The organism is Nitratireductor sp. ZSWI3 (genome assembly GCF_024655565.1).
Lineage (GTDB): Bacteria > Pseudomonadota > Alphaproteobacteria > Rhizobiales > Rhizobiaceae > Nitratireductor.
The window spans coordinates 1-53,708 of record NZ_JANKOF010000025.1 but is presented as its reverse complement, the minus strand read 5'-3'; the positions used below and the strand labels follow the sequence as shown (position 1 = coordinate 53,708).

Below are 53,708 nucleotides of genomic sequence, written 5' to 3'. Positions count from 1 at the left end.
ACAAAGGACGCTTTGTCCTATTGTTTTTCCGCATTTATGCGGACGTTCGGTGAGTCCACCTGACTGCAAATGCTATCGTATCAAATCCGTCCCATCAGCATCAGGATCAGGGCGATCACCAGGATCAGGCCCAGAATGCCCGAGGGACCGTAGCCCCAGCCGCGCGAATAGGGCCAGGCCGGTATCGCCCCGATCAGGATCAGGATGAGGATGATGATCAGAAGTGTCCCGAGCGTCATGATGGTGTCCTCGCTAAAGCGGTACAATTTCAGTCAAGCCGGAACGCAGGCGCTTGCCGGCCCCTCATGGTGAGCCTAGTGGTGCGATCCCAACAGATGGTTCCCATCTGTTGGGAAAATCGCCCCACCAGATCAACAGCTTGTGGGCTGACTTATCGAAACAGATGGGTACCATCTGTTTCGGTCAGACCACTAGAACCACGAGGGTGGAATGCCGGCGCCGCCGCCGGTCGGACCACCCGACCTGCTTGATTCCGTTCAAGCTCGATCTGATGAGATCAACGCTCGGGCGTTGATGGGGTTCCCTTCGGGCTCGCCGGGGCGCCCGGCAATCCCGGCGCATCGCATGGAAAAAGCCCGGCGTTCCATCGGAACGCCGGGCTTTCAACTTCCACGTCATGGGCTGCCGCGCGTCTCCGCCCGACCGCGAAAGGCCCTATTCCGCCGCCGCCTTCGGATAGGCGCCGGCCGGAGCGTCCGCATTGTCCGCCACCGGCTCCTCGTCGCCCTTCCGCCGGCGGCGGAACAGGCGGTCGAGGAGGTTGCGCCGCTTCTGGTCGGCCGGCAGCGTCTCGCGGGTGAACACCATCAGCGCCGATGGCGTGACGATCAGCGTCAGGACGGTCGCGAAGGACAGGCCATAGACGATGGCGCCCGACAGCGAGATCCACCACTGCGTCGACGGTGCGCCGATCGTCACCTCGTGGTGGAACAGTTCGAGACCGAGCCCGAAGGCGATCGGCAGCACGCCGAGCACGGCCGAGATGGCCGTCAGCATGACCGGACGGGCGCGCTCGCGGCAGGTCTGGAGGATCGCCTCCTGCTTCTTCCAGCCCTCGTGCCGCAATCGATCATAGGTGTCGATCAGCACGATGTTGTTGTTCACCACCACGCCGGCCAGGGCGATGACGCCGATGCCCGACATGACGATGCCGAAGGCCTGGCCGGTGATCAGCAGCCCCAGGAACACGCCGATGGTCGCCATCACCACGGTCATCAGCACCAGGAACACGCTGGTGAACTTGTTGAACTGGGCGAGCAGCACGATGAAGATCAGGAAGATCGCCGCACCGAATGCCTTCGACAGGAAGGCGCTCGCCTCCTCGCTTTCCTCGTTGGAGCCGGCCAGCTTCCAGCGCGTCGCGCCGAGGTCCATGTCGTTCAGCGCCTGGGTCACGTTCGCCTGCACCGCCGCCACCTGGAAATCGCTGGCGATGTTGGCGCTGACGACGATCGTGCGCTGACCGTCGATGCGGTTCAGGATGCCGGTCGAGCGTTCGGGATCGCGGGTGACGAAATTGGAGATCGGCACCGGCCCCTTGGCCGTCTGCACGCGCAACTGGTCGAGAGCCGACAAGGTGCGCCGGTCTTCCGGCAGGCGCAGGCGTATGTCCACCGCGTCGTCGACGCCAGCGGGGCGGTATTCCGACAATTTGAGGCCGTTGGTGACAAGCTGCACCACGGTACCCACCGAGACCGGGCTGATGCCGTATTGCGCGGCCTTGGCGCGATCGACATTGATCGCCCAGTCGATGCCGGGCGGCGGCAGGCCGTCCGACACGTCGATGACGCCCGCAATGCCGGTGATCGTCCTTGCGACCTCGGCCGCCTGCTCGTTCAGGCCCTTCGGATCGGCCGCCGAAAGGCGGATCTGGATCGGCTGGCCGGTGGGCGGTCCGGCATCGGGAACGCGCACCTCGATCTCCACGCCGGGCGTGCCGGCGAGCTCGGCACGCAGGTCGTTCAGGATCTTGCTGGCCGGTTCGCGTTCGCGCCAGTCGATGAACTCGTACTGGATGACGCCGATGACGTCTTCGTCGATGTCCTGGCCGCCGCCGCGGGTCTTGCCGATGCGGGTGTAGACCGATTCGATGCCCGGCCAGTTGAGCAGCTTCTCCTCGGCGGGCTTCACCAGGCGGTCCATCTCGTCGAGCGACAGGTTGCCGCGCGCGTGGACATACATCAGCCCGTATTCGGGCTCGACATTGGGGAAGAACTCGACACCCGCGCCGTACTGCGAATAGGTGTACATGACGCCGCCGAGCAGGCCCACGGTCAGCAGAAGCACGGTCTTGGGGAAGCGCACTGCCTGCTTGACGAGGCCCATGTACCAGCCGTCCGGCTTCGGCTCCTCCTCCACATGCGCCTTGGCGAAGATCGCTCCCAGCGTCGGGGTGAAGATCAGCGCGTAGATCATCGACGCCGAAAGCGTCACGATCAGCGTGATCGGCAGGTATTTCATGAACTCGCCGACGATGCCGGGCCAGAACAGCAGCGGCGAGAAGGCGGCGACACGGGTCATCGTCGCGGCGATCACCGGGCCGGCCATGCGCTTGGCCGCCAGTTCAAAGGCCTGCGCCTTGTCCATGCCTTCCGACATGCGCCGTTCGGCAAACTCGGTGACAATGATCGCGTCGTCGACCAGCATGCCGACGGCCAGGATGAGGCTGAACAGCACCACCATGTTGACCGTGAAGCCGCCCAGCGAGAGGGCATAGATGCCCATCAGGAAGGAAGCGGGCACGGCCAGGCCGATCAGCAGCGAGGCGCGGCCGGACAAGGTGTAGAGGACGACGATGAAAACCAGGATGACGGCGATCAGCACGTGGTTCTGCAGGTCGCTCAGCATGTCGCGGATCATCACCGACTTGTCCTGGCTGTAGGACACGGTGATCTTGCCGCCGGTGCTCTCCTGGAAGGTCTGGGCGGCGGCCTTGACCATATCCACCGTCTCCACCAGGTTCGCGCCGACGCGCTTCTTCACCTCGATGGCGATCGCCTTCTTGCCGTTCAGGCGGGTCACCGTCTCGGCGTCCTTGAAGGTCGAGCGGATGGCCGCGAGATCGCGGGCGCGGACCACGGCATTGGGGCTCGAGACAATCGGCAGATTGGCGACGTCGTCGACGGTCTCGATCAGCGACGGCACCTTGACCGCATAGCGGCCGGCCTGTCCTTCCAGAGAGCCGGCGGCGACCAGGCTGTTTGAAGCGCCGACGGCGTTGATGAGCTGGTCGAGCTGAAGGCCGTAGGAGGAGAGCTTCATCGGGTCGATGAGCACCTCGACGAGTTCGTCGCGCGAGCCCTGCAGCGTGCCTTCGAGCACGCCGGGGATCTCCTCGATGCGGTCGCGCAATTCGCGCGCGGCGGTCGACAGCACGCGCTCCGGCAGGTTGCCGGCGAGCGTCACGACGAGGATCGGGAATTCCGAGATGTTGACCTCGTGGACCGTCGGCTCCTCGGCGCCCTGCGGCAGGTCGCGCCTGGCATCGGCCACCTTGGCGCGCACGTCCTCGATGGCGTTGGAGAAATCGTAGCCCGCCTGGAACTCCACCAGCACGAAGCCGCCGCCCTGATAGGCCGAGGAGCGCATTTCCTTGACGCCCTCGAGACTCTTCAGGCGCGTCTCGACGGGCCTCAGCAAGAGCCGCTCGGAATCTTCCGGTGAGATGCCCTGATAGGTCAGGCTCACATAGATGATCGGGATCGGAACGTCGGGCTCGGCTTCCTTCGGGATGCTGACATAGGCCAGCGCTCCGGCGATCACGAAGAACAGCAGGATGGATAAGGTGAGCCTGGCGTTTTGAATTGCGATGCGGACGATATCCATCACGGATTCCTATCGGGTGTCGCTGCTGGCGCAGGGCGTGGCCGGATCGGACCCGCAACGGTTCCCCTCCGAAAACGCATGAAACGGACTGTCGGACGGTCCCGCCGCCTTCGGCGGCACGGGACACGGTCCAGGCTAGTTCAGTTCGGGGGCGAGCATGCCCGCCAGTTCCTGGATCAGCTTTTCATCGGCCGGCTGGGCCTTCACCAATTCGCCCTCGGTGACGAGGTCCTGACCCGAGACGATGACGCGGGCCTCGGCCGGAATGCCGGCGAGGTAAAGGGCGCGGGGTGTGTCGTCGACGAGGTCGATCGGATAGAACACGACCTTGTTCTCCGGGTCGACGGCCCGCACGCCCAATTCGCCGTCCTGGTTCAGCGTGACGACGGAGCGTGGCAGCGCCACCGCCTCCACCGGCTCGGCATGGATGTCGAGCTCGGCGGTCATGCCGGCGGGAATGGCCCCTTCGGCGTTGGGGATCGCCACCTCGACGCGGAACGTGCGCGTCTGCTCGGAGGCCTCGCGGCTGACGAAGCGGACCTTGCCTCTCACCGTGCTGCCGTTGACGAGCCGCACGTCGGCCTCGTCGCCGATGTCGACCGATCCCAGGTCGTGCTCGCTCACTTCGCCGACGGCGATCATCGGATCGAGCTTCAGGAGCGTCGCCACCTCGGCGCCCTGCATGATCGAGGAGCCCAGCTCGACATCCACCTTGTCGATCACGCCGTCGAAGGGCGCGCGCACGGTGATGCGGGCCAGCTCCGCCTCGGCCGCTTCGAGCTGCGATCGGGCGGTGGCCAGAGCCGAGCGGGCGCTGTCGAGCTGCAGGCGCGCGAGGTTGCCGCTCTTGGCAAGGCGGTTGGCCGCCTCGGACTCGGCTTCGCGCTGCGCCAGAACCTGGCGCGCCGTCTCGACGGCGGCTTCCTTGCCTTCCGTCTCCAGGCGCAGGATCAGCTCACCGCTCTTGACGTGCTGGCCCTTGCTGACCGGCAGTTCGGTGATGATGCCGCCCGAGCGCGAGGCGAGTGCCGTGCGCTTGTCGGCCGACGTCTGTCCGGAAACGCGGATGGTGCGGGAATGGTCGACGCGCGGCGGCTTGGCGACCGTGACGACCTGCGCATCGGCAGGGGCGTTTTCAGGCCGCTGGGCAACGGTCTGCGCCTCCTCGCTGGCGCTGCCGACCGAGGCGAATTCGCCGGTGGCGATCCAGGCGGCCGTGGCGACAAGAACGGCTACAGCGATGATCTTGTGGAACCTAATCTTCGGCATGTCGTTTTCCAGTGCGGTGGAGGCGGCCTGTCGATCAAGGACCGGCGCGATATGGGGTCGCTACGCCCGGATTTCAATTCACAGTGGTGTTTCTTTGCTGCAAAACACGCCCATATATCCCAAGCGTTCGCTGCAAAAAAGTTAAGTGGCCTACACTCCTGACATCAACGAACGTTGGTGTATGAGTGACCCACTCACGCAAAAATGCACGCCACGAAAAACATGCCCGGCGCGCACGGCAAGGACATATTGACAAAATACGTTTTTTTGTCAACTCTCGAATAAAGGCGAACTCTTCCGATGATGAATTTGGCAGCGGACACCAAAGGGGATCCGAGACGGGCGCGCATCCTGGACGGCGCCATGAAGGTCTTTCTCGCCTATGGGTTCGCCCGTACCACCATGGACGATATCGCCCGTGCGGCGGAGGTCTCGCGGCCGACGCTCTATCTGCAGTTCCGCAACAAGGCGGATATCTTCCGCGCCATCGGCGCAAGCATCCTCGAGCGGTCGCTGGCCGAGGCCCGCGCCGGGCTGACGATTGAGGGAAGCTTCGGCGAGCGGATGATGACCGCGCTCGACCGGGCATTGTTTTCGCTGATGGAGATGGTCGACAAGTCGGCGCATGGCGAGGAGATTCTCGGTCTCGAGAACAAGATCGCCGCCGACATCATCGCCGAGTGGCGCGAGGGGCTGACCGAGGCGGTGGAGGCCGCCGTTGAGGAGGAGGCGGTGCGCAACGGGGCCGATCTCGGCCAATACGGCCTCACGCCGCGCTCGCTGGCCGAGCTTCTGCTCGACGGCCTGGAGGGAATGCGTTTGCGCGGGCTGTGCGGCCGGCCGGCCATCGACGGAGCACGACGGCTGATCACCGTGATGGAGATCGTGCTCGTCGCCGCCACACCGAAGAAGGACTGAAGCGGGTTCCGCTGCGCTACTGCGCCGTCCAGCCGCCATCCACGGGCAGCGCCGTGCCGGTGATCTGCGCCGCGTGGTCCGTACACAGGAAGACGACGAGGCCGCCGATCTCCTCCACGGTGACGAACTCGCGTGTCGGCTGCCGTTCCAGCATCACCTCGCGCACCACGGTCTCGCGGTCCATGCGGTGCACCTTCATCTGATCGGGGATCTGCGCCTCCACCAATGGTGTCAGCACATAGCCCGGGCAGATGGCGTTGCAGGTGATCTTTTCCTCGGCGAGCTCCAGGGCGACGGTCTTGGTCAGGCCGACGATGCCGTGCTTTGCCGCCACATAGGCGGATTTGAACGGCGAGGCGCGCAGGCCGTGCGCCGAGGCGATGTTGACGATGCGGCCCTTGCCGGCGCGCTTCATGTGCGGGACCGCCGCGGCGATGGTGTGGAACGAGGCGGAAAGATTGATAGCCAGGATCGCGTTCCACTTGTCGACCGGGAACTCCTCCACCGGTGCGACGTGCTGGATGCCGGCGTTGTTGACCAGGATGTCGACGCTGCCGAACGCCTCCGCCGTCGCTTCCACCAGCCCGCGGCAGGCCGCCGGATCCGACATGTCGGCGCCGAGATAGCGGGCTTCGATGCCATGGCGGGCGCCGAGCTCGTCGGCCATCGCATGGTCCTCGTCCCGGTCGGTGAAGGAGTTCAGGACGACGTTGCAGCCGCTCGCGGCGAGCGCCTCGGCGATCCCCAGGCCGATGCCCGAGGTGGAGCCGGTGACGATGGCCGTCCTGCGGGCGGATTTCGATGCTGCATTCATGAGGCCCCCCGATCTGATCCGACAGTATATTGCATCGCAGCAAAGCGGCGTCCGCAGGGGGTGTCAAGCGCTCTTGCGTGGCGCAATACGCACGCAGGCCGAACTCGGCGCCAAGCACCCCCATTCCGTCTTGCTTCGCAAGCCACCTCTCCCCCTGCCCCGGGGAGAGGAAGGGTGCAAAGCAGTCCGCCTGGCGCTCCCTCTCCCCCGTCGAGCGGGGGAGAGGTGGCCGCGAAGCGGTCGGAGTGGGGGTCGACGCGATGCCCGTCAACTTCGGTTCCTCGCCCTGAATCGGCACAGGCGGCATTGACATTCGCTCGTTGCTCGGCCACCTCATGCCCGACACGGCTGAAATCGGGACCGTTCCCCCATGACCGGAACATTCACGGCCAGCAAGACAATGACCGGCTATTTCTCATCGCCCTTCCCGCGCCGCGAGGCGGTCGGGGTTGCCGTGGGCAATGTGATCGTCGGTGGCGATGCGCCGGTTGTCGTGCAGTCGATGACCAATACGGACACCGCCGACGTCGACCGCACGGTGGCGCAGGTGGCCGCCCTTCACCGCGCCGGCTCGGAGCTGGTGCGCATCACCGTCGACCGCGACGAGGCGGCTGCGGCGGTGCCGAAGATCCGCGAGCGGCTGGAGCGCGTCGGCATCTTCGTGCCGCTGATCGGCGATTTCCACTATATCGGCCACAAGCTGCTTGCCGATCATCCGGCCTGTGCAGAGGCGCTGGCGAAATACCGCATCAACCCGGGCAATGTCGGCTTCAAGGACAAGAAGGACAAGCAGTTCGCGGCGATCATCGAGACGGCGATCAAGCATGACAAGCCCGTCCGCATCGGCGTCAACTGGGGGTCGCTCGACCAGGAGCTCCTGACCAGCCTGATGGACAAGAACCAGGCCAAGGGCTCGGCGATGACCGCCGAAGAGGTGACGCGCGAGGCGATCGTCCAGTCGGCGCTCATCTCGGCCGAGCTTGCCGAAGAGATCGGGCTTGGCCGCGACCGCATTATCCTGTCGGCCAAGGTCAGCCAGGTGCAGGATCTGATCGCCGTCTACACCGAGCTAGCCCGGCGCTCCAACCACGCGCTCCATCTCGGCCTCACCGAGGCCGGCATGGGCACCAAGGGCATCGTCGCTTCCTCGGCGGCGATGGGCGTTCTTCTGCAGCAGGGCATCGGCGACACGATCCGCATCTCGCTGACGCCGGAGCCGGGCGGCGACCGCACCCGCGAGGTGCAGGTGGCGCAGGAGTTGCTGCAGACGATGGGCTTCCGTCAGTTCCTGCCGGTGGTGGCGGCATGTCCCGGCTGCGGACGCACCACCTCGACGGTGTTTCAGGAACTGGCGCAGAAGATCGAGGCGGACCTGCGCAAGAACATGCCCGTCTGGCGTCGCAAATATCCCGGGGTCGAGGCGCTCAAGGTCGCCGTCATGGGCTGCATCGTCAACGGACCGGGTGAATCCAAGCACGCCGACATCGGCATCTCGCTCCCCGGCACGGGCGAGACGCCGGCCGCGCCCGTCTTCATCGACGGCCGCAAGGCGGCCACGCTGCGCGGCCCGGACATCGCCGAGGATTTCGAAAAGATGGTCGGCGACTACATCGAAAAGCGTTTCGGCGGCCGGCAGGCGGTCGAATAGCCGACGGGTAGATCAAACGGATCACAGCGTCCCCTGCGGGTCCGACGGGTCGCGCGGCGCCGGAGCGCTGCCAGCCTCGCCGGCGAGTTTTTCCTGGACGATCAGGTTCAGTTCCCTCAGCAGATCCGCCAGCGCCGCGCGGCGCTCGGGCGGCATGGCGGCGATCACCGCGGCCTCGTTCGCCATGTCGGCACGGAACGCCGCCTCGGCGCGCTCCCGCCCCGCCGTCGTCAGCCCGACGATCATGCTGCGGCCGTCACTCGGCGAAGGCAGCCGTTCGATGAGCCCGGCCTTTTCCAGCCGCCCCAGGCGGTGCGTCAGCCCGCCGGAGGAGATCATCAGCGATCTGTAGAGCTCGGTGGGCGTCAGGCGATAGGGAGGGCCGGAGCGGCGCAGCGTCGAGATGACGTCGAACTCGCCGCGGTCGAGCCCGAAACCGGCAAAGGTCGCCTCGATGCCGGGGCGCACCAGATTCGACAGCCGATAGGCGCGGCCGAGGATCGCCATGGGCTCGGTATCGAGTTCGGGCAGTTCGCTCGCCCATTGCGCGCGCAAACGGTCGACATGGTCTTGTGTATCGGCGGTGCCGGGCATGTCCATCTTCCTTTTTTCCTTAGTCTTTGCGGCCGGTGGTCCGTTTGCTGTTTCCGCGGCGGCGGGTGCGTCGCCCGATATATCTTGACGAGAAGACAAATTGCAAGTATCTTAACGTCAAGATAGATTGCATGCCGCCTTCCGGGGCGTGCCTGAAAGGGAGAGACACCATGTATCAGCTCATCAGCCGCTCCGAGCAGCAGGTCAGCCCGCGCGGAACGACCACCTTCGAAGGCGCGCCTTTTGGCGGGCAGGTGTCGTTCTTCCTGATGGACAGCCCTCCCGGTCATGGGCCGGACCTGCACCGGCATCCCTATTCAGAGACCTGGGTCGTGCGGTCGGGCGAGGCCGAATTCACGGTCGGCGGTGAAACGACAAGGGCCGGTGCAGGAGACATCCTGGTGGTCGGCCCCAACATCCCGCACCGCTTCGTCAATGTCGGGCAAGGCAGTCTCGACATGATCTGCATCCACGCCAGCGATCACATCATCCAGGAAAATCTCTGATCCGCCCGACCGTCGGATGCGGGTCAGGCCGAAGCGGCCAGAGCCTTCTCGCCGATCCAGCGGTGGATCATGTCGGCCAGCTTCTGCGGCGAGATGGGCTTGGACAGATAATCGTCCATGCCGGCGCCGAGGCACTTCTCGCGGTCGCCCTTGAGAGCGTGGGCGGTGATGCCGACGATCGGCGTGTGATGGCTGCTTGCGGCTTCGGCCTGGCGGATCGCGGCGGTGGCCTCGTAGCCGTTCATCTCCGGCATGGAGATGTCCATCAGCACGATCTTTGGCTGGAACGCCCGGTGCATCTCGACGGCGGTCTTGCCGTTGGCGGCGATCCTGTAGCGCAGGCCGAGGCTGTCGAGCACCTGGCTGAAGACCAGCTGGTTCACCTCGTTGTCCTCGGCGACAAGCACGTCCAGCCCGCCGCGCGGGCCGCGCGTGCTGGCAAGGCCGCGCTCCATCGGGGTCGATATGCGCAGCGGGGCCGGACGCGGGGGAGGCGGCTGCAGTGCGGCTTCGCTGCCGGCATCGCCGGCCCGCGCCGCCTGCATCACCGAGACGATGGTCTCCAGAAGGGCCGAGGAGCGGGTCGGCTTGTTGAGCTGCGCGGCGATGCCGCACTCGGCAGCCAGCTTTCCGACATCCGCCTGGTCGACCGAGGTCAGAAGGACGAGCGGGATGCCGGCGGTCGCTGGATCCGCCTTGATGCGGCGGGCGACGTCGGCGCCGTTCATGTCGGGCATCTGATAGTCGAGGATCACGCAGTCCACCCGCGCGTCGATCTCGGCGGAACGCTTCAGGAAGGCCAGGCCGATCGCGCCACTCTCGGCGGCGGCGCAATCGAAGCGCCAGCTCTTCAGTTGCTCGAGCAGGATATCGCGGTTGATCGGGTTGTCGTCGATGACGAAGACGCGCGCGCCGCTGACGTCGACCGGCGCCGTTTTCGGCGCCGCGTTGGCCTCGTCCACGGTCAGCGGGATCGTGAAGGAGAAGGTGGAGCCCTTGCCGAGCACGCTCGTCGCGTGCAGCGAGCCGTCCATCATCTCCACGAGGCGCGAGGCGATGGCGAGGCCGAGGCCGGTGCCCTCGTGGCGGCGCGTCGAGGAGGCATCCACCTGGGCGAATTTCTCGAACACGGCGCCGAGCTTGTCCTGTGGAATGCCGATGCCGGTGTCCTCGATCCGCACGGTGACTTCGGCCCTGTCGCCGCTCACCGTGCCCGACACGTCGATCAGCACATGCCCGCGCTCGGTGAACTTGACGGCATTGCCGACGAGATTCGTGGCGATCTGCCGAAAGCGGCCGACATCGCCGATGAAGGACAGCGGCAGTTCGGGATCGACCCGCACGATCAGCTCGAGATCCTTCTCCGCGACGCGCGAGGAGACGAGGGCCGCGACGTCCTCTATCGCCTCGCCCAGCCGGAAGGGCGCCTTGTCCAGCTTGAGCTGGCCGGCGTCGATCTTGGAGAAGTCGAGGATGTCGTTGATGATGGTGAGCAGCGCCGTTCCGGATTTGACGATCACGTCGACGAACATCGATTGCCGCTGGTCGAGATCGGTGCGCGCCAGAAGCTCGGCCATGCCCATCACGCCGTTCATCGGAGTGCGGATCTCGTGGCTCATATTGGCCAGGAACTCGGACTTGGTGCGATCCGCCGACTGTGCCTTGATCTTCTCGGCGGCGAGCGAGACGTTGGCGTCGTGCAGGTCCTGATGCGCCTTCGAGACGCGGTTCATCATCGGAACGAAGACGCGCAGGCCGAACAGGAGGCTGGCCAGGGTGATCGCCAGCGAGACGGAGAGGAGCCCCCACTGCAGCGTCCCGTAGCTGCCGATCATCTCGCGGTCGAGGGAATCCGAGATCCGCTTGAGCACGGGCCGCACGTCGCGGTCGGCCAGGATCTGCAGGTCCGCGAAGACACGGCGGGCGGCCGCGCTGCGGTAATCGTTGAAGAGGTCGAGACGGTTCGCCAGTGAGACGACGTCGCGGATCCGCGAGCGAAGCGGGGTGCCGGTCTCCGCGCCCACCCAGATGCGGCGGACGGAAGCCGGAACGCTCCGCTCGGCGATGCCGGCGATCAGCGGATCGCTCGCCTCACCGCTCGCGTCGCTGTCGCGCCAGCCCGTCTGCTGCTGCGTGATGCGCTGGCTTTCCAGCGTCGTTACGTCGCCATGGGTCGCCAGCTCCAGCGCATGATAAGCGCCCTGCAGCCGCGTCAATGCCGCCTTGAGCTCGGCGTGGCCGGAGGCGGGTTTCCCGGCCACCGGCTGGAGGCTTGCCTGCTCGAGGCGCAGCGCGTTGTGGATCACGTCGTTGGTCGCGTCGGCCATCGACCCGACCAGCGCGCCGAAGCGCACGTGGTTCTTCGTGTCTTCGATCTGCCAAAGCAAAAGACCGACGCCGACAACCATCGCCGCGGCGAAACCCGCGATGACCGCGATCAGCCGCCCACGCATATATTGCTGCGTTACCACAGTAGACATGTCTGTCCCAAAGCCGTTCCCCGTCCGATCAAGAATTGAAGATCATGATTAACGGCCGATTAACGCTAATCATCTGACGAGAAAAACTTCGCCGGCTCGGGAACGGGGGGCGGTTTGGGGGGGGCGATGCGCTAGCTTTGCCGCTCGGCGACGAAACGGGCGGCCTGGCGGAGGCCTTCGGCGCCTTCGCCATAGGGTTCCAGAATATCCTCGGCCTGGGCGACCAGTCCGCGCAATTGCCGGCGTGTCCAGTCGATGCCGTGCAGGCCGGCAAGCGTCGCCTTGCCGGCGGCCGCGTCCTTGCCGGTCGCCTTGCCCATCGCCTCGCTGCTGGCCGTCAGGTCCAGCAGATCGTCGGCGAGCTGGAAGGCGAGGCCGATCGCCGCGCCGAATTCGCCCAGCCTCTCGCGGTCGGCCTCCGCGGCGCCACCAATGATGGCGCCGGCCTCGCAGGCGTAGCGGATCAAGGCCCCGGTCTTCATCGCCTGCAGCCGCAGGATGTCGTCCTCCGCGAGGCTCTGGCCCTCGGCCTGCAGGTCGAGGGCCTGGCCGCCGGCCATGCCGCCGATGCCGGCCGCGCGCGCCAGTCGTGTCATCAGCGCGAGGCGGGCTTCGGCGGGAAGCGCCGTTTGCGCGTCGCCGATGATGTCGAAGGCGTAGGTCAGCAGGCCGTCCCCGGCGAGGATCGCCGTCGCCTCGTCGAAGGCGCGGTGGACGGTCGGCTGGCCGCGACGCAGATCGTCGTCATCCATTGCCGGCAGGTCGTCATGCACCAGCGAGTAGCAATGCACGCATTCGAGCGCCGCCGCGACGCGCAGGGCGGCCTCACCGGAAGCATCGAAGAGCGCGGCGCTCTCAAGCACGAGGAAGGGTCGCAGCCGCTTGCCGCCGTTGAGCACGCCGTGCCGCATCGCCTCTAGGAGCCTCACCGGACGTGCGATCTCGCCTTCCAGGGGGCGCGTGTCGAGCAGGCGGCGCAGTTCCGCCTCCACCATCTCGGCGCCGACGGCGAGCTTCACTTCAAAAGGGGGCGTCATCGTCTCTTCCATGCGCGGAGCGATGAAGGCAAAGAGCGCCCGGGTCAAGTCCCGTTCGCTCCGCCATTGCGCCGTTTGCCACCGGAGGTTATGCGAAGAAGAGTTTCAAGGCGTAGATGACACCAGTGGTGCGATCCTGACAGATGGTCCTCATCCGTTTGGGTCGGCCACCAAGGAGATGGTTTGAGCGGGCCGACGGTCGAACCCGAGAAGAGGATGATGGCAAGGGGCGGAAGCCAGCGCGGTCGCGGTGCATCGGGGCGGGGATGGTGGCAGCGCCTCCTGCGTCGGGCGGTGCTGGCGCTCGTACTGATTGCGCTCCTGCCGTTCGCGCTGACGCTTCTTTACCGGGTGCCGGTGGTGCATCCGGTCTCGACGCTGATGCTCAAGGACCTCGCGACCCTGACGGGTTATGACCGGCGCTGGACGTCGCTCGATGCCATGGGACCCTTGATCCAGCATTCGGTGATGATGTCGGAAGACGGTCAGTTCTGCAGCCACTCGGGCATCGACTGGGGGGCGCTCAACACGGTGATCAACGACGCCTTGTCGGGCGAGGCGGCGCGGGGCGCCTCGACCATACCGATGCAGACGGCGAAGAACCTGTTTCTCTGGCAGGGGCGCTCTTTCCTGCGCAAGGCGCTGGAGCTGCCGCTGGCGCTTTATCTCGACCTGCTGCTGCCGAAGCACCGGATCATGGAGATCTATCTCAACATCGCCGAATGGGGGCCGAACATCTATGGCGCGGAGGCGGCGGCGATGCATTATTTCGGCCGCCGCGCGAAGGACCTGACGCGCCGGCAGGCGGCGCTGCTGGCGGTGGCTCTGCCCAATCCGCTGGCGCGCAATCCGGCGCGGCCGTCCGGCGGGCTGAACCGGCTGGCGGCCAACATCGAGCGGCGGGCGCTGAGGGCCGGCGGCTATGTCGGGTGTCTGAAGCCGTAGGCGGGCGAAGGCGCAAAAAAACGCCGCGCCCCACTGGCCAAAAGCCGCTTTGCCGTGTATAGGCACGCCGACTTCCAATTCCCGGCCGAAATGCTGGGCCCTGGACCCAGGGGCCGCAACGGCCTTTGACCGATTAGCGGAGCAGGACAATGGCTGTACCAAAAAGGAAAACCTCGCCGTCGAAGCGCGGCATGCGTCGTTCGGCTGACGCGATCAAGGCCCCGACCTATGTCGAGGACAAGAATTCGGGCGAGCTGCGCCGTCCGCACCATGTCGACCTGAAGACCGGCATGTATCGCGGCCGTCAGGTTCTGGAGCCGAAGGACGCATAAGCGCCCGGCATTCCGTGACTAAAAAAGACCGGCCTCGAGCCGGTCTTTTTGCATGCGGACGCTCTTGCAACGTTGCGATGCTGCGCACCCTTTCGGGCACGCGCAGCAGGCACGGGCCTCAACTGCCCATGGAATCGATCTTGCGCTGCATCGCGGCGATCTGATCGCGTAATTCCCGCAGGTCGTCCGAGCGCTCGCCCTCGCTAGCGGTTTCGCCTTCGCCACCGGCCGCCGGTTTGCCGGAGGGGGGAACCGGCGAGAACATGCGCATTGCGTTCTGGAACATCTCGATGTTGCGGCGCGTCTGTTCCTCCACCATCTTCATCGGCGCCGACATGCCCATCATGTCCATCGAAGAGGAGCCGAAGGCCTTGTTCATCTGCTCGCGCAGGCGCTCCTGTTCCTTGGAGAAGGCGATCATCGACTGCTCCAGGAAGCTCGGCACGACCATCTGCATCTGATCGCCGTAGAAGGAGATGAGCTGGCGCAGGAACGAGATCGGCAGCATGTTCTGCCCGTTGCGGTCGTTCTCCAGTTCAAAAATGATCTGTGTCAGCACGGAATGCGTGATGTCCTCGCCGCTCTTGGCGTCCTGGACGACGAAGTCTTCGTCCCGCTTGACCATCTCGGCCAGGTCTTCCAGCGTCACATAGGTACTGGTGCCCGTGTTGTAGAGGCGGCGGTTGGCGTATTTCTTGATGACGATCGGGTCGTCCTTGGCTGGCATTACTGACCTCCCCGTAGCACGGTTTCTGCAGCATCCCGCCGGTCGACCTTTCCCAGTCTGGGCGAAAATGCCTGGATTCAAGGACCTAAAGCGCCGCTGCGCATCGAACCGAACGCATCGTGCCTTAGCTGCGGGAGCTTCTCATGCGCGCCCCACGCATCTGCCGGGCATCAGGATATGCGCAAAATCCGATGGAATGAAAGCGCTTTGTGCACCAGCGAAGCGCAGCCGCAGAGGTTCCGCCGGTCCGTTCTTTTCGCGCCGCACACATCCGTTTGACTTGTTCCGCGGAAGCCGCGACAAATGTGAGCAAGGCCAGCCCGTCACAAGGGCTGCACAAACGCACGTGTATGAACGTCTCAAGGGAGCTCTCCATGTCCTCTGCCGAAGCCATCGTCATCGCCAGCGCCGCCCGCACGCCGGTCGGCTCGTTCAATGGGGCGTTCGCCGCTGTCCCGGCGCATGAGCTGGGTGCCACCGCCATCCGCGAGGTCCTGTCGCGGGCCGGGGTGGCCGCCGAGGAGGTGAACGAGGTGATCCTCGGCCAGGTGCTGACCGCCGGCCAGGGGCAGAACCCCGCCCGCCAGGCGTCCATCGCCGCCGGCCTGCCGAAGGAGACGACGGCCTGGGTGCTGAACCAGGTCTGCGGTTCGGGCCTGCGCACCATCGCCATCGGCATGCAGCAGATCGCCACGGGGGATGCCGACATCATCGTCGCCGGCGGCCAGGAATCGATGTCCCTGTCGCCGCACTGCGCGCATCTGCGCGGCGGCGTGAAGATGGGCGACTATGCGATGATCGATACGATGATCCGCGACGGGCTGTGGGATGCCTTCAACGGCTATCACATGGGCATCACGGCGGAGAACGTGGCGCGCCAGTTCCAGATCACCCGCGAGCAGCAGGACGCGTTCGCCCTCGCCTCGCAACACAAGGCGGAAGCCGCCCAGAAGGCCGGCCGCTTCAAGGACGAGATCGTTCCGGTCACCGTCAAGACCCGCAAGGGCGAGACCGTGGTTGCGGAGGACGAATACATCCGCCACGGCGCCACGCTGGAGAGCATGCAGAAGCTGCGCCCGGCCTTCGACAAGGAGGGCACCGTGACGGCCGCCAATGCCTCGGGGCTCAATGACGGGGCCGCCGCCGTGGTTCTGATGAGCGAGAGCGAAGCCAGGCGGCGCGGCCTGGCGCCGCTCGCCCGCATCGCATCCTGGGCGACGGCCGGCGTCGACCCGACGATCATGGGCACCGGCCCGATCCCGGCATCGCGCAAGGCGCTGGAAAAAGCCGGCTGGAGGGCCGAGGACCTCGACCTCGTCGAGGCGAACGAGGCCTTTGCCGCCCAGGCCTGCGCGGTCAACAAGGACATGGGCTGGAACCCGGACGTGGTCAATGTCAACGGCGGTGCGATCGCGATCGGGCATCCGATCGGGGCGTCGGGCGCGCGCATCTTCAACACGCTGGTCTTCGAGATGCGCCGTCGCGGCGCGAAGAAGGGGCTCGCGACCCTGTGCATCGGCGGCGGCATGGGCGTCGCCATGTGCGTCGAAGCGCTGTAGGCATTTTCAATGCGGTGCGCTGCTAGTGGTGCGATCCTGTCAGATGGTGCCTATCTGTCAGGAAAAATCGTCCCACCAGGTCAATAACTTGTGGGCTGACTTGTCCAGACAGATGGGTACAATCTGTTTGGGTCAGGCCACAAGCTGCGCGCCGGCCGGAATTCGCCCAGTCACCAATTAGGGCGGAGCGGCGGGGGAACGAACATCAAAGGGAGGCGATCTTCATGAGAACGGCACTTGTCACGGGCGGTACGCGCGGCATCGGCGCGGCGATTGCGGTCGCGTTGAAGGATGCGGGTTATCGCGTTGCGGTAAACTATGCGGGCAACGAGGAGGCGGCTGCACGCTTCATCGATGACACCGGCATAGCGGCCTACAGATGGTCTATCGCCGACTACGACCAGTGTGCCGAGGGTGTGGCGAGCGTCGAGAGCGCACTCGGCCCCATCGACATCCTCGTCAACAATGCCGGCATCACCCGCGATGTCATGTTCCACAAGATGACGCCCGAGGATTGGCGCGCGGTGGTCGACGTCAACCTCAACGGCGTCTTCAACATGACCCATCGGGTCTTCGCCAACATGCGGGAACGCAAGTTCGGCCGCATCATCAGCATTTCGTCCATCAACGGCCAGAAGGGCCAGATGGGGCAGGCGAATTATTCGGCCGCCAAGGCCGGCGAGATCGGTTTCACCAAGGCACTGGCGCAGGAGGGCGCGCGCTTCGGCATTACCGTCAACGCCATCTGCCCCGGCTATATCGCGACCGACATGGTGATGGCGGTTCCCGAGGCCGTGCGCGAGAAGATCATCGCGCAGATTCCGGTCGGCCGTCTCGGCGAGGCGTCCGAGATCGCGCGTTCCGTGCTGTTCCTGGCTTCCGACGATGCCGGCTTCGTCACGGGCTCGACGCTGACCGTCAATGGCGGTCAGTATTTCGTCTAGGTGTTTAGGCCAAGACCGGAATCCAAGGATCTGCCCTGGTCGCGCAAATCCGCTAAGAGGCCGTTTGCAGACTGGCAGCTTGCGGGTGCATGGCTGCTGTTAGGATCCGACCAATGGAAATGCCTCAGATTTGGTCTGCAATCGCTGCCTTGTCGATTATCGACCAGACCCTTGCGATCCTCCCATTGGCAAACTCATAGAACACATTCTCGTCGAACTGGATCCGCTTACCGTTGACGGGCAGGCCAAATAAGATGCCGGTCGGAGTGCAGTCGAAATGCAGGCGGCTGGCGACACACGGCGGGTCGGAAAGCAAAAGCTCAATGTTGAAGTGAAGATCAGGGATGGCCCGAAAATCGCCTTCCAGCATCTCCCGATAACCCACCAGTCCCACCCACCTATCGTTGTAGTGAACCTTATCGTCAACGAACTGTCCGAGATTCATCCAGTCTTGGCGGTTCAGGCAGTCGATATAGTTCCGATAGAGATCAGACAGTTGTCCGTGGGGCATTGGCATTATCTCTGAAGATTGGTTGTTTCCCCGCTGCCGCAAATAGAATGGTGCGGCGCGGAAATACTAAGGTCAAGCATTCTTTCGTGATGCCATTCTGGACTGCCACAAACCCATTTTACGATTCTGACAAAGGGGGCCGGGAGAGGATTGGTGGCTAACAGGTAGAATTGATGCGGCTAGCATCGAACATCTGCGGCGATGTTAAAAAAAACCTCTGGACCAGCCCGCAAGGGCGCTGGGAGGTCCATGCGATAGCAGTCTCTGCCAGGTCAAGGGGGGGCAAAATGAGTGGTCATTTCGCATCTTCGGGTCAGGCGATCAGGGCGCCGCCGTCGATGTCGATGACCGCGCCGGTGACGGAAGGGGTTTCGATGGCGAAGAGGTAGCCGGCGGCAACATCCTGCGGTTGCGCCACACGGCCGGCGGGCAGCCGTCCGGCGGCGCCGGTCAGCATGGCGATGCGCTTGTCTTCAGGCATTGCAGCATAGGCCTCTGTATCGGTCAGCCCTGGGCTGACGACGTTCACCCGCAGGGGGGCAAGCTCGTTGGCGAGCAGCTTGGCCGTTGCCTCGATTGCCGCATTCATCGCGGTCTTGGTGAAACTGCCGGGCGTCGCGCGGCGGGCAAGGAAGCCGCTGGTCAGGGTGATGGTGCCGCCGGGGCGGATCAGTGCCGCCCCGGCCTGGGCGGCACGGGCCGACCCCCAGAACTTCACATCGAAAGCGGCGCGGGCGGCATTAAGGTCGAGCGCTCCAAACCCTCCGCCGGGGGCTTGCGATCCGGCAGTGACGACAAGGTGGTCGAAAGGGCCTTGCGCATCGAACCAACCCGGCAGCGACGCACCATTCGCCAGGTCCAACCCGGTGGCGCGGCTGGCGCGGACGACTTCGGCACCGCGCATTTCAAGTGCATCGGCCAGCGCCGCCCCGATGCCGGAAGTTCCGCCGATGACGATGGCTCTGGAGTCAGAAAGGGGCGTCATGTGCTTGTCCTTCATTGCGGAAGACGGCTTCGATCGACTGGCCGTAGGGGGCCGCAGGAATAGGCGCCGCTCGTCCATTTCTTCGAAAAAGGCCAGGGTCCGAGGAAGGTTGCGTGTGCGCAGGGTGGCAAGGTCGAGTTGCATGGGCGTGTTTTCTCCGTGATCGGAAAATTACGCCTTGCGCCTTGGCGGGAGAATTGAGCACAATCCGAAATTATAATTCGGAAATGGCGAAGAATGCTGCTTGATAATCTCACGCTGTTTCTGCGCATCGTCGAAAAGGGCGGGCTGGCCGCCGGCGGGCGGGAGCTGGGCCTTGCACCGGCTACGGTGTCCGAGCGCCTTGCGACGCTGGAGGCCCACTATGGTGCGCGGCTGCTGAACCGGACAACCCGCTCGATAAGCCTGACCGAAGAAGGGCGCGAGCTTGTTGCCGGGGCGAACAGGCTGCTGGCGGAAGCCGAGGAACTGGAGAGCCGGATAAGGCTCGGCGTCGAACGGATCGCCGGCCCCATCCGCCTGAGCGCTCCATCGGACCTTGGACGAAATCGCTTGTCGCCAATCATCGATCGGTTCTTGCAAGATAATCCTGAAGTGACCGTCGATCTGCATCTGGCGGATGGCTATGTCGACATCGCCGCCATGGGGTTCGATCTGGCCATCAGGTATGGCAATCTGGCGGACAGCAGTTTGATTGCCCGAAAGCTGGCGGACAGCTCAAGGATCGTCTGCGCCGCGCCGAGATATCTGAAGCGGTGCGGCATCCCACGCCACCCGACCGATCTGGTGCAGCACAATTGCATCCTGATGCGCTTTGGCCCCGATGCGGACCGAAACTGGCCGTTCGTCGTGGACCAGCAGCCGCAAACAGTCATGGTGCGCGGGGATCGTATGGCCAATGACGGCGATCTCGTGCGCCGCTGGGCCGTGGCGGGGCACGGGGTCGTGCGCAAATCCGAATGCGATATCTCTGAGGATCTGGCCGTGGGCCGATTGGTGTCACTTTTGACCGAGTATCAGGTGGCAGCCTTGCCGTTGCAGGCTGTCTGGCCTGCAACGCGCGCGCAACCCCGCCGCGTGCAGGCCTTGCTGGAGGCCATGGTGGGCCTGCTTCACTGATCGGGGACAAGGTAACCAAGGATCAAACAGGTAGGCTAAATCCATATGCGATTGCCCTGCCATGAGGGAGTAGAGGGTTGCAAATCCTTGTGCAATGTCCCGGAGCAAGGCTTCCTGCCGCGTGGAGCCTTCATGGTGAGCTTGTCGAACCATGCGCGGCGTCGATGCGATCCGGCGTTGTGTATCAATTTGAGCCACAACGGTTAATGCCGTGTGCATCCGGCGGCCGGCCGGCTGTGGACAAGCTGTGGCCAATCTGTTGATGCCCGGTGGAAGACACAACATCTTGTGGAGAACAGACCGGGAATACGCGGCGCGCTCTGATTCGTCGCCGATTCGTTCCGCATTTGATCGGAGTGTTAACGCCAGGACGGGGCGGCGCGGAATTTCCTTCACACACGGTATAGATTCCTTAATGAATTCTTACCGTTACAGAATGCGAGATCCGGCGGTGCCGGTCATTGGACGAAAAGGTTAACGATCCGGGCGATTTCCGGCGGGAAGGGGCGCAGGGCGATTCAGCATATCGGTCCCAGGAAGGTTCGAGGCACTGCATCTTGTGGTGAACAAAACAGGAATCGGGCGGAGTCAGTGATTCGTCGCTGATTCGTTCCAGACTCGTTCCAGACGTTAACGGCGATGATTGTGCCGCGGTCGCCAAGCCGGGCGCGAAGGGTGAGAAACTGGCATCTTGGAATAACCATGCAAAGCGTGGTAACCGAAGGCTCGCCTTTTGTTGCTGAGGAAGAGTGGCTTCCCGGGCTCTATGAATTTCCAGTCTCAGACACGCAAGCCGCAGGCGCTGTCCGGCCGTGACGTGACAGCCATCCTCGGGCCCACCAATACAGGCAAGACGCATCTTGCCATCGAGCGCATGGTCGCCCACCACACGGGGGTGATCGGCCTGCCGCTGCGCCTTCTGGCGCGCGAGGTCTATGCGCGCGTCGTCGCCAAGGCGGGCGAGCAGAACGTGGCGCTGATCACCGGCGAGGAGAAGATCACGCCGGCAGGCGCGCGCTACTCGGTCTGCACCGTCGAGGCGATGCCGCGCGAGACCGATGCCGCCTTCGTGGCCATCGACGAGGTGCAGCTCGCCGCCGATCTCGAGCGCGGGCACATCTTCACCGATCGCATCCTGCATCTGCGCGGGCGCCAGGAAACGCTGCTCCTCGGCGCCGGAACGATGCGCGGCATCCTGGAAAGGCTCCTGCCGGGCCTTTCGGTGATCACCCGGCCGCGCATGTCGGTGCTCACCTATGCCGGATCGCGCAAGATCACGCGCCTGCCCCGCCGCTCGGCGGTGGTCGCCTTCTCCTCCGACGAGGTCTATGCGATCGGCGAATTGATCCGCCGCCAGCGCGGCGGTGTGGCGGTGGTGCTCGGCGCGCTCAGCCCGCGCACCCGCAACGCCCAGGTGGCGCTCTACCAGTCGGGCGACGTCGATTATCTGGTCGCGACGGACGCGATCGGCATGGGCCTCAACCTCGACGTCGATCACGTCGCCTTCGCGCAGAACCGCAAGTTCGACGGCTTCCAGTATCGCGACCTCAACCCGGCGGAGCTGGGCCAGATCGCCGGCCGCGCCGGCCGCCACCTGCGCGACGGCACGTTCGGCGTCACGGGCCAGGTCGATCCCTTTCCCGACGAGCTGGTCGAGCGCATCGAGACGCACCAGTTCGACCCGGTCAAGGTCCTGCAATGGCGAACGGCCGAATTCGATTTCGCCAGCGTCGATGCCCTGAAGGCCTCGCTCGACGTCACGCCGCCCGTCGACGGGTTGACGCGGGCTCTGCCGGCCGCCGATGCGCGCGTGCTCGATCTGCTGTCGCGCGACGACGAGGTTCGTGCGCTCGCAACGGGGCGCGAGCGCGTCGCGCTTCTGTGGGACGCCTGCGCCTTGCCAGACTATCGCAAGATCGCCCCGGCGCAGCATGCGGAGCTCGTCGGCGCGGTCTTCAACGACCTGGCGCGCTTGGGCCACGTCGATGAAGATTATATGGCAGAGCAGGTGCAGCGCGCCTCCTCCACCGAGGGCGACATCGACACGCTGTCGCAGCGGATCGCCCAGATTCGCACCTGGACTTTCGTTTCGCACCGGCCAGGGTGGCTGGCCGATCCGACACACTGGCAAGAAAAAACACGCGAGATCGAGGACAGCCTGTCCGATGCGTTGCATGAGCGATTGACGAAACGCTTCGTGGACCGCAGGACTTCCGTGCTCATGAAGCGTCTGAGAGAGAATGCAATGCCGGAAGCAGAAGTCAGCCCCGCAGGCGAAGTCCTCGTCGAGGGGCATCACGTTGGTGAGATGCAAGGGTTCCGTTTCACCGCCGACCGCTCGGCGGAAGGCGAGGATGCGCGCGCGGTCAAGGCCGCGGCGCAGAAGGCCCTGGCGCTCGAGTTCGAGTCGCGCGCCGATCGGTTCGCCGCTTCCGGCAATGGCGATCTGGCGCTCGATTCCGATGGTTTCCTGCGTTGGCTTGGGCAGCCCGTGGCGACGCTCGTCGCCGGCGACGAGGCGCTGAAGCCGCGCGTCGTGCTGCTGGCCGACGAGCAGTTGACGGGGCCGGCGCGCGACAAGGTCGCCGCGCGCGCCGAGCGCTTCGTCAACTTCCAGATCGAATCCCTGCTGAAGCCGCTCGTGGACCTGCGCGATTCGGAAAGCCTGTCGGGCATGGCGCGCGGCATCGCGTTCCAGCTCGCCGAGAATTTCGGCCTCATCAACCGGCGCAATGTGGCCGAGGACGTGCGTGCGCTCGACCAGGATGCGCGCGCCGCGCTGCGTCGTCTCGGCGTGCGCTTCGGCGCCTACCACATCTTCGTTCCGGCGCTGATCAAGCCGGCGCCCGCCGGGCTGATAACCTTGCTCTGGGCGTTGAAGAACGATGCCAAGGACAAGCCCGGCTACGGCGATGTCGTGACCGCGCTTGCCGCCGGCCGCACCTCCATCGTCTCCGAGCCGACATTCGAGCGGGCGTTCTACGGCCTGGCCGGCTATCGCAATCTCGGCCGCCGCGCCGTGCGTGTGGACATTCTGGAGCGGCTCGCCGACCTCATCCGCCCCGCGCTGACCTGGAGGCCCGGAACCGGCGCGCGTCCGGATGGCGGATATGACGGCAGCGCCTTCGTCGTCACGCCCGCGATGATGTCGATCCTCGGCGCCACCGCCGACGACATGGAGGCGATCCTCAAAGGGCTCGGCTATCGCGGCGAGGCGAAGCCGGCCGAAGAGGTGGCCGCGCATCTGAAGACTCTCGACGAAGCTGCTGCCGCTTCTCAGCCGGCGCCGGCTGGCGAGGCCGATGCCGCCGCGGGCGAAGCGGCCGGCGAAAGCCCGGAAGCCGCAGCCGAGGCCCCCTCCGGCGATGCGCCGGCCGAGACCGCGGAGGCTGTGCCTCAGGCGGCCGTGGAAGACGCGACCCCAGCGACCGTGGAAGCTCCTGCGGCAGAAGAGGCTCCTGCTGCTGAAACGGTCGCGGAGGCCGATGCCGCCTTGCCGGAAGCTTCGGCGGAACAGGAAGAGGCGAAGCCGGTTCTGATCTGGCGGCAAGGCCGTTTCGAGGGGCGCAAGCGGCAGGGCCAGCGCCCGGCCGGCAAGGGCAACGAGCGGAACGGCCGCCCGGGCGGCGGTCGCCAGGAGCGCGACGGCAAGCCGCAGCATCGCGGCAAGCCGCGTGGCAGGGAGCGCAACGAGGACGGCGAGAAGCACGGCTTCCAGCGCAAGGGCGCGCCGTATCGCCAGCGCGAGGAACGCCCGGCGAAGATCGATCCCGATTCGCCCTTCGCCAAGCTCGCCGCTCTCAAGGAACAGTTGAAGAAGTAACCGCTTCATGACTTCGAGCGAGACAGCCACCGAGCGCCAGCGCATCGACAAGTGGCTGTTCTTCGCGCGTGTGGTGAAATCCCGCTCGCTGGCCGCCAAGCTGGCGCAGGGCGGGCGCGTGCGGGTCAACCGCAACAAGATCGAGCAGGCCGCCTATGCCGTGAAGCCGGGCGACGTGCTGACCATCACGCTCGACCGCAGGATCCTGGTCTACCGCGTGCTCGCGGCGGGCAGCCGCCGGGGACCGGCGGAGGAAGCGCGCACGCTCTACGAGGACCTGACACCGCAGCCGACGGCTCCGCGCGCCGCGGAGGCGCAAGTTCCGCTGCGCGAGGCGGGCGCCGGCCGCCCGACCAAGAGAGAACGGCGCGCCCTCGACCGCTGGCGCGACGAGCCGTAACGGCTGGAAACGCGCCCTGGGCACGGGGCTTGCCGCATGGTCGGCTCGGCGCGTTGGAAATCGATTCCCCCTGCGACGATTGCGGCGCAACAACGGGCCTTGCAACGACCCGGCAAAGGGGCTACCTCACCCTCGACATTCGCAAATGCTGTCAGCCGAGAGCGCTCATGACCTATATCGTCACCGACAATTGCATCAAGTGCAAGTACATGGACTGTATAGAAGTCTGCCCGGTGGACTGTTTTTACGAAGGCGAGAACATGCTCGTCATCCACCCGGATGAATGCATCGACTGCGGCGTGTGCGAGCCTGAATGCCCGGCAGAGGCGATCAAGCCGGATACGGAGCCGGGCCTCGACAACTGGCTGCAGTTGAATTCCGAATATGCCGAAAAATGGCCCAACATAACGGCCAAGAAGGAACCGCCCGCCGACGCCAAGGAGTTCGACGGGGTGGAGAACAAGTTCGAGCTGTATTTCTCGCCGGAGCCGGGCGAGGGCGACTGAGCCCCTCCGTCTGTGGGCTGAGATGCAGAGCCGAAAAGTGTGCGCTGTCGGGTAGATTCCTGCCGCGACATCTTCGCGCACGCGGCAAATTGTTGATTCTTTCAGCTTTTTGTAGTATGGTCACGCAATCATGCCGGTGACAACACGTCTTTTTATGGCGCGCACACGAACTCATCACTGAAAGTGGGGCTTAATTCCGGACCAGAGCAATCTGGATCAGGCTTTTTCGGTTTGCTTGGCGGGCCATGGTGCAGGCGCGATCGCGGATCTTCCCGGAGTTACCTTTCTTTGTGCCCGACAAACCGGCTGGCGGTTGGGCTTGCGACGTTGCCTCGGCGAGGCTGCCTCCGCAAGCCCCATTAAGAACAGGAGTGTTAGGCGGATGACCACCCAGCAGAAGAAATCGGCGCAGCGCCAGGGATTCAAGACTGGCGAATTTATTGTCTACCCGGCCCATGGCGTCGGGCAAATCGTCACCATCGAAGAGCAGGAAGTCGCCGGTCATAAGCTGGAATTGTTCGTCATCGATTTTCAGAAGGACAAGATGCGCCTGAAGGTGCCGGTCGCCAAGGCGACCTCCATCGGCATGCGCAAGCTCTCCGAGACCGATTATGTGGACCGCGCGCTGAAGGTCGTTCAGGGTCGCGCCCGCGTCAAGCGCACCATGTGGTCGCGCCGCGCGCAGGAATATGACGCGAAGATCAATTCCGGCGACCTCATCTCCATCTCGGAGGTCGTGCGGGACCTTTATCGCGCCGACAATCAGCCGGAGCAGTCCTATTCCGAGCGCCAGCTCTACGAAGCCGCGCTCGACCGCATGGCGCGCGAGATCGCCGCCGTCAACCGGATGTCTGAAACCGAGGCCGTGCGCCTGATCGAGGTCAACCTCAACAAGGGTCCGCGCCGCGGCAAGGCGGACAATGAGGAGACCGAGAAGGAAGAAGCCGCATAAGGCTTCCTGCCCCGACGTTTTTCCAAAAGGCCCGGCTGACCGCAGCCGGGCCTTTTGTCTTGTGTCCTCCCGATGCTTCCGAAGCGGGGTCGCGCACCGTCCCTGAAAATCTCTGGTCGCCTATAACCGACTGATGTGAAAATACTTTTCATGTATTTCCCAAGAGCCGCCGCATCCATCGGCGACAGGCTGGAACTTTTCTTGTTTTCCACTCGTTAGTTCAAGTGATGTCCGCTGGAGCGCCGTGCGTCCTTTCGGAGGCTACACAGGGACGCTCTATCATTTTGCTGTCCGCATGCGTGCGGACGTCGGGACAAATCACCTGACTGCAAAATGCAACAGCGTCGGAACGGCTTGGGACGCGGCAAGGGGGACATCCGTCGTTTGACGCGGCCGCGCGACGGAGACGGTGCGTCAGAGCGTTCTGACACCTGAACCGCGCGTCGGCGATGCGCCGATGTGCATTAGCATTTTGCAGTCAGGTGGAATCACCTGACGGTCGCAAAAATGCGGAAAACAAGAAGATTGAGCGCCCTTTGTGCGTCCAAAAGGACGCACGGCGCTCATGGGCTTGGGGCGTGCGGTGCCCGGCTCCGGGCATGCGCCGCGAACGCGGGAGTGCATCATGCAAGACCGGGCGGAACGCAAGCTGGTCAGGGCGGCGATGAAGGCGCCCTATCTCGCGCCTGACCATGAGCAGGCGCTGGCCGAACGCTGGCACAACAAGCACGATCAACAGGCTCTGCACGAGATCGCCATTGCGCATATGCGGCTGGTGATCGCCATGGCGTCACGCTTCCGCAGCTTCGGGCTTCCGGTCGGCGATCTGATCCAGGAGGGGCATATCGGCCTTCTGGAAGCTGCGTCGCGGTTCGATCCGGGGCGTGGCGTGCGGTTCTCCACCTATGCCACCTGGTGGATCCGCGCCTCCATGCAGGACTATGTGCTGCGCAACTGGTCGATCGTGCGGGGCGGAACCAGCTCCGCTCAGAAGGCGCTGTTCTTCAACTATCGCCGACTCCGGGCCAAATTGCAGAAGGGCATGGGCACCGCGGCCGAGATCCATCAGGAGGCGGCACGGGTCCTGGGGGTCTCGGTGGCCGATGTCGCCGTCATGGACGCCCGGCTTTCCGGCTCCGACGTCTCGCTCAACGCGCCGGTGCGCGAGGAGGGAGAGGGTTCTGCCGAGCGCATGGAGTTCATCCCCTCCGAAGACGAGCCCATCGACGAGGTCGTCGGCCGGACGATCGACGCGGAACGACGCGCATCGTGGCTGGCCGATGCAATGGAGGTGCTGGACAATCGTGAGCTTCAGATCATCCGGGAGCGCCGCCTGAGCGAAGAGGGGGCGACGCTCGAGGCGCTGGGCGTCGAACTCGGCATCTCCAAGGAGCGGGTCCGCCAGATCGAGAACCGGGCGCTGGAGAAACTGCGCCTGGCGCTGACCAGGGCGCATCCCGTCTTGTCGGCGCCGATGGTCTGAGGCGCGATGCGCAGGTCAACGAGTTACAGCATCTGTGCGCCCGGCACACGCGGCGCTGCAAGCAGGATTAGCTGTCGGTGATGATCTTCACCTTGCTGCCCACGGATGGCGTGCCGCCGGGGCTGATGGCATTGAGCAGGCGGAACAGCTCGACCTTGCGGTCGACCCCCCTCATCTGCGCGGCGAGCGAGCCGAGGGTTTCGCCGGGCTTGACGGTGACGACACGAATCCGCAGCGGTTTCAGGCCGGCCTTCTCGGCGTCGTTCAAGATCCGGAAACTCTGCCCGACCTCATTGGCGACCTGGTTCAGTTCCGTGCTGGTGGCGGGTGCCGCCGTCAGCAAGCGATAGACCTGGCCGCCGGAGCGGATCACCGTCACGTCGAACTGCCAGTTGTCGGCCGCGGCCCTGGCTTTTGCGGCGGGGCGGCCGTTGAGGGAGAATTCCCGGATCGTGCCGGGTTCGAGGCCTGCTACCCAGCCGCTCGTCAGATACTGCGTCAGCGAGGTGCTTTCCGGGACCGTCGCGCCGTCGAAGCGGACGGCGACGTCGCCCGGCCCCACCGCGGTCACGGCAGTGGCCGAATTGTCGATGACGAATCCTTCTGGCACGCGGAAGGCGACGCCGAGGCCCGGATGCAGGAAGTCGCGGCCGCGCACATAACCCTCCTCCGGCGAATCGCCATAGACCATGCCGTCGATGCCGGCGAGGAAGGGGTCGCGGTCACGTTTGCCCGAGCCGGGCTGCTCGAGCTCCCGCGCATGGCGCTGGGCAAGCTCGATGCGGCGCGGCGCGTTCGGGTGGCTGGCCAGGAAGTCGAGGCTCGCATCCGTGGCGCCGCTGACGCTACGGAAGCCCTGATAGGCATCCATCGCCTGCAGGAAACGGGCGGCGGCGAAGGCGTCGTAGCCCGAATGCGCGACGGTTCGGATGCCGATGCGGTCGGCCTCCAGCTCCTGGTTGCGCGAGAACTGCGCCAGCCGCAGCTTGCCGCGCACAAGCGCCGTCTGCGCAACCGGATCCTCGCCCAGAACCTCGTTCACCACCTTGGTGGCGAACTGCTCCTCGGCTTCCATCTTCTGGCGCTCGATGCCGTGATTGGCCGTCACGTGAGCCATCTCATGGGCGAGGACGGCGGCAAGCTCGGCCGAATCATTGGCCAGTGCCAGAAGTCCGCGCGTCACGTAGAGATAGCCACCGGGAAGCGCGAAAGCGTTGACGTTGGGCGAGTTGAGGATGGTGATGCGGTAGGCGGGCGCGGTATTCTGCTCGTCCAGCGTCAGGGAGCCCACAACCCTTGCGACCATGCGCTCCAGCTTGGGATCGGAATATTCGCCGCCATAGGTCTGCAGGATGCGCGGGTGCTGCTGGCCGGCCTGCCGCGCGAGGCGGTTGCCGCGCGTGACGGAATCGACCGTGACCGGGTTGGACGACGGCATGAAGCTGCCGGTGCTCGTGTCGATCATCTGGCAACCGGACAGGGCGGTCGACAGGACGAGGGCGGCGATGACGGTGCGCGTGTGGCCTCGCGCGATGGACCAGGACTTCATCTTTGCAGGCGCTCGATTGGACAGGCTCGTGTCCTTCCGGTTGATCTTGGCCGATTCCCCGATCACTGCAATGCAGTGACCGCACATCGGGTTCCCCTCGTCAGTGCTTCGCGTCCCATCCGATGCTGCATCTACCGCATACGCGGGGAAAGGGGAATCACTTTGTTGCCGGAGCCTGCTTCCGTTCACCCCGCCGGCCAATGTAGCGGTTGAAAGCTTCGGAACCGTTACCGGCGAGGAAGTCGGCGGTCGGGCCGGTTCCGGCAACCGTACCGTTGTCGACGAAGACCATGGTCTTCGAAAGCTTCTCGGCGTCGTGCGGGTCGTGCGTGGCCATCAGCACGGTCATGCGCTGCTCGTCGTGCAGCGCGGCGATCAGTGCCAGCATCTCGTCGCTGAGGGCCGGTCCCAGCGAGGCGAAAGGCTCGTCGAGCAGCAGCACCGGGCGGCGGCGAAGCAGCACGCGGGCGAGCGCCACGCGCTGCCGCTCCCCGCCGGACAGGGCATGCGGCAGCCGGTTCTCCTTGCCGGCAAGGCCGGTTCGCGCCAGCGCATCGGCGATCGCCTCATGGTCGCCGGCGCTCAGCCTGAGCGATGCCGAGCGGCCGAGCCCGACATTCTGCGCCACCGTCAGGTGGGCGAAAAGATTGTTCTCCTGGAACACCATGGAAACCGGCCGCTGATGCGGGGCCAGCGCGCCGATGTCCCCGCCGTCGATCAGGATGCGGCCCCCGGTCGGGGCTTCGAAACCGGCGATCAGGCTGAGCAGGGTCGATTTGCCCGATCCGCTCGGTCCCATCACCGCGACGATGTCGGAGGCGGCCACGGCAAGGTCGAAGCGCATCGGCGCCCCGCCGGGATAGGCGAAGCGCACGTCCTGCAGGTCGATCCGCGCCCCGCCGCTGGCCTCTGGCGTCCTGTTCATCGGGTCTCCTTGCCGAGCCGGTCGGCGACAAACATCAATGCCAGACACAGAAGCCCGAGGAAAAGGGCTATACCGGCGGCATCCGCCGTGCGGTAGCTGCCCATGCGCTGGAGGAGGAGGTATGGAAGGGTCTGCACCCGGTCGCTGCCGAACAGGGCGATGACGCCGAGATCGCCCAGCGACAGGGCCATGGCAAAGGCAAGCGCGGTGGCGGCGGGGCGTCGCAATGCCGGCCAGTCGACGAGCCTCAGACGGTTGAGGCCGGCGATGCCGAGAGACAGGCAAAGCCGCTCATGACGGGCGCTGGCCGCGTCGTAGGCGGGGCGGATGGCGCGCATGGCGAAGGGCATCGCCATGACGGCGTTGACGGTGACCACCATGAGCGGCGCGAAGGCGAAGACGTCGCCCAGATGGCGCAGCAGGATGAACCATCCGGCGCCGATGACGAGCGGCGGCACGATCAGCACCAGTGCTGCGCCGCTGTCGGTCGCCTGCTCCAGAAGGCCGGCCGGCAGCGCGCCGCGGCGCAATTCGAGCGCCCGCCGTGCCGCCACCAGCGCCAGCGACAGCAGCAGGCAGAGAAGCGCGGACAGGCCGGCGAAAAGGAGACTGGTCAGCAGGGCCCGATGGACGGCGCTTTCGGCGGCAAGGCGGGCGAGATCGGCGCCGAGGCCGGCAAGCACCGTGGCGGCCATGGGGCCGGCGACGAACAGCAGCGAAAGGCCGATCAGCGCCGCGTTCAGCGCCGTCTCGACCGGCCCGTGCCAGACGAAGCGGCGCGGCGCCACGGGCAGGTTGGCATCGCCGGTGAGCGTGGCGCCGAGCCGCGTCAGGCCGAACACGACCGCGCCGGCCAGAACCACTTGCACGAGGGTCAGCGCCAGGGCGCGGGCGGGGTCGAAGTCGAACCGCAGGGCCTGGTAGATCGCCACCTCGAGCGTCGTCGCCCGCGGGCCGCCGCCGAGCAGCAGCACGATGGTGAAGGAGGTGACGCAGAGCATGAAGACGAGGCCGGCGACGCCCGGCAGCGCGGCGCGCATGGCCGGCCATTCGAGGAAGCGGAAGGAAGCGCCGGCGCCCATGCCGAGTTGCGCGGCGAGCCGCCACTGGTCTGCCGGGACGCTCTCCAGCGCGTTCAGGAACAGGCGGGTGGCCAGCGGCAGGTTGAAGAACACATGGGCGACCAGGATGCCGGACAGGCCGTAGATGCCGGGCCAGGTCCCGCCTGCCAGGGCCGAGAAGAGCGGTGCGAAGAAGCCTGCCCTGCCGTAGAGCGCCAGCACGCCGAGGGCGGCGACGATGGCCGGCAAGGCGAGCGGCACGGCGAACAAACGAAGGATGAAGGCGCGGCCGGGGAAGATCGGATGCCGCGCCAGCGCACGGGCGAGAAAGATCGCCGGCACAACCGACAGCAGCGCCGACAGAAGCGCCTGCCACAGGGTGAAGCGGGCGATGCGCGCCAGATAGGCGTCGAAGGCACCGGCCGCGCCCGCACCGCGCATGGCCGCCTCCAGCGCCAGGCCGGCGAACGCGCCGCCGACCAGCAGGGCGACCGCCGCCAGGGCGAGCCGGCCAGCGGTGACGCGCCTGTCGGCGAACGAAGGGCGGGCGACCCTCAGCGGCTCATCACCGAAAGCCATTCATCCACCCAGGCCTTGCGCTCCGCTGCAACCTCTTCCGGCGTGAATTCCAGCGTCCGTGCCGGTTTCACCAGCGTGTCGAACACCGGGTTGAGCGGCTTGGAGGTTTTTCCGGCCGGAAACATCCAGTTGGTTTCGGGGATGGTGTCCTGGAAGCCGGGGCCGGTCATGAAGGCGAGGAACCGTGACGCGAGCGGGTTTTTCACGCCCGTCACCGTGCGGGCGGCCACCTCGACCTGCAGGTAGTGGCCCTCCGTGAACGAGGCCGCCTTGTAGCGCTCGGTGTTCTCGGCGATCTCGTGATAGGCGGGCGAGGTGGTGTAGGACAGCACCATCGGCACCTCGCCGCTGGTGAACAGGCCATAGGCCTCGCTCCAGCCGGGCGTCACGGTCAGCACCTTGTCCTTGAGCTTCACCCAGGCATCGGCCGCCTCCTCGCCATAGACCGCCTTCACCCACAGCAGCAGGCCGAGGCCGGGCGTCGAGGTGCGCGGATCCTGGATGGCGATCTTCAGCCCGCTTTCGTCCTCAACCAGCGCTTCGAGGCTCGCCGGCGGCGTGTCGAGTGCCTCGGTGTCGAAGACGAAGGCGAAGTAGCCGTAGTCATAGGGCACGAAAACATCGTCCTCGAAGCCGCCGGGCACGTTCACTTCGGCAAGATCGGCACCGTGCGGCGCAAAAAGACCCGTCTCGCGCGCCTCATGGATCAGGTTGTTGTCGAGGCCGAGGACGATGTCGGCTTTCGTCGACGCTCCTTCCAGCTTCACGCGGTTGAGAAGCGCCACGCCGTCGGCCACCGAGACGAACTCCAGGTCGCAGCCGCATTCCGCCTCGAAGGCCTTTTCCACCGCCGGGCCGGGGCCCCATTCGGCGGTGAAGCTTTCGTAGGTGTAGATGGTGAGCTTTTCCGCTGCCGCCGCCGGGACCGACGCGCAAGCCGCGCCAAGCGCGAGCATGGAAAGCAGGATTGTCGAGCGCATCTGCGCCTCCTCTCGTCTGGTTGGGGAATGAGGCGCTGCTTGCAAAGCGTCTAATCCCTCCGCCGGTGCAAACCGGATCAGGTTCGGCGGGTTGGCCGGGTTCCCCCCAGGCCTCTCAGCCGGCAACGCGCCGGCACCCCGTTAGAGCGCCCGGGAAAATAGGGCGCGCGGTGCGGGCGCGCAAGGGAAAACGGGGGACATCGCCGTTGGCGCTTTCGTGTCGCCATGATAAGGGCCTCGCCATGAGCCGATTTACTCTCCTTTTGGGCGGTGACCTCACGCGCACGCCGGCGCTCGACGCCGAAATCGCCGGAACGCGCGTCATCGCCGCCGATTCCGGCATCCGTCACGCATCCGAACTCGGCGTGACGCCGGAACTTTGGGTCGGCGACTTCGATTCCGTGCCGTCGGGCCTGTCGCGGGCATATGAGCACGTGCCGCGCCGCGTCTACCCGTCCGAAAAGGACAAGACCGACGGCGAGCTTGCGATCGCCGCGGCCATCGATGCCGGCGCCACCGGCCTGACGCTCGTCGGGGCTTTCGGCGGCGAGCGCGCCGACCATATGTTCCTGCATCTGACGCAGGCGCTGCAGCTTTGCGAGCAAGGAATCGCCGTCCGGCTGACGAGCGGTGCGCAGGAAGGGTTGCCGCTGGCGCCCGGCCGGCGGCATGTCTTCACCTATCCGCAGGGGATGCTGTTTTCGATCCTTGCCTTTTCCGAACTCTCCGGCCTGACGGTGGAGGGTGCGAAATGGCCGCTCGACGGGGTGGAGGTCGCCTTCGGTTCTTCGCTGACGCTTTCCAATGCCGTCGACGGGCAGCTCGCCGTGACGCTGGAGAGCGGGCGCGCGCTGCTGGTCGCGCACCTCTTGAACGATTGGGAATATTGATCCATGGCGCCACCGCTGTTGAAGCTCGACGCAATCAGGCTGACCTTCGGCGGCACGCCGCTGCTCGACGGCGCCTCGCTGATGGTCGGGCCGGGCGAACGTCTGGCGCTGGTCGGCCGCAACGGTTCCGGCAAGTCGACGCTCCTGAAGATCGCCGCCGGCCTCGTCGAGCCGCAGGAGGGCGAGGTGTTCCGCCAGCCGACCGCCACCATACGCTATCTGCCGCAGTCTCCCGACTGGCAGGGCTTTGCCACCGTGCGCGCCTATGTGGAGGCGGGACTCGGGCCGGCCGACGACGTCAACCGCGTGGCGCTCGTGATCGACCGGCTGGGGCTTTCGGGCGAGGAAGACCCGGCAACGCTTTCGGGTGGCGAGGCGCGGCGGGCGGCCCTTGCCCGCGTGCTGGCGCCGGAACCCGATCTTCTGCTTCTGGACGAGCCGACGAACCACCTCGATCTCGCCACCATCGAATGGCTGGAGGAGGAGCTGCAGCGCTCGTCCTCGGCGCTCGTCACCATCTCGCACGACCGGCGTTTTCTGGAACGGGTCAGCCGCGCCACGGTGTGGCTGGACCGCGGCGTCACGCGCCGGCTGGACAAGGGGTTCGCCCATTTCGAGGAGTGGCGCGACAAGGTCCTGGAGGAGGAGGAGCGCGAGCAGTACAAGCTCGGCCGGCAGATCGTCCGTGAGGAGCATTGGCTGCGCTACGGGGTCACCGCGCGCCGCAAGCGCAATGTGCGCCGGCTCGGCGAGCTGCAGGCGCTGCGCGAGCGGCATCGCACGCATGTGCGGGCGGAAGGCGTGGCGAGCATGACGGCCAGCGATGCGGCCGAATCGGGAAAGCTGGTCATCGAGGCCAGGGGACTCGGCAAGGCCTATGACGGCCACGCCGTGGTGAAGGACTTCTCCACCCGCATCCTGCGCGGCGACCGCGTCGGCTTCGTCGGCCCGAATGGCGCCGGCAAGACGACGCTGGTCAACCTCCTGACCGGGATTCTTCAGCCCGATGAAGGATCGCACCGGCTCGGCGTGAACCTCGAGATCGCCATGCTCGACCAGAAGCGGGCGCTCGACCCGCAGGAGACGCTGGCCCATTTCCTCACCGACGGCCGCGGCGACAGCGTCGTCGTCAACGGGCAGGAGCGGCACGTCGTCTCCTACATGAAAGACTTCCTGTTCAAGCCCGAACAGGCGCGCACGCCGATCCGCGATCTGTCCGGCGGCGAGCGGGCGCGGCTGGTGCTGGCGCGGCTTCTGGCGCGGCCGGCCAATCTCCTGGTGCTCGACGAGCCGACCAACGATCTCGACATGGAGACGCTGGATCTCCTGCAGGAGCTGGTGGAGGGGTTTCCCGGCACCGTTCTATTGGTCAGCCATGACCGCGATTTCCTCGACCGGACGGTAACAAGCACGATCGCGCCGGCGGGCGAAGGCCGCTGGGTCGAATATGCCGGCGGCTATTCCGACATGATGGCGCAGCGCAAGGGCGAGGAGCTGGAGCGGCGCAAGGCGCGCGGGGCGTCCGAGACACCGAAAGAGAAGCCGGCGCCCGCCGCTTCGAAGGCGGCAATGAAAAAGCTCTCCTACAAGCAGAAATTCGCCCTGGAAACCCTGCCGCAGAAGATCGAGCAGCTCGGCGCGGAGATAGACGGGCTGGAAGCGAAGCTCTCCGATCCGGCGCTTTATGCACGCGATGCCTCCGCTTTCGAGCGTTTCACGAAGGAGCTCGACGAAAAGCGCGACACGCGCGCGCGGCTGGAGGAGGAGTGGCTGGAGCTGGAGATGCTGCGCGAGGAGATCGAGGGCGTTTGAGGGAGCCCGGCTGGTGAGGATGCGAGGGCCTTCACCGGATGCTAACCCGGCGGGGCGAGACTGGCTGCAAACACAGCGGATCGTTGCCCATGCCCCAGGAATTCCTCGTCGTCGCCCGCCCGGACCTGCAGCGCGCCCGTGCCGAATGGCTTGCCGCGCTCGGCGACGAGCGGAGGCTTTCCGCGCTGACCGTCGAGGCCTATGAGCGCGACACTCGGCAGTTTCTGCAATTTCTAACCGGCCATTGCGGCGGTGCGCCGGGGCTTGCGGAGGTGCGCGAATTGCGTCCGGCCGATCTGCGCGCCTTCCTCGCCTTCCGCCGCGCCAACGGCGCCGGCGCGCGCACGCTGGGGCGTGGCCTGGCCGGCGTCCGCTCGTTTCTGCGCTTCCTGGAGCGGCGCGGCCTGATCAATGCGGCGGCGGCATCGGCCCTCAAGGCGCCGCGCGCGCCGCGCGGCCTGCCGAAGCCGCTGACGGCGGTCGATGCGCGCAAGGTCGTGTCGGGGGACATGCAGCTTGCCGAAGAACCGTGGATCGCGGCGCGCAATGCAGCCGTGCTCACGCTGCTTTACGGCTCGGGCCTGCGCATCGCCGAGGCGCTCGGCCTGACGGGGGCAGATTTCACCGGCAAGGGGCCGACGGCGCTGCGCATCACTGGAAAGGGCGGCAAGATGAGGCTGGTGCCGGTTCTGCCCGTCGCCGCCGAAGCGGTTGCCGAATACCGACGGCTCTGCCCGCATCACCTGGCAGCCGAGGCGCCGCTCTTTCGCGGCGCGCGGGGCGGTGCGCTGCAGCCGGCGGTCATCCAGCGTGAGATGAAGCGCATGCGCTCCGCCCTCAACCTGCCGGAAACGGCGACGCCGCATGCCCTGCGCCACTCCTTCGCCACGCATCTCTTGGCGCGTGGCGGCGATCTGCGGGCGATCCAGGAACTGCTGGGCCATGCAAGCCTCTCGACGACGCAGGTCTATACGGCCGTCGATACGGCGCGGCTGATGGAGATCTACGATGCCGCCCATCCGCGCGCCTGAGGCATGGCTTCAATTCGCCGCTTGCGGTTAACCGTTTTGCCTTGATTGCGGGCTAGGCTTGCCGGATGAGAGCAAGAGCCGAGACTTCATCGATCGATCGCATGGCCGACGTGGCCCTGCGGGTCGCCGCCGCGCTGCCGCTCCTTCTGCTCAGCGCGCTTCTGGCGGGGCTGCTCCTCGCCTCGCCGGCGAGCGCGGAGACCTTTGCATGCGCGGGCAAGAACCTTCTGGCCGAGCTCGCCGCCGAAGATCCGGCGGCGCTCGAGGAGGTGCGCCGCAAGGCCGGGGAGACGCCCAACGGACAAGGCCTGTTGTGGCGGGTGACGAGGGACGGGCTCGCGCCTTCCTATCTCTTCGGCACCATGCATATGAGCGATCCGCGCGTGACGGAGCTGTCGGACGCGGCCCGCCAGGCGTTTGACGGCGCCGAACGGATCGTCATCGAGACGACGGACATTCTCGACCAGCGCGCCATGGCGGCAGCCATATACGGGCAGCCGGAGCTGACCATGTTCACCGGCAGCGAGACGCTGGCGGATCATCTTTCCGCCGCGGATCGCGAGATCGTCGAGGCGGCGCTATCGGCGCGCGGCGTGCCCTTCGGCAGCGTCAAGAAGATGAAACCGTGGATGCTGATCTCGCTGGTCGCGCTGCCCAGTTGCGAGGTCCAGCGCAGCAGCGCCGGCCTGCCGGTGCTCGACGTCAAGCTGGCGCGGCAGGCGCAGGAAGACGGCAAGGAGCTGCTCGGCCTCGAAAGCGCCGTCGAGCAGCTTGCCGCGATGGCTTCGCTGCCGATGGAACTGCACGCGCGCGGGCTGGTGGAGACCTTGTCGCTGGGCGAGCGCCTGGAAGACGTGATGGAAACGATGGTCGCGCTCTATGTCGACGGGGAGACGGGCATGTTCTGGCCGTTGATCCGGGCGGCGGTGCCCGAAAACGATGCGAGCGAGGGAGATTACGCCGCCTTCGACCAGGCGATGGTCAAGGCGCGCAACGGCGTGATGGCAGAGCGGTCCGAGCCGATCCTGGAAAAGGGCGGCGCCTTCATCGCGGTGGGCGCCCTGCATCTGCCGGGCGCCGAAGGGCTGGTCGAGCTTCTGCGCGCTGCCGGTTACGAGGTTGAAAAAGTCGACTAACTTTTTTAGGAACAGGACGCGCGAGCCGGGCGTTCACTTCCATACCGCCTGTATCCGCAGCCGATGGAGGGTTTGCCATGCCGAAGAAGGACGCTGAAAACGACAGCGACGCGTTCTCCGGCGGCACGAAAGGCTTCGTGGTCGGGGCGCTGGCTGCAGCCGCCGCCATCCTCCTGGGCATGGCGATCTGGAACGGCATCGTGTCCGGCGAAGCGCAAGGTCCCCAGTCGGCGAAAGAGAGCCAGGACGTTCCCCTGAACGCCGGGACGCCGGATCGGGCATCGGCCGGCAGCAGACATTGAGTGCGCTGGGCGGAAACCCCGGAGCGATGGCCGCGGGGCTTCCGGTTTGCGCGGCTGCGATCACATGTGGATCGGCTTGGCAAAGGTGGCGAGCGCCGCCTCCTTGACCGCTTCGGACATGGTCGGGTGCGCGTGGCAGGTGCGGGCCATGTCTTCCGACGAGCCGCCGAACTCCATCAGAACGGCCGCTTCGTGGATCATCTCGCCGGCACCGAAGCCGAGGATATGAACGCCGAGCACGCGATCGGTCTTCTTGTCGGCCAGGATCTTGACGAATCCGTCGGTCTTCAGCATGGCGCGGGCGCGGCCGTTGGCGGAGAAGGGGAATTTTCCGGCGTTGTACTCGATGCCGGCCTTCTTCAGTTCTTCCTCGGTCTTGCCGACCGAGGCGACTTCAGGGCTGGTGTAGACGACGCCGGGAATGACGTCGTAATTGACGTGGCCGGCCTGGCCGGCGAGGATTTCAGCCACCGCGACGCCCTCGTCTTCCGCCTTGTGCGCCAGCATCGGGCCGGCGATCACGTCGCCGATGGCATAGATGCCCTCGACATTGGTGCGGAAATGACCGTCGGTCCTGACGCGGCCACGCTCGTCCAGCTCGACGCCCGCTTCCTTCAGGCCGAGGCCTTCCGTGTAGGGCTTGCGGCCCGTGGCGACGAGCACCACGTCCGCCTCGATGGATTCCGCATCGCCGCCCTTCGCCGGCTCGAAGGTCACCTTGGCGCCCTTGCCGGATTTGGAGACGTCGGTCACCTTGGCGCCCAGCTTGAAATCGAAACCCTGCTTGGCGAGCATGCGCTGGAACTGCTTGGCGATCTCGCCATCCATGCCGCCGAGGATCGTGTCGAGATATTCGACGACCGTCACCTTGGCGCCGAGGCGGGCCCAGACGGAGCCGAGCTCGAGCCCGATCACGCCGCCGCCGACCACCACGAGGCTTGCCGGCACCTTGGAAAATTCGAGCGCTCCGGTGGACGAGACGACGACCTTCTCGTCGAATGTCACCTCGACGCCGGGAATCCCGGCAACGTCGGAGCCGGTGGCGATGACGATGTTCTTCGTCTCCACCGTCTGTTCCTTGCCGTCGTCGGCCGTGACCTTCACCTTCCCCTTGCCGGCGATGCTGCCGACGCCGCGATAGACGTCGATCTTGTTCTTCTTCATGAGGAAGTCGAGGCCCTTGGTGTTCTGCTCCACCGTCTTGACCTTGTGCTCCAGCATCTTCTTCAGATTGAGCTTCGGCTTGCCCACCTCGACGCCGAGATCGGGCAGCGCATGTTCGGCTTCGGCGAACATCTCGGAGGCGTGCAGAAGCGCCTTGGAGGGAATGCAGCCGACATTCACGCAGGTGCCGCCGTGCGTCGGCAGCTTCTCCACCACCGCCGTCTTGAGGCCGAGCTGGGCGGCCTTGATGGCGCAGACATAGCCGCCGGGGCCGGTTCCGATCACGACGAGATCATAGGACATGTTCCTGCCTTTCCTGCTTTTCGGGGCGGTGGCTAGCGGCCGCCGCTGACATTGAGAAGAGCGCCCGTCGTATAGGACGCGTCGTTGGACAGAAGCCAGAGCGCGGCGCGGGCGATTTCCTCCGCCGTGCCTGGCCGTTTCATGGGAATAAGGGTCGAAAGCCGTGCGGCGCGGTCGGGCTGTCCGCCCGAGGCATGAATTTCCGTGTCGGTGATGCCGGGTCTGACGGCGTTGACGCGGATGCCTTCCTCGGCGACTTCGCGCGCTAGGCCGATCGTGAAGGTGTCGACGGCGGCTTTGGCTGCCGCATAGTCCACATATTCGCCGGCCGAGCCCAGCACGGCGGCGATGGAGGAGATGTTGACGATGGCGCCGCCCCGTCCGCCATGCCGCGTCGACATGCGCTTCACCGCCTCCCTGGCGCACAGCATGGTGCCGATCACGTTGATGCGCATCATCCGCTCGAGGCGGGCGAGATCCATCTGGTCGACCCGTGCCTTGCGGTCCACCACGCCGGCATTGTTGACCAGTGCATCGAGCCGCCCGAACCGCTTGTCGACCGCTTCGAACATGGCGAGGATGTGGTTCTCGCTGGCAATGTCGGCCCTGACGGCGAAGGCTTCGCCGCCCGCGGCCTCGATGGCCCGAACCACCTCGTTGGCAGCCGCCGAATCGGCGACGTAATTCACCGCCACCCGATAGCCGGAGGATGCGGCAAGCCGGCAGACTGCCGCGCCGATGCCGCGTCCTCCTCCCGTCACCAAAAGTGTTTTCGCCTGTTGCGTCATCGCTTGTCGAAGCCGTGTTGCCGGTTTTCCGTCGTCATTCCTGGCAGCCGCTGAGGGCGTAGACATCCCATTCCGGCAGGACGGCCTTGCCGTCGTTCAGCGGGCCGGCCCTGAGCATGCGGCTCAGATCCGGGAACAGGAGCCGTTCGGCGGCGTCCTCGCCCTGGCGCGGGATGAGGCCGATCTCGCCGTCCGTGCCGAGCGCGTAGACCACGCCCTGCCAATGGGTGCAGGCCGCGATTTCCTCCCCGGTGACGTCGCCCTGCGGGCAGTCGAGCATCAGCGCGCCGAAGGGCCTTTCCGGGCCCTGCGTCCACATCACATGCCCTTCCAGGAGGGGGCCTTGCGGCAGGACCAGGCGGAAGCTGTTGGCGACGAGAGCCGCCTCGCTGTCCGGCCGGAAGTCGATGCCCGTTTCGCCGTTCACCTCGGTGTAGACGGACAGTTCCTGGGGGCAGGCGGCCAGCGCCTGCCCCGCGAGGCAGGAAGCGGCGAAGAGGCCGGGAAGGAAGGTCCGCAACCGCATCGCCGCCGGTTCCTAGAGATCGAGCACCAGGCGCTCCGGATCCTCGAGCACATCCTTGATGCGCACAAGGAACGTCACGGCTTCCTTGCCGTCGACGATGCGGTGATCATAGGAGAGCGCGAGATACATCATCGGACGGATGACGATCTGGCCGCCGACGACCATCGGGCGCTCCTGGATCTTGTGCATGCCGAGGATGCCCGACTGCGGCGCGTTGAGGATCGGCGTCGACATCAGCGAGCCGTAGACGCCACCGTTCGAGATGGTGAAGGTGCCGCCCTGCATGTCGGCCATCGACAATTTGCCGTCACGCGCGGCGACGCCGAGCCGGCCGATCTCCTTCTCCACCTCGGCGATGGACATCTGGTCGGCATCGCGCACCACCGGCACGACGAGGCCGCGGTCGGTGCCGACCGCCACGCCGATGTGGCAGAAGTTCTTGTAGATGATGTCGGTGCCGTCGATCTCGGCGTTGACCGCCGGGATCTCCTTCAGCGCATGCGTCACGGCCTTGGTGAAGAAGCCCATGAAGCCGAGCTTCACGCCATGCTTCTTCTCGAACAGATCCTTGTACTTCTTGCGCAGGTCCATGACGGCCGTCATGTCCACCTCGTTGAAGGTGGTGAGCATGGCGGCGGTCGCCTGCGCGTCTTTCAGGCGCCGCGCGATGGTCTGGCGCAGGCGCGTCATCTTCACGCGCTCCTCGCGCACCTCATCCTCGGCGGGCGAGGGGGCGCGGGCGACCTTCGGCGTCTCGGCGGGCGTGCTCGGCGCGCCGCGTTCCATGGCGGCGAGCACGTCGCCCTTGAGGATCTGGCCTTCCTTGCCCGAGCCGGAAACATCGGACGCCTTCACGCCCTGCTCGGTCATCAGCTTTTGTGCCGAGGGTGCGGGCGGGCGGGCGCTTTCGGCCTGCTTTTCCGGCGTCGGCTTTTCGGCGGCGGGCTTTTCGTCCTTCTTCTCCTCCTTCAGCGCGGCGGCGCCGGCGGACGCGCCTTCCTCGATGCGCAGCAGCAGGGCGCCCACCTCGACCTCGTCGCCGGAGGAGACGACCAGTTCCTTGATGACGCCGTCGACCGGCGACATCACTTCCTGGGCGGCCTTGTCGGTCTCCAGTTCGAGAAGCGCCTCGTCGGTCTTCACCGCGTCGCCGACCTTCTTGTAGATCTCGCCGACCTGGGCCTCGGTGACGGATTCACCCGCCGATGGAACGTTCACCTCGACGATTTTTCCGCCGCCGGCCATTTCTGCCTCCTGGTTGTCCTTGCTGGCGGGCGCTGCGGCGCCGGCCTTGTCAGTCTGTGGTTTTGCCTTGCCGTCGCTCTTGCCGCCGGCGATCATGCCGAGCAGGGCGCCGACCTCGACGGTTTCGCCCTCCTTCACCGTGATTTCATCCAGCGTGCCGGATGCGGGCGCGGGCACCTCGATGGAGACCTTGTCGGTCTCCAGCTCGACGAGGGGCTCGTCGGTGGCGATGGTGTCGCCGACGGCCTTCATCCAGCGGGCGATGGTGGCCTCGGCAACGGACTCGCCGAGCGTGGGGACGCGGATTTCTGTCGCCATGTCCTGTCTCCGTCGCTTCCTATTCGCCCAGCGCATCCTCGAGGAAGGCCTCGAGCTGCGCAAGGTGCTTGGACATCAGGCCGGTGGCGGGCGAAGCGGCGGCCGGCCGGCCGGTGTAGCGCACGCGCGTGTTCTTGGCCTCGATGTGCTGCAGCACCCATTCCAGATACGGGTCGATGAAGGACCATGCGCCCATGTTCTTGGGCTCTTCCTGGCACCACACCATCTCGGCGTTGCGGAAGCGCGACAGCTCCGTGATCAGCGCCTTCGCCGGGAATGGGTAGAGCTGCTCGACGCGCAGCAGGTAGACATCGTCGATGCCGCGCTTCTCGCGCTCCTCATAGAGGTCGTAATAGACCTTGCCCGAGCACATCACGACGCGGCGGATCTTCGAATCCTTGACCAGCTTGATCGGCTGGCCTTCCAGATGCTCCGCATCGTCCCACAGGAGACGATGGAAGGTGCTCTCGCCGGACAATTCGCTGAGCGAGGAGACGCAGCGCTTGTGGCGCAGCAGAGACTTCGGGGTCATCAGGATCAAGGGCTTGCGGAAGTCGCGCTTGAGCTGACGGCGCAGGATGTGGAAGTAGTTGGCCGGCGTCGTGCAGTTGGCCACCTGCATGTTGTCCTCGGCGCACATCTGCAGCCAGCGCTCGAGGCGGGCGGAGGAGTGCTCCGGCCCCTGGCCCTCATAGCCGTGCGGCAGCAGGCAGACGAGGCCCGACATGCGCAGCCACTTGCGCTCGCCCGAGGAGATGAACTGGTCGAACACCACCTGCGCGCCGTTGGCGAAGTCGCCGAACTGGGCTTCCCACAGCGTCAGCGCCCGCGGCTCGGCCAGCGAGAAGCCGTATTCGAAGCCGAGCACGGCCTCTTCCGAGAGCATCGAGTTGATGACCTCGTAATAGGCCTGCTGGGGGCCGAGATTGTTGAGCGGGATGTAGCGGTTCTCGTCGCGCTGATCGTAGAGCACCGAGTGCCGCTGCGAGAAGGTGCCGCGCTCGGAGTCCTGGCCGGACAGGCGCACCGGGTTGCCATCGAGCAGGATCGAGCCGAAGGCGAGGGCCTCGGCCGTCGCCCAGTCGATGCCGTCGCCGGAATCGATCATCTTCTTCCGGTTGGCGAGGAAGCGCTGGATGGTGCGGTGCGCCTCGAAATCCTCGGGCACCTCGGCAAGCTTCTTGCCGATTTCCTTCAGCGTCTTGACCGGCACGGCGGTCTTGCCGCGGCGCTGCTCGTCCTCGTCGTCGGCCTTCTTCAGGCCTGACCAGGCGCCGTCCAGCCAATCCGCCTTGTTGGGCTTGTAGGACTGACCGGCCTCGAACTCGGCCTCCAGGTGCGAGCGCCAGTCGCTGCGCATCTTGTCGATGTCGGCATCGGTGACCACGTTCTCGGCAAGCATCTTGCGGGCGTAGATCTCGCCCGTCGTCTCATGCTTGCGGATCTTGCGGTACATGATCGGCTGGGTGAATGCCGGCTCGTCGCCCTCGTTGTGGCCGTAACGGCGGTAGCAGAACATGTCGATGACCACCGGCTTGTGGAAGGTCATGCGGAATTCGGTCGCCACCTTGGCCGCGTAGACCACGGCCTCCGGATCGTCGCCGTTGACGTGGAAGATCGGCGCCTCGATCATCTTCGCCACGTCCGAGGGATAGGGCGAGGAGCGCGAGAAGCGCGGGTTGGTCGTGAAGCCGATCTGGTTGTTGATGATGAAGTGCACCGTGCCGGCGACACGGTGGCCGCGCAGGCCCGACAGGCCGAAGCACTCCGCCACCACGCCCTGGCCGGCGAAGGCGGCGTCGCCGTGCAGCAGCAGCGGCATCACGCGGGCACGCTCTTCCTGCGGCACGACGTCCTCGCGCTTGCGGCCGAACACCTGGTCCTGCTTGGCGCGCGCCTTGCCCATGACGACCGGGTTGACGATCTCCAGATGCGACGGGTTGGCGGTCAGCGACAGGTGCACCTTGTTGCTGTCGAACTCGCGGTCGGAGGACGCGCCGAGGTGATACTTCACGTCGCCCGAGCCTTCCACGTCGTCGGGGGCGAAGGAGCCGCCCTTGAATTCATGGAAGATCGCCCGGTGCGGCTTTGCCATCACCTGGGAGAGAACGTTGAGGCGGCCGCGGTGCGCCATGCCAAGGACGATCTCCTTGAGGCCCATCTGGCCGCCGCGCTTGATGATCTGCTCCAGCGCCGGGATCAGCGCTTCGCCGCCATCCAGGCCGAAGCGCTTGGTGCCCTTGTACTTGACGTCGATGAACTGCTCGAAACCTTCCGCCTCGATCAGCTTCTGCAGGATCGCCTTCTTTCCGTTGGCGGTGAACTCGACGCCCTTGTCCGGCCCCTCGATGCGCTCCTGGATCCAGGCCTTCTCGGCCGGGTTGGAGATGTGCATGAATTCGACGCCGAGGGTCGAGCAGTAGGTCCGCTTGAGGATGTCGAGCATCTGGCGGATCGTCGCGGTCTCGAGGCCGAGCACGTGGTCGATGAAGATCGGCCGGTCGTAGTCGGCCGAGGTGAAGCCATAGGCTTCCGGCGACAGCTCGTTATAGTCCTCGAGGGGCTTGGCGATGCCGAGCGGGTCGAGATTGGCATGCAGGTGGCCGCGCATGCGGTAGGCGCGGATCATCATGATCGCCCGCACGGAATCGCGCGTCGCCTGCTGCACCTCGTCGGCGGAAAGCTCGGCGCCGGTCTTGGCCGCCTTCTCCTTGATCTTGCCGTCGAAATGCTTCTCCAGCGCGCCCCAGTTGCCGTCGAGGGCGGAGACGAGCTCGCCATTGGCGGTCTCGGGCCAGCCCTTCTTCTTCCAGGACGCGCCGGCCGCATTCTTCCTGACATCCGCCGCATCGTCCTTGAGGGCGCCGAAGAAGGAACGCCAATCCTCGCTGACGGAGGCAGGATCGTCCTGATAACTGGCGTAGAGTTCCTCGATATAGGCGGCATTGCCACCATAGAGGAACGAAGTGATCGACATTTCGTCGTTGGCCTGATCTTGCCGTGCCATTGTCTTAGCCGGGACGATGCCCGGTCTCCTTGTTGGACGAAGTGAATGGTGAATAGTGAATGGTGAATGGAAACGAAGACGTTGGACGTTCTTTGTTGCTCAGTTCACCATCGCTGCATTCCATTCACCATTCACCATTTACTATTCACTCACCCCTTGATCGCCTCGACCAGCGTCTGGCCGAGCCGTGCCGGCGAGGGCGAGACCCTGATGCCGGCCGCCTCCATCGCGGCGATCTTGTCTTCCGCGCCGCCCTTGCCGCCGGAGATCACCGCGCCGGCGTGGCCCATGGTGCGTCCGGGAGGGGCGGTGCGGCCGGCGATGAAGCCGGCCATCGGCTTCTTGCGGCCCTTCTTGGCCTCGTCGCGCAGGAACTGGGCCGCGTCTTCCTCGGCCGAGCCGCCGATCTCGCCGATCATGATGATCGACTGCGTCTCGTCATCGGCGAGGAACATCTCCAGCACGTCGATGAATTCGGTGCCCTTCACCGGATCGCCGCCGATGCCGACGGCCGTCGTCTGGCCGAGACCCGCATTGGTGGTCTGGAAGACGGCTTCATAGGTGAGCGTGCCGGAGCGCGAGACGACGCCGACCGAGCCCTTCTTGAAGATGTTGCCCGGCATGATGCCGATCTTGCATTCGTTGGGGGTCAGGACGCCCGGGCAGTTCGGGCCGATCAGGCGCGACGTCGACTTGTCGAGCTTTGCCTTGACCTTGACCATGTCCATCACCGGAATGCCCTCGGTGATGCAGACGATGAGCGGGATCTCCGCGTCGATCGCCTCGATGATCGCGGCGGCGGCGCCTGCCGGCGGCACGTAGATGACGGAGGCGTCGGCGCCGGTCTTCTCCTTGCCTTCGGCGACCGATGCGAAGATCGGCAGCTCGGCGGCGCCTTCCAGGCCGCTGCGCCAGGTTTCGCCGCCCTTCTTCGGATGGATGCCGCCGACCATCTTGGTGCCGTAGTAGGCGAGCGCCTGTTCGGTGTGGAACGTGCCGGTCTTGCCGGTCAGGCCCTGGACGAGGACCTTGGTGTCTTTGTTGACGAGAATGGACATGCTTTTCCCTACAATCGGTTCAATTCAGTGACGGTCAGGGTGCTCTCGGCATTGCCGGTGTTGACGGTGGTCGCAGGTTCGAACATCAGCACGACCGGCTCCTCGGTGAGGGAGCGCGGCCGGTGTTCGACGGTTTTCGGCACCACCAGGAAATCGCCCTCGTCGAGCTCGACGGAGCCGTCGCGAAAATCGATGGCGATCCGGCCCCTGAGGACCAGAAACGCCTCGTCTTCGGCCTCGTGGGAATGCCAGTCGAAGGTCGCACCGAATTTGGCGATCTTGACCTGCGCGTCGTTCACGTCACCCGCAATGTGGGGATCAAACACTTTCCGGATCCGCCGGTCGGCGGCTGCCAGCAGGTTGATCTTCCGAGGAGGCACGGTCTCAGCCTTCCTTCACCGCAGCGACGATCTTCTTGGCCGCATCGTCCAGATCATCGGCGGCGATCACGTTGAGACCGCTTTCGTTGATGATCTTCTTGCCGAGATCGACATTGGTGCCTTCGAGGCGGACGACCAGCGGAACCTTCAGGCCCACTTCCCTGACGGCGGCGACAACGCCTTCGGCGATGACATCGCAGCGCATGATGCCGCCGAAGATGTTGACCAGGATGCCTTTCACGGCCGGATCGGCGGTGATGATCTTGAAGGCAGCCGTCACCTTCTCCTTGGAAGCGCCGCCGCCGACATCGAGGAAGTTGGCAGGCTCGGCTCCGTAGAGCTTGATGATGTCCATCGTGGCCATCGCAAGACCGGCGCCGTTGACCATGCAGCCGATGTTGCCGTCCAGCGCCACATAGGCGAGGTCGTATTTGGAGGCTTCGATCTCCTTCTCGTCCTCCTCGGTCGTGTCGCGCAGGGCAACCACGTCCTCGTGACGGAACAGAGCGTTGCCGTCGAAGGAGACCTTGGCGTCGAGAACGCGCAGGCGGCCGTTCTCCATGACGATTAGCGGGTTCACCTCGAGAAGGCTCATGTCCTTCTCGGTGAACGCCTTGTAGAGGATCGGGAACAGCGTCTCGCCGTCCTTGGCCGCCTGACCGTCGAGCTTCAGCGCCTCGTTGAGCTTCTTCACGTCATCGGCCGTGACGCCCGCCTCGGGATCGATGGCCAGCGTCAGGATCTTCTCCGGCGTCTCCTCGGCCACGGCCTCGATGTCCATGCCGCCCTCGGTGGAGACGACGAAAGCCGGACGGCCGACGGTGCGGTCGATGAGGATCGACAGGTAGAGCTCGCGGGCGATGTCGGCGCCATCCTCGATGTAGAGGCGGTTCACCTGCTTGCCGGCCGGGCCGGTCTGCTTGGTGACCAGCGTGTTGCCGAGCATCTCGTTGACATTGGCAACGACATCCTCAACGCTCTTGGCCAGGCGCACGCCGCCTTTCGAATCGGCGCCGAGCTCCTTGAACTTGCCCTTGCCGCGTCCGCCGGCGTGGATCTGGCTCTTCACCACATAAAGCGGTCCGGGCAACTGCTTGGCCGCGGCTTCCGCCTCGCTCTTTTGAAACACCGGCACGCCATCGGCCACCGGAGCGCCAAAGCTCTTGAGAAGCTGCTTGGCCTGATACTCGTGAATGTTCATGGGGCCGCCTACTCCTTACTTCAGGTTGGGCGCGATGTTGGCGCAGGCCTCGCAGAGGCCGGCAACGGCTTCGACGGACTTTTCGAACATCTTCTGCTCGGTTTTGTTCAGGTCGATCTCGATGACGCGCTCGACGCCGCCGGCGCCGATCACGGTCGGCACGCCGACATACATGTTCTTGACGCCGTACTGGCCGGACAGATGCGCCGCGCAGGGCAGAACGCGCTTCTTGTCCTTCAGATAGCTTTCGGCCATGACGATCGCCGAGGAGGCCGGAGCGTAATAGGCGGAGCCGGTCTTCAGGAGGCCGACGATCTCCGCACCGCCGTCGCGCGTGCGCTGGACGATCTCGTCAATCCTCTCCTTCGAGGTCCAGCCCATCTTGACGAGGTCGGGGATCGGGATGCCGGCGACGGTGGAGTAGCGCGTCAGCGGCACCATGGAATCGCCATGGCCGCCGAGCACGAAGGCCGTCACGTCCTCGACGGAGACCTTGAACTCCTCGGAAAGGAAGTAGCGGAACCGTGCCGAATCGAGCACGCCGGCCATGCCCACCACATGCGTCTTCGGCAGGCCGGAGAACTTCTGCAGCGCCCAGACCATCGCGTCGAGCGGGTTGGTGATGCAGATCACGAAGGCGTTGGGGGCATATTTCTTGATGCCCGCGCCGACCTGCTCCATCACCTTCAGGTTGATGCCGAGAAGGTCGTCGCGGCTCATGCCCGGCTTGCGGGCGATGCCGGCGGTGACGATGCAGACGTCGGCGCCCTCGATGGCCGAATAGTCGTTGGCGCCCTGCATCTTGGCGTCGAAGCCCTCGACCGGTGCGGACTCGGCGATGTCGAGGCCTTTGCCCTGGGGGATGCCTTCGGCGATATCAAAAAGGACGACGTCGCCCAGTTCCTTCAGGCCCGCCAGGTGAGCGAGCGTGCCACCGATCATACCGGAGCCGATGAGAGCGATCTTATCGCGTGCCATGTGGTCAGGATTCCCCCTTGTGTCGAAAGGATAGGTGAGTTTTGTGAAGATAGGTTGCGAGCGTTGCGTGATGCCTGTGTCGTGTCACATCAATGCATTTCAAGCCGTCAGGCGATACGCCCGCTCCCGGCATGTCGGCCGTCCAAATGGACGGGCGGGGCCGTGGGGATGCGGATGCTTCGGCTGGCAAGGCTCCATCAATCAGCCCTTATGCAATAAGCATACTGTGGCAAGAATTCAACCGATTCTTCGCGGGCTAGATATTTCAATCGTTTAGAGGGTTCTTGGTTTACGTAAAAGTAAGAGTTTTGCCGTCGTTTTGAGCAGAGGCGGTCGCCTGGGGCGGCAATCTGCTCTGTTTTGCAAGGCAAGATGTCGCGGGGGAGTGCTCATCCGGCGCGGGCGGCGACCGACATTCCGGCGTCCGCCTCCACGCCGTTCTTCCGCCTCACCTGCGCCAGCCAGTCGTGGCTCTGCATCTCGATCAACCGGGACACGGTGCGTTCGAATTCGAAGGCCTCCGTCCCGGTGGTCGCCGTGTAGAGCGCCTCGGGAGCGGCGGCGGCAGAAAGGTAAAGGCGGGCGCGATTGTCGTACAGCGTGTCGATCAGGAGAATGAAGCGTTTCGCCTCGTTGCGCCGGCGCAGGTCCATCACCGGGACATGATCGATGAAGATCGTGTCGAACGCTGCCGCCAGCGCCAGGTAATCGCGCGCCCCGAGCGGTCTTTCGCACAGGTCGGCAAAGGAAAAGCGTGCGGCGGCGTCCACGGCCTGCGGCACGACCAGCTTGCGGCCCTTGACGGTCAGGCTGCGGGCCTCCGCGGGCCTGCCATCGGCCATCGCCTCCCAGGCCTCGTCCATCTGCCGGTCGGCGGCCTCGTCGTCGGGCGTCAGGTAGACGGGGATGCGGTTCAGTTTCTGCATCCGATAGTCGGTGTGCGCGTCGAGCTCCAGAACGCGCGTGTGCTGCCGAAGAATGCCGATGAAGGACAGGAACAGGCCGCGGTTCAGGCCGTCGCGGTAAAGGTCTTCGGGGGCGACATTGGAGGTCGCGACGAGCACCACGCCGCGCTCGAACAGGGCCGAGAAGAGGCGCGACAGGATCATCGCGTCGGCGATGTCCGTGACGGTGAACTCGTCGAAGCAGAGGACCCACGCTTCCTTGGCGAGCGCGGCCGCGACCGGTGGGATCGGGTCGCTCTGCCGCGTCTCGCCCGATTTCAGCGCTGCCCGGTGCCGGGCGATGCGGTCGTGCGCATCGGCCATGAAGTCGTTGAAATGGGCGCGCCGCTTGTGCTCGGCGGGCACCAACTCGTAGAACAGGTCCATCAGCATGGTCTTGCCGCGGCCGACACCACCATGGATGTAAAGCCCGCGAACCGCCTCGTGGGCCCGGCTGCGCTTGGCGAAAAGCCAGCCGAGCGCGCTCGACTTGCGGGCTAGCCGCTTGTCGCAGATCTCGCCGATCAGCTGGTCGAGCGTCGCCGCCACCTTCATCTGGACCGGATCGCTTGCCAGCGATCCGCTCTCCACCAGATGCTGGTAACGCTGCACAACGGAAGGATGGGTTACGAGACCGTCGCGCAGCGTCATGTCAGGCTTTCGGATCGGCTTTCGGGCCGTGCATGCTGATTGATGGTGTGCCGGTCAGCGGGTCAGGGAGATGGGCTGGCCGCTGGTGGTCTGGCCGTCGAAGCGCTCGGCTCCCGACGAATAGAGGCGGGCGAGCACGCCGCCGCTCTCGTCATAGAACGCAAGCTGCTTGCCTTCGACGTTCCACGATTTGACGCCGTCCATCGGAGCGGGGCAGCGCAGGGGCCCGGCGCGATAGCCTGCTCCGAATTTCGTCTGCGGTGTTGCGATGCGGCAGGACTGGCCGGCGACATTGACGCTCCAGACGCCGGCCACGCTGCCGGTCGAGACATCGGGCGCGTTGGCGGCCGCGTTGGGGTCGAGGGCGGCGACCTGCGTGTCCTGCTGCGGCGGCTCGGGGAAGTTCGACGCATTCGTCGGGCCGGAAGGCGGCGGCAACTGGTTGGAGGTGACCGTGCCGGAGGGAGCGGCGGCCAGGGGCGCCGGCGCGCGGCTGCCGCCCATCGGCGCAAAGCGCTCGCTCGTGCAGCCTGCCATGGCAAGCGCCAGAACAGGAACTGCCATCAATGCGGATTTTTTCAGCGGCATGCGATCTCTCCATTACAGCGCCCAATGCACTGGTGTGGCCAAGAGTTCCAGGGAAGACGCCAATCGTGGCGCTGTTTTGCAATTATAACAGCCCGGACGTGGTTAAGAACCGGTTTCTCGCGCGAGAACGGCCGAGTGTTTCCATTCGGCAACAGTAGGGGCCCATGGGAACCAGCCATTATCTTTCGCGTTGACCTGCCGAACACGCCAAGGGCCGTGCCAAAGGCCGCAACAGAGGGCTCGATTATGCTCAAATGGATACTCATTCTCCTGATCGTCGCCGCGGTGGCAGGTCTCCTCGGCATGAACAGCCTGGCCGGCGCCGCGATGACGGGCGCCAAACTGCTCATCGCCGTCGTGCTGATTCTCTTCCTGCTCGCCGTTCTTGGCATTGTTGTGATCGCCTGATGCCGATCCGCATGGCGGGTGGCCGTTCATCTGGTAATTTCGGCCGTCATCGGCCATATAGGCGCCAGACCCTGTGACACTGGAGCCTCAATGGCGGTGCTGGCACCCTTTGCGAAGATGAACGGCCTTGGCAACGAGATCATCGTTGCCGACATGCGCGGTCGCGCGGATCGCGTGGCGCCGGAGGCGGCGCTCGCCCTGAACGCCGATCCTGTCATGCATTTCGATCAGATCATGGCGATCCACGATCCGCGCGTTGCAGGAACGCACAGCTACATCGAGATCATCAATTCCGACGGCAGCCAGGCGCAGGCCTGCGGCAACGGCACGCGCTGCGTGGTGCAGCAGCTTGCGGCCGAAACCGGTCAGAAGGTGTTCACCTTCCAGACGGTGGCCGGCCTCCTCAACGCACAGGAGCACGAGAACGGGCTGATATCGGTGGACATGGGCAAGCCGCGTTTCGGCTGGCAGGACATTCCGCTGGCAGAGGAGTTCGGCGATACGCGCAAGATCGAGCTGCAGATCGGCCCCATCGACGCACCGGTCCTGCATTCCCCCTCGGTCGCCTCGATGGGCAATCCGCATGCCATTTTCTGGGTCGATGGTGATGTCAACGATTACGATCTCGCCCGATTCGGTCCCCTGCTCGAGAACCATCCCATCTTTCCCGAACGCGCCAACATCTCGCTCGCCCGGGTGACGTCGGGCGACGCGCTGGCGCTGCGGACCTGGGAACGCGGAGTGGGGTTGACGCTCGCCTGCGGCTCGGCCGCCTGCGCGGCGGCCGTTTCTGCCGCGCGCACCGGGCGCACGGGACGGCATGTCACGGTCACGGTGCCAGGCGGCCCGCTCGACATCCTGTGGCGGGACGATGACCATGTCATCATGACCGGGCCCGCCGAATGGGAGTTTTCCGGCCGTTTCGACCCCGCCACCGGCGTTTGGGAGCGTGAGACCGAGGGAGCGGCCTGAATGAAGGTCGACGTGCTCACCTTCGGCTGCCGGCTCAATGCTTATGAGTCCGAGGTCATCAGGCGCGAGGCCGAAAAAGCTGGTCTGGAGGCGCTCGCCGGCGGGGCCGTCGTGGTCAACACCTGCGCGGTGACGGCCGAGGCCGTGCGCCAGGCGCGCCAGGCGATCCGCAGGGCGCGACGCGAGAACCCGGATGCACGCATCATCGTCACCGGCTGCGCGGCGCAGACCGAGCCGGCGACCTTCGATGCGATGAGCGAGGTCGACCTCGTTCTGGGCAATGAGGAAAAGCTCTCCGCCCACAATTACCGGGCGCTGCCCGATTTCGGCGTCAACCAGTTCGAGAAGGTGCGCGTCAACGACATCATGGAGGTGCGCGAGACAGCGTCCCACATGGTCGATTCCATCGAGGGCCGCGCCCGCGCCTTCGTGCAGGTGCAGAATGGCTGCGACCATCGCTGCACGTTCTGCATCATCCCCTACGGCCGCGGCAACTCGCGCTCCGTGCCGATGGGGGCGGTGGTCGACCAGGTGCGCCGCCTCGTCGGCAACGGCTATGCCGAGGTGGTGCTGACGGGGGTGGACCTGACCAGCTTCGGCGCCGACCTGCCTGGAGCCCCGCGGCTCGGGAAGCTGGTGCGTACGGTGCTGCGCGAGGTGCCGGAGCTCAGGCGGCTGCGCCTTTCCTCCATCGATTCGATCGAGGCGGACGGCGAGCTGATGCGCTCCCTTGCGGAGGAAGAGCGGCTGATGCCGCATCTGCACCTTTCGCTTCAGCACGGCGACGACATGATCCTGAAGCGGATGAAGCGGCGGCATCTCAGGGCCGACGCCATCGCCTTCTGCGAAGAGGTGCGGCGGCTGCGCCCGGATGCGGTCTTCGGCGCCGACATCATTGCCGGCTTCCCGACCGAGACGGAGGCGATGTTCGAGAATTCGCTGCGCATCGTCGAGGAATGCGGCCTGACGCATCTGCATGTCTTCCCCTTCAGCCCGCGCGAGGGCACGCCGGCGGCGCACATGCCGCAGGTGGCGCGCGAGCGGGTGAAGGAGCGGGCGGCACGGCTGCGGGCGGCCGGAGACGGCGCCTATCGCCGCCATCTGGAGGCGCTGGCCGGCAGCCGCCAGCGCCTTCTCGTCGAGCGCTCGGGTCTCGGCCGCACGGAAGGGTTCACGCTGGCTTCGCTCGACCGCGGCCAGCCGGGAGAGATTGTCGAGGCGGTCGTCACCGGCCACGACGGGGAGCGGCTCACCGCGGTCGCGCTGAAGCAGGAAGCGGCATAGCAGGCATGGCATTCGGATTTATCAAGAAGGTCTTCTCGTTCGGCAAGAAACAGGTCGAGGAGAAGGGGCTCGAGGAAACCGCCGAGACCGCCACGCCGGAGGCGGATGCCTCCGCCGTCGCACAAGCCGAGGAAACCGCGCCCGCGCAAGAGCCCGCCGAGCCCTTGACCCCGCCGGAACCGGCCCCTGAAATCATTCCAGAGCCAGAGCCAGAGCCAGAGCCAGAGCCA

46 protein-coding genes, 1 pseudogene and 1 riboswitch are annotated in these 53,708 nt (G+C 65.5%); of the genes and pseudogenes, 22 read left to right on the top strand and 25 right to left on the bottom strand.

Translation table 11 applies throughout. From position 1 onward, the window contains the following. Nucleotides 1-80: 80 nt before the first annotated feature. From NUU27_RS10475 to NUU27_RS10465, 3 genes are all read right to left on the bottom strand, one after another. Nucleotides 81-239, bottom strand: a complete 159-nt coding sequence (locus tag NUU27_RS10475; RefSeq protein ID WP_257762044.1) for a DUF3309 domain-containing protein — start codon at nt 237-239, stop codon at nt 81-83. Nucleotides 240-675: 436 nt separating this feature from the next. Continuing rightward, nucleotides 676-3,846 (bottom strand): efflux RND transporter permease subunit, encoded by a 3,171-nt coding sequence (locus NUU27_RS10470; RefSeq protein ID WP_257762043.1) that lies wholly within the window; start codon nt 3,844-3,846, stop codon nt 676-678. Between the two features lie 135 nt (nt 3,847-3,981). Further along, entirely contained in the window at nt 3,982-5,115 is a 1,134-nt protein-coding gene (locus tag NUU27_RS10465; RefSeq protein WP_257762042.1) for an efflux RND transporter periplasmic adaptor subunit, read from the bottom strand. A 300-nt stretch (nt 5,116-5,415) separates the two neighbouring features. Here NUU27_RS10465 and NUU27_RS10460 point away from each other — a divergent pair, with 300 nt between their 5' ends. Then, the gene (locus NUU27_RS10460; RefSeq protein ID WP_257762041.1) at nt 5,416-6,033 is read left to right on the top strand and encodes a TetR/AcrR family transcriptional regulator; all 618 of its coding nucleotides are present in this window, start codon (nt 5,416-5,418) and stop codon (nt 6,031-6,033) included. 16 nt (nt 6,034-6,049) lie between these two features. On the opposite strand, the gene NUU27_RS10455 is transcribed toward NUU27_RS10460, so the two are convergent. Beyond that, on the bottom strand, nt 6,050-6,847 hold the full coding sequence (locus NUU27_RS10455; protein ID WP_257762040.1) for a 3-hydroxybutyrate dehydrogenase: 798 nt from the start codon (nt 6,845-6,847) through the stop codon (nt 6,050-6,052). Nucleotides 6,848-7,247: 400 nt separating this feature from the next. On the opposite strand from NUU27_RS10455, the gene ispG reads away from it, so the two are divergent. Next, on the top strand, nt 7,248-8,495 hold the full coding sequence (ispG, locus tag NUU27_RS10450) for a flavodoxin-dependent (E)-4-hydroxy-3-methylbut-2-enyl-diphosphate synthase (protein ID WP_257762046.1): 1,248 nt from the start codon (nt 7,248-7,250) through the stop codon (nt 8,493-8,495). Nucleotides 8,496-8,516: 21 nt separating this feature from the next. On the opposite strand, the gene NUU27_RS10445 is transcribed toward ispG, so the two are convergent. Further along, entirely contained in the window at nt 8,517-9,089 is a 573-nt protein-coding gene (locus NUU27_RS10445) for a MarR family winged helix-turn-helix transcriptional regulator (protein ID WP_374566375.1), read from the bottom strand. 170 nt (nt 9,090-9,259) lie between these two features. On the opposite strand from NUU27_RS10445, the gene NUU27_RS10440 reads away from it, so the two are divergent. Continuing rightward, nucleotides 9,260-9,595 (top strand): cupin domain-containing protein, encoded by a 336-nt coding sequence (locus tag NUU27_RS10440; protein ID WP_257762038.1) that lies wholly within the window; start codon nt 9,260-9,262, stop codon nt 9,593-9,595. A gap of 23 nt (nt 9,596-9,618) precedes the next feature. Here NUU27_RS10440 and NUU27_RS10435 read toward each other — a convergent pair whose 3' ends face one another. Beyond that, a complete protein-coding gene (locus NUU27_RS10435; RefSeq protein ID WP_257762037.1) occupies nt 9,619-12,075 on the bottom strand; it encodes a response regulator in 2,457 nt (818 codons plus the stop codon). Between the two features lie 131 nt (nt 12,076-12,206). Further along, a complete protein-coding gene (locus NUU27_RS10430; protein WP_257762036.1) occupies nt 12,207-13,112 on the bottom strand; it encodes a polyprenyl synthetase family protein in 906 nt (301 codons plus the stop codon). Nucleotides 13,113-13,331: 219 nt separating this feature from the next. Here NUU27_RS10430 and mtgA point away from each other — a divergent pair, with 219 nt between their 5' ends. After that, the gene (gene mtgA / locus NUU27_RS10425; RefSeq protein WP_257762045.1) at nt 13,332-14,057 is read left to right on the top strand and encodes a monofunctional biosynthetic peptidoglycan transglycosylase; all 726 of its coding nucleotides are present in this window, start codon (nt 13,332-13,334) and stop codon (nt 14,055-14,057) included. A 149-nt stretch (nt 14,058-14,206) separates the two neighbouring features. After that, nucleotides 14,207-14,389, top strand: coding sequence for a 50S ribosomal protein L32 (rpmF, locus tag NUU27_RS10420; protein WP_008596866.1), 183 nt, complete (start codon nt 14,207-14,209; stop codon nt 14,387-14,389). 118 nt (nt 14,390-14,507) lie between these two features. On the opposite strand, the gene phaR is transcribed toward rpmF, so the two are convergent. After that, nucleotides 14,508-15,116, bottom strand: coding sequence for a polyhydroxyalkanoate synthesis repressor PhaR (gene phaR / locus NUU27_RS10415; protein WP_257762035.1), 609 nt, complete (start codon nt 15,114-15,116; stop codon nt 14,508-14,510). A 374-nt stretch (nt 15,117-15,490) separates the two neighbouring features. Between phaR and NUU27_RS10410 the strand changes: the two genes are divergently transcribed. Further along, entirely contained in the window at nt 15,491-16,675 is a 1,185-nt protein-coding gene (locus NUU27_RS10410) for an acetyl-CoA C-acetyltransferase (RefSeq protein ID WP_257762034.1), read from the top strand. Nucleotides 16,676-16,899: 224 nt separating this feature from the next. Beyond that, a complete protein-coding gene (gene phbB, locus NUU27_RS10405) occupies nt 16,900-17,619 on the top strand; it encodes an acetoacetyl-CoA reductase (protein WP_257762033.1) in 720 nt (239 codons plus the stop codon). A gap of 124 nt (nt 17,620-17,743) precedes the next feature. Here the strand turns inward: phbB and NUU27_RS10400 are convergent, their stop codons facing one another. Beyond that, nucleotides 17,744-18,130, bottom strand: coding sequence for an ester cyclase (locus NUU27_RS10400; RefSeq protein WP_257762032.1), 387 nt, complete (start codon nt 18,128-18,130; stop codon nt 17,744-17,746). Between the two features lie 313 nt (nt 18,131-18,443). Next, the gene (locus NUU27_RS10395; protein WP_257762031.1) at nt 18,444-19,115 is read right to left on the bottom strand and encodes an SDR family oxidoreductase; all 672 of its coding nucleotides are present in this window, start codon (nt 19,113-19,115) and stop codon (nt 18,444-18,446) included. A 237-nt stretch (nt 19,116-19,352) separates the two neighbouring features. Between NUU27_RS10395 and NUU27_RS10390 the strand changes: the two genes are divergently transcribed. The 6 genes from NUU27_RS10390 (at nt 19,353) to NUU27_RS10365 (ending at nt 27,398) form a co-directional block, all read left to right on the top strand. Beyond that, on the top strand, nt 19,353-20,234 hold the full coding sequence (locus tag NUU27_RS10390) for a LysR family transcriptional regulator (protein ID WP_257762030.1): 882 nt from the start codon (nt 19,353-19,355) through the stop codon (nt 20,232-20,234). Between the two features lie 766 nt (nt 20,235-21,000). Then, on the top strand, nt 21,001-24,057 hold the full coding sequence (locus NUU27_RS10385; protein WP_257762029.1) for a helicase-related protein: 3,057 nt from the start codon (nt 21,001-21,003) through the stop codon (nt 24,055-24,057). A gap of 7 nt (nt 24,058-24,064) precedes the next feature. Beyond that, nucleotides 24,065-24,457 (top strand): RNA-binding S4 domain-containing protein, encoded by a 393-nt coding sequence (locus NUU27_RS10380; protein WP_257762028.1) that lies wholly within the window; start codon nt 24,065-24,067, stop codon nt 24,455-24,457. A gap of 167 nt (nt 24,458-24,624) precedes the next feature. Then, nucleotides 24,625-24,963: a ferredoxin FdxA gene (fdxA, locus tag NUU27_RS10375; protein WP_257762027.1), complete on the top strand. Its 339-nt coding sequence runs from the start codon at nt 24,625-24,627 to the stop codon at nt 24,961-24,963. Between the two features lie 382 nt (nt 24,964-25,345). After that, the gene (locus NUU27_RS10370) at nt 25,346-25,915 is read left to right on the top strand and encodes a CarD family transcriptional regulator (RefSeq protein WP_257762026.1); all 570 of its coding nucleotides are present in this window, start codon (nt 25,346-25,348) and stop codon (nt 25,913-25,915) included. A 625-nt stretch (nt 25,916-26,540) separates the two neighbouring features. Further along, nucleotides 26,541-27,398, top strand: a complete 858-nt coding sequence (locus NUU27_RS10365; RefSeq protein ID WP_257762025.1) for an RNA polymerase factor sigma-32 — start codon at nt 26,541-26,543, stop codon at nt 27,396-27,398. 67 nt (nt 27,399-27,465) lie between these two features. Here the strand turns inward: NUU27_RS10365 and NUU27_RS10360 are convergent, their stop codons facing one another. The 4 genes from NUU27_RS10360 to thiB form a co-directional block, all read right to left on the bottom strand. After that, the gene (locus NUU27_RS10360) at nt 27,466-28,947 is read right to left on the bottom strand and encodes a M48 family metalloprotease (RefSeq protein WP_257762024.1); all 1,482 of its coding nucleotides are present in this window, start codon (nt 28,945-28,947) and stop codon (nt 27,466-27,468) included. A gap of 157 nt (nt 28,948-29,104) precedes the next feature. Further along, a complete protein-coding gene (gene thiQ, locus NUU27_RS10355) occupies nt 29,105-29,872 on the bottom strand; it encodes a thiamine ABC transporter ATP-binding protein (RefSeq protein WP_257762023.1) in 768 nt (255 codons plus the stop codon). Then, the gene (thiP, locus tag NUU27_RS10350; RefSeq protein WP_257762022.1) at nt 29,869-31,512 is read right to left on the bottom strand and encodes a thiamine/thiamine pyrophosphate ABC transporter permease; all 1,644 of its coding nucleotides are present in this window, start codon (nt 31,510-31,512) and stop codon (nt 29,869-29,871) included. Before thiP ends, thiQ begins: the two co-directional genes overlap by 4 nt. After that, nucleotides 31,488-32,492 (bottom strand): thiamine ABC transporter substrate binding subunit, encoded by a 1,005-nt coding sequence (gene thiB, locus NUU27_RS10345; RefSeq protein ID WP_257762021.1) that lies wholly within the window; start codon nt 32,490-32,492, stop codon nt 31,488-31,490. Before thiB ends, thiP begins: the two co-directional genes overlap by 25 nt. Before the next feature lie 37 nt (nt 32,493-32,529). Further along, a riboswitch (TPP riboswitch) is annotated at nt 32,530-32,643 on the bottom strand. A 91-nt stretch (nt 32,644-32,734) separates the two neighbouring features. Between thiB and NUU27_RS10340 the strand changes: the two genes are divergently transcribed. The 5 genes from NUU27_RS10340 to NUU27_RS10320 all read left to right on the top strand — a co-directional run bounded on the left by NUU27_RS10340 (nt 32,735) and on the right by NUU27_RS10320 (nt 37,663). Further along, a complete protein-coding gene (locus NUU27_RS10340; protein ID WP_257762020.1) occupies nt 32,735-33,382 on the top strand; it encodes a thiamine diphosphokinase in 648 nt (215 codons plus the stop codon). Between the two features lie 3 nt (nt 33,383-33,385). Then, nucleotides 33,386-35,194, top strand: a complete 1,809-nt coding sequence (locus NUU27_RS10335) for an ABC-F family ATP-binding cassette domain-containing protein (RefSeq protein ID WP_257762019.1) — start codon at nt 33,386-33,388, stop codon at nt 35,192-35,194. 89 nt (nt 35,195-35,283) lie between these two features. Beyond that, nucleotides 35,284-36,225 (top strand): tyrosine recombinase XerC, encoded by a 942-nt coding sequence (locus NUU27_RS10330; RefSeq protein WP_257762018.1) that lies wholly within the window; start codon nt 35,284-35,286, stop codon nt 36,223-36,225. A gap of 101 nt (nt 36,226-36,326) precedes the next feature. Then, entirely contained in the window at nt 36,327-37,361 is a 1,035-nt protein-coding gene (locus NUU27_RS10325; protein ID WP_257762017.1) for a TraB/GumN family protein, read from the top strand. A gap of 77 nt (nt 37,362-37,438) precedes the next feature. Next, complete coding sequence (locus tag NUU27_RS10320) at nt 37,439-37,663, top strand: hypothetical protein (RefSeq protein ID WP_257762016.1); 225 nt, start codon at nt 37,439-37,441, stop codon at nt 37,661-37,663. A 60-nt stretch (nt 37,664-37,723) separates the two neighbouring features. On the opposite strand, the gene lpdA is transcribed toward NUU27_RS10320, so the two are convergent. The 11 genes from lpdA to NUU27_RS10265 form a co-directional block, all read right to left on the bottom strand. Continuing rightward, the gene (gene lpdA / locus NUU27_RS10315) at nt 37,724-39,130 is read right to left on the bottom strand and encodes a dihydrolipoyl dehydrogenase (protein ID WP_257762015.1); all 1,407 of its coding nucleotides are present in this window, start codon (nt 39,128-39,130) and stop codon (nt 37,724-37,726) included. Between the two features lie 32 nt (nt 39,131-39,162). Next, nucleotides 39,163-39,918 carry an SDR family oxidoreductase gene (locus tag NUU27_RS10310; protein WP_257762014.1) on the bottom strand — a complete coding sequence of 252 codons (756 nt, stop codon included), beginning with the start codon at nt 39,916-39,918 and terminating at the stop codon, nt 39,163-39,165. A 34-nt stretch (nt 39,919-39,952) separates the two neighbouring features. Further along, complete coding sequence (locus NUU27_RS10305) at nt 39,953-40,444, bottom strand: hypothetical protein (protein ID WP_257762013.1); 492 nt, start codon at nt 40,442-40,444, stop codon at nt 39,953-39,955. 12 nt (nt 40,445-40,456) lie between these two features. Further along, the gene (gene odhB / locus NUU27_RS10300) at nt 40,457-42,007 is read right to left on the bottom strand and encodes a 2-oxoglutarate dehydrogenase complex dihydrolipoyllysine-residue succinyltransferase (protein WP_257762012.1); all 1,551 of its coding nucleotides are present in this window, start codon (nt 42,005-42,007) and stop codon (nt 40,457-40,459) included. Between the two features lie 19 nt (nt 42,008-42,026). Then, complete coding sequence (locus NUU27_RS10295) at nt 42,027-45,014, bottom strand: 2-oxoglutarate dehydrogenase E1 component (RefSeq protein ID WP_257762011.1); 2,988 nt, start codon at nt 45,012-45,014, stop codon at nt 42,027-42,029. A gap of 149 nt (nt 45,015-45,163) precedes the next feature. Beyond that, nucleotides 45,164-46,072: a succinate--CoA ligase subunit alpha gene (sucD, locus tag NUU27_RS10290; RefSeq protein WP_257762010.1), complete on the bottom strand. Its 909-nt coding sequence runs from the start codon at nt 46,070-46,072 to the stop codon at nt 45,164-45,166. Between the two features lie 8 nt (nt 46,073-46,080). Beyond that, nucleotides 46,081-46,398, bottom strand: coding sequence for a cupin domain-containing protein (locus tag NUU27_RS10285; RefSeq protein ID WP_257762009.1), 318 nt, complete (start codon nt 46,396-46,398; stop codon nt 46,081-46,083). A 58-nt stretch (nt 46,399-46,456) separates the two neighbouring features. Then, entirely contained in the window at nt 46,457-47,653 is a 1,197-nt protein-coding gene (sucC, locus tag NUU27_RS10280) for an ADP-forming succinate--CoA ligase subunit beta (protein ID WP_257762008.1), read from the bottom strand. A gap of 15 nt (nt 47,654-47,668) precedes the next feature. After that, nucleotides 47,669-48,631, bottom strand: a complete 963-nt coding sequence (gene mdh / locus NUU27_RS10275) for a malate dehydrogenase (protein WP_257762007.1) — start codon at nt 48,629-48,631, stop codon at nt 47,669-47,671. A gap of 389 nt (nt 48,632-49,020) precedes the next feature. Further along, nucleotides 49,021-50,226, bottom strand: coding sequence for a cell division protein ZapE (gene zapE, locus NUU27_RS10270; protein ID WP_257762006.1), 1,206 nt, complete (start codon nt 50,224-50,226; stop codon nt 49,021-49,023). Nucleotides 50,227-50,280: 54 nt separating this feature from the next. After that, entirely contained in the window at nt 50,281-50,814 is a 534-nt protein-coding gene (locus NUU27_RS10265) for a protease inhibitor Inh/omp19 family protein (protein ID WP_257762005.1), read from the bottom strand. A gap of 246 nt (nt 50,815-51,060) precedes the next feature. Here NUU27_RS10265 and NUU27_RS10260 point away from each other — a divergent pair, with 246 nt between their 5' ends. The 4 genes and pseudogenes from NUU27_RS10260 to NUU27_RS10245 all read left to right on the top strand — a co-directional run. After that, complete coding sequence (locus tag NUU27_RS10260; RefSeq protein WP_009450858.1) at nt 51,061-51,222, top strand: DUF1328 family protein; 162 nt, start codon at nt 51,061-51,063, stop codon at nt 51,220-51,222. Nucleotides 51,223-51,312: 90 nt separating this feature from the next. Then, nucleotides 51,313-52,194, top strand: a complete 882-nt coding sequence (gene dapF, locus NUU27_RS10255) for a diaminopimelate epimerase (protein WP_257762004.1) — start codon at nt 51,313-51,315, stop codon at nt 52,192-52,194. Further along, on the top strand, nt 52,195-53,478 hold the full coding sequence (mtaB, locus tag NUU27_RS10250; protein WP_257762003.1) for a tRNA (N(6)-L-threonylcarbamoyladenosine(37)-C(2))-methylthiotransferase MtaB: 1,284 nt from the start codon (nt 52,195-52,197) through the stop codon (nt 53,476-53,478). Between the two features lie 5 nt (nt 53,479-53,483). Continuing rightward, nucleotides 53,484-53,708 (top strand): annotated as a pseudogene (locus NUU27_RS10245) (signal recognition particle-docking protein FtsY); the annotation flags it as partial.

Bases quoted from the DNA above. Each gene is read 5' to 3' on its own strand.
- NUU27_RS10475 (WP_257762044.1), bottom strand. From the start codon at position 239: ATGACGCTCGGGACACTTCTGATCATCATCCTCATCCTGATCCTGATC.
- NUU27_RS10470 (WP_257762043.1), bottom strand. From the start codon at position 3,846: ATGGATATCGTCCGCATCGCAATTCAAAACGCCAGGCTCACCTTATCC.
- NUU27_RS10465 (WP_257762042.1), bottom strand. From the start codon at position 5,115: ATGCCGAAGATTAGGTTCCACAAGATCATCGCTGTAGCCGTTCTTGTC.
- NUU27_RS10460 (WP_257762041.1), top strand. From the start codon at position 5,416: ATGATGAATTTGGCAGCGGACACCAAAGGGGATCCGAGACGGGCGCGC.
- NUU27_RS10455 (WP_257762040.1), bottom strand. From the start codon at position 6,847: ATGAATGCAGCATCGAAATCCGCCCGCAGGACGGCCATCGTCACCGGC.
- ispG (WP_257762046.1), top strand. From the start codon at position 7,248: ATGACCGGCTATTTCTCATCGCCCTTCCCGCGCCGCGAGGCGGTCGGG.
- NUU27_RS10445 (WP_374566375.1), bottom strand. From the start codon at position 9,089: ATGCCCGGCACCGCCGATACACAAGACCATGTCGACCGTTTGCGCGCG.
- NUU27_RS10440 (WP_257762038.1), top strand. From the start codon at position 9,260: ATGTATCAGCTCATCAGCCGCTCCGAGCAGCAGGTCAGCCCGCGCGGA.
- NUU27_RS10435 (WP_257762037.1), bottom strand. From the start codon at position 12,075: ATGTCTACTGTGGTAACGCAGCAATATATGCGTGGGCGGCTGATCGCG.
- NUU27_RS10430 (WP_257762036.1), bottom strand. From the start codon at position 13,112: ATGACGCCCCCTTTTGAAGTGAAGCTCGCCGTCGGCGCCGAGATGGTG.
- mtgA (WP_257762045.1), top strand. From the start codon at position 13,332: ATGGCAAGGGGCGGAAGCCAGCGCGGTCGCGGTGCATCGGGGCGGGGA.
- rpmF (WP_008596866.1), top strand. From the start codon at position 14,207: ATGGCTGTACCAAAAAGGAAAACCTCGCCGTCGAAGCGCGGCATGCGT.
- phaR (WP_257762035.1), bottom strand. From the start codon at position 15,116: ATGCCAGCCAAGGACGACCCGATCGTCATCAAGAAATACGCCAACCGC.
- NUU27_RS10410 (WP_257762034.1), top strand. From the start codon at position 15,491: ATGTCCTCTGCCGAAGCCATCGTCATCGCCAGCGCCGCCCGCACGCCG.
- phbB (WP_257762033.1), top strand. From the start codon at position 16,900: ATGAGAACGGCACTTGTCACGGGCGGTACGCGCGGCATCGGCGCGGCG.
- NUU27_RS10400 (WP_257762032.1), bottom strand. From the start codon at position 18,130: ATGCCCCACGGACAACTGTCTGATCTCTATCGGAACTATATCGACTGC.
- NUU27_RS10395 (WP_257762031.1), bottom strand. From the start codon at position 19,115: ATGACGCCCCTTTCTGACTCCAGAGCCATCGTCATCGGCGGAACTTCC.
- NUU27_RS10390 (WP_257762030.1), top strand. From the start codon at position 19,353: ATGCTGCTTGATAATCTCACGCTGTTTCTGCGCATCGTCGAAAAGGGC.
- NUU27_RS10385 (WP_257762029.1), top strand. From the start codon at position 21,001: ATGAATTTCCAGTCTCAGACACGCAAGCCGCAGGCGCTGTCCGGCCGT.
- NUU27_RS10380 (WP_257762028.1), top strand. From the start codon at position 24,065: ATGACTTCGAGCGAGACAGCCACCGAGCGCCAGCGCATCGACAAGTGG.
- fdxA (WP_257762027.1), top strand. From the start codon at position 24,625: ATGACCTATATCGTCACCGACAATTGCATCAAGTGCAAGTACATGGAC.
- NUU27_RS10370 (WP_257762026.1), top strand. From the start codon at position 25,346: ATGACCACCCAGCAGAAGAAATCGGCGCAGCGCCAGGGATTCAAGACT.
- NUU27_RS10365 (WP_257762025.1), top strand. From the start codon at position 26,541: ATGCAAGACCGGGCGGAACGCAAGCTGGTCAGGGCGGCGATGAAGGCG.
- NUU27_RS10360 (WP_257762024.1), bottom strand. From the start codon at position 28,947: ATGAAGTCCTGGTCCATCGCGCGAGGCCACACGCGCACCGTCATCGCC.
- thiQ (WP_257762023.1), bottom strand. From the start codon at position 29,872: ATGAACAGGACGCCAGAGGCCAGCGGCGGGGCGCGGATCGACCTGCAG.
- thiP (WP_257762022.1), bottom strand. From the start codon at position 31,512: ATGGCTTTCGGTGATGAGCCGCTGAGGGTCGCCCGCCCTTCGTTCGCC.
- thiB (WP_257762021.1), bottom strand. From the start codon at position 32,492: ATGCGCTCGACAATCCTGCTTTCCATGCTCGCGCTTGGCGCGGCTTGC.
- NUU27_RS10340 (WP_257762020.1), top strand. From the start codon at position 32,735: ATGAGCCGATTTACTCTCCTTTTGGGCGGTGACCTCACGCGCACGCCG.
- NUU27_RS10335 (WP_257762019.1), top strand. From the start codon at position 33,386: ATGGCGCCACCGCTGTTGAAGCTCGACGCAATCAGGCTGACCTTCGGC.
- NUU27_RS10330 (WP_257762018.1), top strand. From the start codon at position 35,284: ATGCCCCAGGAATTCCTCGTCGTCGCCCGCCCGGACCTGCAGCGCGCC.
- NUU27_RS10325 (WP_257762017.1), top strand. From the start codon at position 36,327: ATGGCCGACGTGGCCCTGCGGGTCGCCGCCGCGCTGCCGCTCCTTCTG.
- NUU27_RS10320 (WP_257762016.1), top strand. From the start codon at position 37,439: ATGCCGAAGAAGGACGCTGAAAACGACAGCGACGCGTTCTCCGGCGGC.
- lpdA (WP_257762015.1), bottom strand. From the start codon at position 39,130: ATGTCCTATGATCTCGTCGTGATCGGAACCGGCCCCGGCGGCTATGTC.
- NUU27_RS10310 (WP_257762014.1), bottom strand. From the start codon at position 39,918: ATGACGCAACAGGCGAAAACACTTTTGGTGACGGGAGGAGGACGCGGC.
- NUU27_RS10305 (WP_257762013.1), bottom strand. From the start codon at position 40,444: ATGCGGTTGCGGACCTTCCTTCCCGGCCTCTTCGCCGCTTCCTGCCTC.
- odhB (WP_257762012.1), bottom strand. From the start codon at position 42,007: ATGGCGACAGAAATCCGCGTCCCCACGCTCGGCGAGTCCGTTGCCGAG.
- NUU27_RS10295 (WP_257762011.1), bottom strand. From the start codon at position 45,014: ATGGCACGGCAAGATCAGGCCAACGACGAAATGTCGATCACTTCGTTC.
- sucD (WP_257762010.1), bottom strand. From the start codon at position 46,072: ATGTCCATTCTCGTCAACAAAGACACCAAGGTCCTCGTCCAGGGCCTG.
- sucC (WP_257762008.1), bottom strand. From the start codon at position 47,653: ATGAACATTCACGAGTATCAGGCCAAGCAGCTTCTCAAGAGCTTTGGC.
- mdh (WP_257762007.1), bottom strand. From the start codon at position 48,631: ATGGCACGCGATAAGATCGCTCTCATCGGCTCCGGTATGATCGGTGGC.
- zapE (WP_257762006.1), bottom strand. From the start codon at position 50,226: ATGACGCTGCGCGACGGTCTCGTAACCCATCCTTCCGTTGTGCAGCGT.
- NUU27_RS10265 (WP_257762005.1), bottom strand. From the start codon at position 50,814: ATGCCGCTGAAAAAATCCGCATTGATGGCAGTTCCTGTTCTGGCGCTT.
- NUU27_RS10260 (WP_009450858.1), top strand. From the start codon at position 51,061: ATGCTCAAATGGATACTCATTCTCCTGATCGTCGCCGCGGTGGCAGGT.
- dapF (WP_257762004.1), top strand. From the start codon at position 51,313: ATGGCGGTGCTGGCACCCTTTGCGAAGATGAACGGCCTTGGCAACGAG.
- mtaB (WP_257762003.1), top strand. From the start codon at position 52,195: ATGAAGGTCGACGTGCTCACCTTCGGCTGCCGGCTCAATGCTTATGAG.